This window comes from Candidatus Methanogranum gryphiswaldense, assembly GCA_019262145.1.
Taxonomy (GTDB): Archaea; Thermoplasmatota; Thermoplasmata; order Methanomassiliicoccales; family Methanomethylophilaceae; genus Methanogranum; species Methanogranum gryphiswaldense.
The window spans coordinates 228,377-284,651 of sequence record CP076745.1; the positions used below are offsets into that span (position 1 = coordinate 228,377).

Annotated in this window: 64 protein-coding genes and 5 tRNA genes (2 of these 69 cut by a window edge); 19 read left to right on the top strand and 50 right to left on the bottom strand. The window is 43.9% G+C overall.

All coding sequences use genetic code 11. The annotated features are described in order from the left end of the window. The 4 genes from mtnA to KRP56_01275 all read right to left on the bottom strand — a co-directional run. Positions 1-985: the 5' portion of an S-methyl-5-thioribose-1-phosphate isomerase gene (gene mtnA, locus KRP56_01260; protein UAL07919.1), read on the bottom strand. Its footprint begins 14 nt before the window's first position; only the first 985 of its 999 coding nucleotides appear in the window; it begins with the start codon at positions 983-985; its stop codon lies beyond the left edge, outside the window. A 49-nt stretch (positions 986-1,034) separates the two neighbouring features. After that, positions 1,035-1,664 carry a 2,5-diamino-6-(ribosylamino)-4(3H)-pyrimidinone 5'-phosphate reductase gene (locus KRP56_01265; GenBank protein UAL07920.1) on the bottom strand — a complete coding sequence of 210 codons (630 nt, stop codon included), beginning with the start codon at positions 1,662-1,664 and terminating at the stop codon, positions 1,035-1,037. Further along, positions 1,661-2,692, bottom strand: coding sequence for an RNA 3'-phosphate cyclase (gene rtcA / locus KRP56_01270; GenBank protein ID UAL07921.1), 1,032 nt, complete (start codon positions 2,690-2,692; stop codon positions 1,661-1,663). The genes KRP56_01265 and rtcA overlap by 4 nt, the downstream gene beginning before the upstream one ends. An 80-nt stretch (positions 2,693-2,772) precedes the next feature. After that, positions 2,773-2,844 (bottom strand) — tRNA-Gly (locus KRP56_01275). A gap of 87 nt (positions 2,845-2,931) precedes the next feature. Between KRP56_01275 and KRP56_01280 the strand changes: the two genes are divergently transcribed. Next, a tRNA-Val gene (locus tag KRP56_01280) sits at positions 2,932-3,007 on the top strand. A 256-nt stretch (positions 3,008-3,263) separates the two neighbouring features. Here the strand turns inward: KRP56_01280 and KRP56_01285 are convergent. After that, positions 3,264-3,662, bottom strand: coding sequence for a hypothetical protein (locus tag KRP56_01285; GenBank protein UAL07922.1), 399 nt, complete (start codon positions 3,660-3,662; stop codon positions 3,264-3,266). Between the two features lie 44 nt (positions 3,663-3,706). Further along, positions 3,707-3,782: transfer RNA gene (locus KRP56_01290), tRNA-Val, on the bottom strand. An 81-nt stretch (positions 3,783-3,863) separates the two neighbouring features. On the opposite strand from KRP56_01290, the gene KRP56_01295 reads away from it, so the two are divergent. After that, complete coding sequence (locus KRP56_01295; protein ID UAL07923.1) at positions 3,864-5,255, top strand: aldehyde dehydrogenase family protein; 1,392 nt, start codon at positions 3,864-3,866, stop codon at positions 5,253-5,255. A gap of 2 nt (positions 5,256-5,257) precedes the next feature. On the opposite strand, the gene KRP56_01300 is transcribed toward KRP56_01295, so the two are convergent. The 3 genes from KRP56_01300 to KRP56_01310 are packed head-to-tail and all read right to left on the bottom strand — an operon-like array spanning position 5,258 to position 7,562. Further along, positions 5,258-5,947, bottom strand: coding sequence for an anaerobic ribonucleoside-triphosphate reductase activating protein (locus KRP56_01300; GenBank protein ID UAL07924.1), 690 nt, complete (start codon positions 5,945-5,947; stop codon positions 5,258-5,260). Between the two features lies 1 nt (position 5,948). Beyond that, positions 5,949-6,860 carry an ACT domain protein gene (locus tag KRP56_01305; protein ID UAL07925.1) on the bottom strand — a complete coding sequence of 304 codons (912 nt, stop codon included), beginning with the start codon at positions 6,858-6,860 and terminating at the stop codon, positions 5,949-5,951. A 33-nt stretch (positions 6,861-6,893) separates the two neighbouring features. After that, positions 6,894-7,562: a hypothetical protein gene (locus KRP56_01310; GenBank protein ID UAL07926.1), complete on the bottom strand. Its 669-nt coding sequence runs from the start codon at positions 7,560-7,562 to the stop codon at positions 6,894-6,896. A gap of 79 nt (positions 7,563-7,641) precedes the next feature. On the opposite strand from KRP56_01310, the gene KRP56_01315 reads away from it, so the two are divergent. After that, a tRNA-Leu gene (locus tag KRP56_01315) sits at positions 7,642-7,724 on the top strand. Positions 7,725-7,729: 5 nt separating this feature from the next. On the opposite strand, the gene KRP56_01320 is transcribed toward KRP56_01315, so the two are convergent. Beyond that, complete coding sequence (locus KRP56_01320; protein UAL07927.1) at positions 7,730-8,461, bottom strand: 4Fe-4S dicluster domain-containing protein; 732 nt, start codon at positions 8,459-8,461, stop codon at positions 7,730-7,732. A gap of 260 nt (positions 8,462-8,721) precedes the next feature. Here KRP56_01320 and KRP56_01325 point away from each other — a divergent pair, with 260 nt between their 5' ends. Beyond that, the gene (locus tag KRP56_01325) at positions 8,722-9,540 is read left to right on the top strand and encodes a DUF2099 family protein (GenBank protein ID UAL07928.1); all 819 of its coding nucleotides are present in this window, start codon (positions 8,722-8,724) and stop codon (positions 9,538-9,540) included. 6 nt (positions 9,541-9,546) lie between these two features. On the opposite strand, the gene larC is transcribed toward KRP56_01325, so the two are convergent. Together larC and larB are read right to left on the bottom strand one after the other, a co-directional pair. Beyond that, entirely contained in the window at positions 9,547-10,713 is a 1,167-nt protein-coding gene (gene larC, locus KRP56_01330; protein ID UAL07929.1) for a nickel pincer cofactor biosynthesis protein LarC, read from the bottom strand. After that, entirely contained in the window at positions 10,710-11,459 is a 750-nt protein-coding gene (gene larB / locus KRP56_01335) for a nickel pincer cofactor biosynthesis protein LarB (GenBank protein ID UAL07930.1), read from the bottom strand. The genes larC and larB overlap by 4 nt, the downstream gene beginning before the upstream one ends. A 181-nt stretch (positions 11,460-11,640) precedes the next feature. Between larB and KRP56_01340 the strand changes: the two genes are divergently transcribed. Beyond that, complete coding sequence (locus KRP56_01340) at positions 11,641-11,916, top strand: DUF5654 family protein (protein ID UAL07931.1); 276 nt, start codon at positions 11,641-11,643, stop codon at positions 11,914-11,916. A 15-nt stretch (positions 11,917-11,931) separates the two neighbouring features. Here the strand turns inward: KRP56_01340 and KRP56_01345 are convergent, their stop codons facing one another. Continuing rightward, positions 11,932-13,098, bottom strand: a complete 1,167-nt coding sequence (locus KRP56_01345) for an ATP-binding protein (protein ID UAL07932.1) — start codon at positions 13,096-13,098, stop codon at positions 11,932-11,934. Between the two features lie 232 nt (positions 13,099-13,330). On the opposite strand from KRP56_01345, the gene KRP56_01350 reads away from it, so the two are divergent. After that, positions 13,331-13,780, top strand: a complete 450-nt coding sequence (locus KRP56_01350) for a hypothetical protein (GenBank protein UAL07933.1) — start codon at positions 13,331-13,333, stop codon at positions 13,778-13,780. 24 nt (positions 13,781-13,804) lie between these two features. Next, the gene (locus tag KRP56_01355) at positions 13,805-14,236 is read left to right on the top strand and encodes a DNA-binding protein (GenBank protein ID UAL07934.1); all 432 of its coding nucleotides are present in this window, start codon (positions 13,805-13,807) and stop codon (positions 14,234-14,236) included. A 3-nt stretch (positions 14,237-14,239) separates the two neighbouring features. Here KRP56_01355 and KRP56_01360 read toward each other — a convergent pair whose 3' ends face one another. The 5 genes from KRP56_01360 to radA are packed head-to-tail and all read right to left on the bottom strand — an operon-like array spanning position 14,240 to position 18,130. Continuing rightward, positions 14,240-14,536, bottom strand: coding sequence for a hypothetical protein (locus KRP56_01360; GenBank protein ID UAL07935.1), 297 nt, complete (start codon positions 14,534-14,536; stop codon positions 14,240-14,242). 57 nt (positions 14,537-14,593) lie between these two features. After that, positions 14,594-15,331, bottom strand: a complete 738-nt coding sequence (locus KRP56_01365; protein UAL07936.1) for a geranylgeranylglyceryl/heptaprenylglyceryl phosphate synthase — start codon at positions 15,329-15,331, stop codon at positions 14,594-14,596. Then, entirely contained in the window at positions 15,328-16,146 is an 819-nt protein-coding gene (locus KRP56_01370) for a UbiA family prenyltransferase (protein ID UAL07937.1), read from the bottom strand. The genes KRP56_01365 and KRP56_01370 overlap by 4 nt, the downstream gene beginning before the upstream one ends. 31 nt (positions 16,147-16,177) lie before the next feature. Continuing rightward, complete coding sequence (locus tag KRP56_01375) at positions 16,178-17,173, bottom strand: methyltransferase domain-containing protein (GenBank protein ID UAL07938.1); 996 nt, start codon at positions 17,171-17,173, stop codon at positions 16,178-16,180. Positions 17,174-17,188: 15 nt separating this feature from the next. Continuing rightward, positions 17,189-18,130: a DNA repair and recombination protein RadA gene (radA, locus tag KRP56_01380; protein ID UAL07939.1), complete on the bottom strand. Its 942-nt coding sequence runs from the start codon at positions 18,128-18,130 to the stop codon at positions 17,189-17,191. A 158-nt stretch (positions 18,131-18,288) separates the two neighbouring features. Between radA and KRP56_01385 the strand changes: the two genes are divergently transcribed. Further along, positions 18,289-18,660 (top strand): hypothetical protein, encoded by a 372-nt coding sequence (locus KRP56_01385; GenBank protein ID UAL07940.1) that lies wholly within the window; start codon positions 18,289-18,291, stop codon positions 18,658-18,660. Positions 18,661-18,704: 44 nt separating this feature from the next. Here the strand turns inward: KRP56_01385 and cca are convergent, their stop codons facing one another. Next, on the bottom strand, positions 18,705-20,027 hold the full coding sequence (gene cca, locus KRP56_01390; protein ID UAL07941.1) for a CCA tRNA nucleotidyltransferase: 1,323 nt from the start codon (positions 20,025-20,027) through the stop codon (positions 18,705-18,707). 136 nt (positions 20,028-20,163) lie between these two features. Between cca and KRP56_01395 the strand changes: the two genes are divergently transcribed. Then, positions 20,164-21,537, top strand: coding sequence for a hypothetical protein (locus KRP56_01395; protein UAL07942.1), 1,374 nt, complete (start codon positions 20,164-20,166; stop codon positions 21,535-21,537). On the opposite strand, the gene KRP56_01400 is transcribed toward KRP56_01395, so the two are convergent. Next, entirely contained in the window at positions 21,527-22,375 is an 849-nt protein-coding gene (locus KRP56_01400) for an MBL fold metallo-hydrolase (GenBank protein ID UAL07943.1), read from the bottom strand. The two genes, KRP56_01395 and KRP56_01400, sit on opposite strands and share 11 nt — an antisense overlap. A 79-nt stretch (positions 22,376-22,454) precedes the next feature. On the opposite strand from KRP56_01400, the gene KRP56_01405 reads away from it, so the two are divergent. After that, a complete protein-coding gene (locus tag KRP56_01405) occupies positions 22,455-23,744 on the top strand; it encodes an amidohydrolase family protein (protein ID UAL07944.1) in 1,290 nt (429 codons plus the stop codon). Beyond that, complete coding sequence (locus KRP56_01410) at positions 23,732-24,598, top strand: hypothetical protein (protein UAL07945.1); 867 nt, start codon at positions 23,732-23,734, stop codon at positions 24,596-24,598. The genes KRP56_01405 and KRP56_01410 overlap by 13 nt, the downstream gene beginning before the upstream one ends. Before the next feature lie 19 nt (positions 24,599-24,617). On the opposite strand, the gene cls is transcribed toward KRP56_01410, so the two are convergent. From cls to KRP56_01430, 4 genes are all read right to left on the bottom strand, one after another. Continuing rightward, positions 24,618-26,096, bottom strand: coding sequence for a cardiolipin synthase (cls, locus tag KRP56_01415; protein ID UAL07946.1), 1,479 nt, complete (start codon positions 26,094-26,096; stop codon positions 24,618-24,620). 42 nt (positions 26,097-26,138) lie between these two features. Beyond that, complete coding sequence (locus tag KRP56_01420; GenBank protein UAL07947.1) at positions 26,139-26,588, bottom strand: potassium channel family protein; 450 nt, start codon at positions 26,586-26,588, stop codon at positions 26,139-26,141. Further along, positions 26,585-27,028 carry a potassium channel family protein gene (locus KRP56_01425; protein ID UAL07948.1) on the bottom strand — a complete coding sequence of 148 codons (444 nt, stop codon included), beginning with the start codon at positions 27,026-27,028 and terminating at the stop codon, positions 26,585-26,587. The genes KRP56_01420 and KRP56_01425 overlap by 4 nt, the downstream gene beginning before the upstream one ends. Positions 27,029-27,092: 64 nt before the next feature. Continuing rightward, the gene (locus KRP56_01430) at positions 27,093-28,604 is read right to left on the bottom strand and encodes a catalase (protein UAL07949.1); all 1,512 of its coding nucleotides are present in this window, start codon (positions 28,602-28,604) and stop codon (positions 27,093-27,095) included. A gap of 96 nt (positions 28,605-28,700) precedes the next feature. Here KRP56_01430 and KRP56_01435 point away from each other — a divergent pair, with 96 nt between their 5' ends. Beyond that, positions 28,701-28,916: a hypothetical protein gene (locus KRP56_01435; GenBank protein UAL07950.1), complete on the top strand. Its 216-nt coding sequence runs from the start codon at positions 28,701-28,703 to the stop codon at positions 28,914-28,916. Positions 28,917-28,994: 78 nt separating this feature from the next. Further along, the gene (locus tag KRP56_01440) at positions 28,995-29,618 is read left to right on the top strand and encodes a GNAT family N-acetyltransferase (protein UAL07951.1); all 624 of its coding nucleotides are present in this window, start codon (positions 28,995-28,997) and stop codon (positions 29,616-29,618) included. Here KRP56_01440 and KRP56_01445 read toward each other — a convergent pair whose 3' ends face one another. The 10 genes from KRP56_01445 to KRP56_01490 form a co-directional block, all read right to left on the bottom strand. Continuing rightward, positions 29,619-30,080 (bottom strand): sugar O-acetyltransferase, encoded by a 462-nt coding sequence (locus tag KRP56_01445; GenBank protein UAL08417.1) that lies wholly within the window; start codon positions 30,078-30,080, stop codon positions 29,619-29,621. A gap of 206 nt (positions 30,081-30,286) precedes the next feature. Next, positions 30,287-30,805 carry a hypothetical protein gene (locus KRP56_01450; GenBank protein UAL07952.1) on the bottom strand — a complete coding sequence of 173 codons (519 nt, stop codon included), beginning with the start codon at positions 30,803-30,805 and terminating at the stop codon, positions 30,287-30,289. A gap of 835 nt (positions 30,806-31,640) precedes the next feature. Then, a tRNA-Tyr gene (locus KRP56_01455) sits at positions 31,641-31,752 on the bottom strand. Positions 31,753-31,964: 212 nt separating this feature from the next. Beyond that, positions 31,965-32,708, bottom strand: coding sequence for a proteasome assembly chaperone family protein (locus KRP56_01460; protein UAL07953.1), 744 nt, complete (start codon positions 32,706-32,708; stop codon positions 31,965-31,967). Next, a complete protein-coding gene (locus tag KRP56_01465) occupies positions 32,686-32,874 on the bottom strand; it encodes an RNA-protein complex protein Nop10 (GenBank protein ID UAL07954.1) in 189 nt (62 codons plus the stop codon). The genes KRP56_01460 and KRP56_01465 overlap by 23 nt, the downstream gene beginning before the upstream one ends. Position 32,875: 1 nt before the next feature. Next, positions 32,876-33,658 (bottom strand): translation initiation factor IF-2 subunit alpha, encoded by a 783-nt coding sequence (locus tag KRP56_01470; GenBank protein ID UAL07955.1) that lies wholly within the window; start codon positions 33,656-33,658, stop codon positions 32,876-32,878. Further along, a complete protein-coding gene (locus KRP56_01475; protein ID UAL07956.1) occupies positions 33,658-33,825 on the bottom strand; it encodes a 30S ribosomal protein S27e in 168 nt (55 codons plus the stop codon). Before KRP56_01475 ends, KRP56_01470 begins: the two co-directional genes overlap by 1 nt. A 5-nt stretch (positions 33,826-33,830) precedes the next feature. Then, positions 33,831-34,109: a 50S ribosomal protein L44e gene (locus KRP56_01480; protein ID UAL07957.1), complete on the bottom strand. Its 279-nt coding sequence runs from the start codon at positions 34,107-34,109 to the stop codon at positions 33,831-33,833. Between the two features lie 99 nt (positions 34,110-34,208). Then, positions 34,209-34,901 carry a ribose-5-phosphate isomerase RpiA gene (gene rpiA / locus KRP56_01485; protein ID UAL07958.1) on the bottom strand — a complete coding sequence of 231 codons (693 nt, stop codon included), beginning with the start codon at positions 34,899-34,901 and terminating at the stop codon, positions 34,209-34,211. Further along, the gene (locus tag KRP56_01490) at positions 34,858-35,589 is read right to left on the bottom strand and encodes a creatininase family protein (protein UAL07959.1); all 732 of its coding nucleotides are present in this window, start codon (positions 35,587-35,589) and stop codon (positions 34,858-34,860) included. The genes rpiA and KRP56_01490 overlap by 44 nt, the downstream gene beginning before the upstream one ends. 59 nt (positions 35,590-35,648) lie before the next feature. Here KRP56_01490 and KRP56_01495 point away from each other — a divergent pair, with 59 nt between their 5' ends. Further along, positions 35,649-36,317 carry a diphthine--ammonia ligase gene (locus tag KRP56_01495; GenBank protein UAL07960.1) on the top strand — a complete coding sequence of 223 codons (669 nt, stop codon included), beginning with the start codon at positions 35,649-35,651 and terminating at the stop codon, positions 36,315-36,317. Here KRP56_01495 and KRP56_01500 read toward each other — a convergent pair whose 3' ends face one another. After that, complete coding sequence (locus KRP56_01500) at positions 36,318-40,046, bottom strand: HRDC domain-containing protein (GenBank protein ID UAL07961.1); 3,729 nt, start codon at positions 40,044-40,046, stop codon at positions 36,318-36,320. Between the two features lie 82 nt (positions 40,047-40,128). Here KRP56_01500 and KRP56_01505 point away from each other — a divergent pair, with 82 nt between their 5' ends. Continuing rightward, positions 40,129-40,515: a thioesterase family protein gene (locus tag KRP56_01505; protein ID UAL07962.1), complete on the top strand. Its 387-nt coding sequence runs from the start codon at positions 40,129-40,131 to the stop codon at positions 40,513-40,515. 9 nt (positions 40,516-40,524) lie between these two features. Here the strand turns inward: KRP56_01505 and KRP56_01510 are convergent, their stop codons facing one another. Next, a complete protein-coding gene (locus tag KRP56_01510) occupies positions 40,525-41,784 on the bottom strand; it encodes a tripartite tricarboxylate transporter permease (GenBank protein UAL07963.1) in 1,260 nt (419 codons plus the stop codon). A gap of 143 nt (positions 41,785-41,927) precedes the next feature. On the opposite strand from KRP56_01510, the gene KRP56_01515 reads away from it, so the two are divergent. After that, positions 41,928-42,995 (top strand): tyrosine--tRNA ligase, encoded by a 1,068-nt coding sequence (locus tag KRP56_01515; protein ID UAL08418.1) that lies wholly within the window; start codon positions 41,928-41,930, stop codon positions 42,993-42,995. A 2-nt stretch (positions 42,996-42,997) separates the two neighbouring features. On the opposite strand, the gene KRP56_01520 is transcribed toward KRP56_01515, so the two are convergent. The 14 genes from KRP56_01520 to KRP56_01585 form a co-directional block, all read right to left on the bottom strand. After that, the gene (locus KRP56_01520; GenBank protein UAL07964.1) at positions 42,998-43,990 is read right to left on the bottom strand and encodes a DHH family phosphoesterase; all 993 of its coding nucleotides are present in this window, start codon (positions 43,988-43,990) and stop codon (positions 42,998-43,000) included. A gap of 123 nt (positions 43,991-44,113) precedes the next feature. Continuing rightward, a complete protein-coding gene (locus KRP56_01525) occupies positions 44,114-45,463 on the bottom strand; it encodes an ABC transporter permease (GenBank protein ID UAL07965.1) in 1,350 nt (449 codons plus the stop codon). Next, on the bottom strand, positions 45,460-46,179 hold the full coding sequence (locus KRP56_01530; protein UAL07966.1) for an ABC transporter ATP-binding protein: 720 nt from the start codon (positions 46,177-46,179) through the stop codon (positions 45,460-45,462). The genes KRP56_01525 and KRP56_01530 overlap by 4 nt, the downstream gene beginning before the upstream one ends. 109 nt (positions 46,180-46,288) lie before the next feature. Beyond that, positions 46,289-46,648 carry a prefoldin subunit beta gene (locus tag KRP56_01535; GenBank protein ID UAL07967.1) on the bottom strand — a complete coding sequence of 120 codons (360 nt, stop codon included), beginning with the start codon at positions 46,646-46,648 and terminating at the stop codon, positions 46,289-46,291. A 5-nt stretch (positions 46,649-46,653) separates the two neighbouring features. Beyond that, positions 46,654-46,884, bottom strand: coding sequence for a hypothetical protein (locus tag KRP56_01540; protein UAL07968.1), 231 nt, complete (start codon positions 46,882-46,884; stop codon positions 46,654-46,656). 2 nt (positions 46,885-46,886) lie between these two features. Next, positions 46,887-47,018 carry a DNA-directed RNA polymerase subunit P gene (locus KRP56_01545; protein UAL07969.1) on the bottom strand — a complete coding sequence of 44 codons (132 nt, stop codon included), beginning with the start codon at positions 47,016-47,018 and terminating at the stop codon, positions 46,887-46,889. An 18-nt stretch (positions 47,019-47,036) separates the two neighbouring features. Then, positions 47,037-47,288: a 50S ribosomal protein L37ae gene (locus KRP56_01550; GenBank protein UAL07970.1), complete on the bottom strand. Its 252-nt coding sequence runs from the start codon at positions 47,286-47,288 to the stop codon at positions 47,037-47,039. 5 nt (positions 47,289-47,293) lie between these two features. After that, entirely contained in the window at positions 47,294-48,055 is a 762-nt protein-coding gene (locus KRP56_01555) for an exosome complex protein Rrp42 (protein ID UAL08419.1), read from the bottom strand. Between the two features lie 5 nt (positions 48,056-48,060). After that, on the bottom strand, positions 48,061-48,804 hold the full coding sequence (locus KRP56_01560) for an exosome complex exonuclease Rrp41 (protein ID UAL07971.1): 744 nt from the start codon (positions 48,802-48,804) through the stop codon (positions 48,061-48,063). Between the two features lie 2 nt (positions 48,805-48,806). Further along, positions 48,807-49,535 carry an exosome complex protein Rrp4 gene (locus KRP56_01565; protein UAL07972.1) on the bottom strand — a complete coding sequence of 243 codons (729 nt, stop codon included), beginning with the start codon at positions 49,533-49,535 and terminating at the stop codon, positions 48,807-48,809. Between the two features lie 25 nt (positions 49,536-49,560). Then, positions 49,561-50,256, bottom strand: coding sequence for a ribosome assembly factor SBDS (locus KRP56_01570; protein UAL07973.1), 696 nt, complete (start codon positions 50,254-50,256; stop codon positions 49,561-49,563). A gap of 11 nt (positions 50,257-50,267) precedes the next feature. Further along, the gene (gene psmA / locus KRP56_01575; GenBank protein UAL08420.1) at positions 50,268-50,963 is read right to left on the bottom strand and encodes an archaeal proteasome endopeptidase complex subunit alpha; all 696 of its coding nucleotides are present in this window, start codon (positions 50,961-50,963) and stop codon (positions 50,268-50,270) included. A gap of 94 nt (positions 50,964-51,057) precedes the next feature. Continuing rightward, positions 51,058-51,357, bottom strand: coding sequence for a hypothetical protein (locus KRP56_01580; GenBank protein ID UAL07974.1), 300 nt, complete (start codon positions 51,355-51,357; stop codon positions 51,058-51,060). Beyond that, positions 51,357-51,875: a hypothetical protein gene (locus tag KRP56_01585; GenBank protein UAL07975.1), complete on the bottom strand. Its 519-nt coding sequence runs from the start codon at positions 51,873-51,875 to the stop codon at positions 51,357-51,359. The genes KRP56_01580 and KRP56_01585 overlap by 1 nt, the downstream gene beginning before the upstream one ends. A gap of 363 nt (positions 51,876-52,238) precedes the next feature. On the opposite strand from KRP56_01585, the gene KRP56_01590 reads away from it, so the two are divergent. The 3 genes in view from KRP56_01590 to KRP56_01600 are tightly spaced (at most 2 nt apart) and all read left to right on the top strand, a layout consistent with a single transcriptional unit that may run on beyond the window. Further along, entirely contained in the window at positions 52,239-55,247 is a 3,009-nt protein-coding gene (locus tag KRP56_01590) for an FAD-dependent oxidoreductase (protein UAL08421.1), read from the top strand. Between the two features lie 2 nt (positions 55,248-55,249). After that, positions 55,250-55,669, top strand: a complete 420-nt coding sequence (locus tag KRP56_01595) for a hydrogenase iron-sulfur subunit (protein ID UAL08422.1) — start codon at positions 55,250-55,252, stop codon at positions 55,667-55,669. Then, positions 55,669-56,275, top strand: the beginning of a protein-coding gene (locus tag KRP56_01600) for an oxidoreductase (protein UAL07976.1). It continues 653 nt past the right edge of the window; 607 of the gene's 1,260 nt are visible here — the first part of the coding sequence; the start codon lies at positions 55,669-55,671; the stop codon falls past the right edge of the window. The genes KRP56_01595 and KRP56_01600 overlap by 1 nt, the downstream gene beginning before the upstream one ends.

The window sequence follows — 56,275 nt, forward strand, 5'->3', positions numbered from 1 at the left end:
TGCGGATCTCGTCGGGTTTGAAGATTCCCTTTTCTGTTATGAAACCAGTTACGAGTTCGGCTGGAGTAACATCGAATGCAGGATTTTTTGCCGGAGAGCCAAGAGGTGCGATCCTTTGTCCGTATATCTCAGTGACTTCCTTTTCAGATCTTTGTTCTATCACAATCTCTTTTCCATTTTTCATGTTGAAATCAAATGTGGATATGGGTGCTGCAACGAAGAATGGAATACCAAAATGTTTTGCGACTATGGCTTTATCGAATGTTCCAATTTTGTTAGCGAAATCTCCGTTGGATGTGATCCTATCAGCTCCAGTGATTATCATGTCCACTCCTTGGGACATATAGTATGCAGAGGCCCCATCAGGGATTATGGCATGATCTATGCCTTCTTGATTGAGTTCCCAGGCGGTAAGTTGCATTCCTTGTAGGCGCGGGCGGGTCTCAGATGCATATACAAAGAATCTTTTGCCATCTGCCCAGGCTTTCCTCATAGGTGCCAGTGCAGTACCTACATCAACTGTTGCGAGAGCCCCTGCATTACAATGGGTCATTAGTTTCATACCGTCTTTGATCAGTTCTCCGCCGTATTCTCCGATCTTGGTACATTTATCGACCATCATCTGTGCGTATTCGTTTGCAGAATCAATAGGGTCTTTTCCGTCAAGAATCTCTTTCTCCATATAGTCAACAGCGTAGAAGAGATCATTTGCTGTTGGTCTTGCCGCTTTAATTTCTGCCGCGGCTGTTTTAATATCCTTCTTTGAAAGTGCCGCAAGACACATACCATATGCAGCTGTCGCACCGATGGAAGGAGCCCCCCTTGTGGTCATGTTCCTTATGGCTTCCGCGACATCAAGATAACTGGTAAAGTCAGCGATAACTATCTTTTGAGGCAGTTCTCTCTGATCGATCATTCTGACCTTTCCTTTTTCAAACCATACGGCTCTGATATCGACGTATCCATTCTCGGTCCTGACCTTCATTTTGTTCTACCGTCCGCTAAATCTGTTTGTTATAGTTAGTTTAAATGATTTAATAACAAGGTGTGAATGTTAGAACTGCTCCATTGCCAAGAACCTCGACATTTTCTAATTTAAGGTTTATTCCGTTCTCGGCCAGCCAGCCATCGCCATCAGCGGGGGTCGGTGCAGTTCTTCCTCCGATCATGAACCCGCCTATATAGACCGTATACTTATCCACAAGTTTTTCTTTGAAAAATGCCGCTATTGTCTCACCACCGCCTTCAACAAGTATGCTTTCAATGCCTACTTCCTCCGAAAGCTCTTCAAGCATTTTTTTGAGATCGATGGTCTTTCCGGTGATTATGGTCTCTTCACAGTCGAATTCTTTTTCGCATTCTTCCGTGGTGATCATAATGGTCGGTGCGCTATCATTCAGTACCTTTGCGTCATCAGGGGTCTTTCCGTGAGGATCGATGACAATCCTTATTGGATTGGAATCATAATCCATGCCCTTTATTGTCAAGTGAGGATTATCTGACAATACTGTGCCGACGCCCACCAATATAGCGTCATACTTTTTTCTAAGGGCCTTAACACGGGCTTTATCCTCATCAGAGGAGATGGTCACCTGTTTCCGGTCTATCCCTGCAATCTTACCATCTGCTGACATTGCACAATTTACATGGATAAAAGGCTTCATTCGCAATCTCCTGGGTTTATACTGAAATGGAATCCATTATCTTTACGTTCAACACCAAATCTTACGTCCAAGAAAGACTCCAGTGTGTCCATTTGGCTTAATAGATGTTTACTGATTCTAGATACAACGAACTCGCTCCGGCCTTTGGCCATGGCCATATAGGGCAGAAGTTGATCAGCTGTATGGCTGTCAACAGTTGCACCCGTTCCAATCTCATCTATAAGATCGTTCGCAGCATCCTCTCCAGATTGTTCTGCAGAGTGTCCGCGTGATGTCAATACATTGCTGGAGATCATACCATTCTCATATTCAGCAACAAGGACCATTCCTGCTCCGCGAGAATTTCCAATGCTTTTCTGCATTTCAAAATCCACATCGTATTTAGGAGCCAGTGCTTTTTTACAGGCATCAGCCATATCCATTCCGATCTTGTCAGGAAGGTGTTGTACGAATACTCTTCCTTTGATCCCATTGAATTCTCCGAGGTCTGTCAGCATCAGTGGTGATATGTCCCCTATTGGGTCCAATGTGGCGACCACGTGTCCGCCACCCAAAGGATAGAAGCCTCTTTCCAAGATATTCACATCCGCAGTTATGCCCATTCTTCTCATAAGCGGGAAAAGGACCATCTGATACGAGTCCAAAGGCGGAGCCCACATGACATTGGTGCCTCCGATGATATCAAGAGTTAGTCTTTTATCATGATTTCTTGCAGCCAGAAGTACAGCCTGCATGACCAGACTGATACTTCCTGCTGTACCTATGTCCAGTGTAAGATTGTTGACCTGTGTGTTTCCAGGTTCGAATGTGAGCTCGCTTGAACCTACGAAGTTTCCTTCTACGTTTGAGCCCGTCATCTGTGCCACTGCGTTTACTGCAGTCGTGTGTTGTTTGGATAGGCCATTCGTGGGTCTATTCTCACGGATCCTCGTAAGTCTCGTGGGAATGCCCGTGAGTGCGGATAGCGCCACAGACGTACGTACCATCTGTCCGCCTCCTTCGCCTCTCGAGCTGTCTATCTCTAACATAGAGTCACCTTATGCGCTTATTCAATAAAATCATTATCAGCATATGTGAGTGAGTTGACAAGCAGAAATCTAATAATGAGTGCGAATGCCGGGATTCGAACCCGGGTCAGAGGCTTGGGAAGCATCCGTCCTAACCACTGGACTACATTCGCACGATATTGACTCGATTGTCGGGCTATTATTTAACAACTCAGTTTTACTATGGTTTTTAATACCCCTTCGTTAATCAGGCTATCTACGGACTCGTGGTCTAGGGGTTATGACGTCGCCCTTACAAGGCGAAGGTCGCCGGTTCAAATCCGGCCGGGTCCACCATATTCTCACACATTTTGTTTTGTTTATCATTTATCGTTTTGTTTACTATTGTTAATATTTTTATTGTACATATGTGCATTTTTTGTAAATAAAATATATATAGTATATACTTCGATAGATGGAGTATGCAACCATCCAAATGGTTGCTGAACTCCAAAGGATTCCGTAATTCTTCCTCTGGGAATCTCGCGGGGAGCAAAATATCTCCAATAAAAAAGGCGAGGAAATGGACGGGAAACTCGCCTCTTTTTATATTTTAAAAAAGTTTGCTGCATATGGGCACTTGACGGCAAGCCGAGGATGCAAAATAGACTTGGATCTTATATCCCTTTTCGATCAAAGGACTAAAAGAATGTTGCCAACCATTCATAGAAAGTTCTTCAGGAATAAGAACAACGTTATTTCTGTCCGGTCCGCACATGGATTCTATGTAGAATGTTAATTCTCTTGGAAAAAGATATCTCGCGGTCGAATCCCTATCAAGAAGTATTATGTTGGCGGAAGGATCTTGTTTAAGAACCTCCTCCCTTACAATCTTGATAAGGCCCTTCGTGCCTTCTTCGCGCAGACCAGCAATTGTTCTTAAAGAACTGTCGCTGACGAACTTTTCAACAACCAATCTTGGATCTCCTTCTGCAGGACACGCATTGACCATGAAGATGGTAGTGACTTGAGTATTATTACTCTTTATTGTAAAAATGGTGGACCCGGCCGGATTTGAACCGGCGACCTTCGCCGTGTGAAGGCGACGTCATAACCCCTAGACCACGAGTCCGTCAAAAGACTGTAAAGTTTTTCCCTATTTAACGTTCATGTCTGAAAAGATTTTAGATAGGTCTAACACTACGTGGTAACCATGACAGGCCTAGTCCATAGAGAGGCGTACGACGACAACAAATTCGAGACCGCATTTCAGGCAATCCTTCAGATGGACAAAAGAGATTATCCTTCGTACATAGGCGGATTGATGATAGCATCAGGTGTCGATTATCCGTTATGCAGTCCTATTGATGAGAGTATACGTTTTGGAACACTTCAAGAATCAGAGCAAGGGATCGCAGATGAAGCAGTCAATGCGGCATTAAGAACATTCGAAGAATGGTCAGTGAAGACTGTGACCGAAAGGATGCAGACGATCGAGAAGATATACGAGCTCCTGGAGGGGCAGAGATACAGGCTCGCAGCAGCTGTTCTTGTATCTTCTGGAATGACCCGGCAGGAATCTCTGATAGAGGTGGATACTCTATTGGAGATAATTGAAGAAGCGATCGATAAAATTAAACAATCATGTGGAAAACCGATGGGCCCATGGGCCATAATAGCTTCTCACAGTTCACCATTGGCGTCACCAATAGGGTATGCAATGGTCGCAATGTTAGCCGGAAATACGACAGTCGTTATGCCTAGCAAGTATACTCCAATACCTGTGTTCATGGTCTATGACCTGTGCGTAAAGGCTGGACTTCCCGATGGGGTCTTCAATTTGATCATAGACCGTAATGATCAGACACAGATGGATCTTGCAAACGATGAATTACTGGCAGGCGTGGTTGTATCTGGTCCAGGCAAGTCATTTGAAGAGATGATGTTCCTAATGGTCGATGATCAACTTTCGTTCTATAACGAGTTGAAGGGCATGAACCCCATTCTAATCTATAAGCCCGCAGATATGAAGAAGGCTGTAAAGGACGTGTTGGATTCTGCTTTCAGATACATGGGTCAAGGACTGTATTCGACTTCGAAGGTCGTAGTGACCATCGAGGATCAAAAAAGATTCATGGACGTCTTCATGGAGCAGGTAAAAACACTTAAGATCGCTGATCCGTCAGAAAAGGATGCATTCTGCGGTCCATTGATCTCTAAAGATAGCAAAAAGGCATTCGATTCATTTATTGCGAAAATGACACCCAATATCATGTACGGTGGGAAGCCAGTGATCTCTGAGTTCACACAGAATGGATCATATGTTACACCACTTGTGGTCACAGGGTTAGATGATGAGGATGATGAGGCATACATGGACCTGGGGCTTCCGGTGCTGTATATCAAGATGGTATCGGATCTGGATGAGGCATTCGAAGAGCTTGCTTATACTGAATGCGGGCTTTCTGCAGGTATATTTTCAAAAGATCAAAGGGTGATCGACAGATTCAAGGCCGAATCCGATATTCCAATTGTATTCATCAATGATTCCAGTCGTTCATTAAAACCTGGCATCTATGCGAATATCGAGAATTTTGTTAAATGAGGTCAAATATCCCTTATACAAACATTTTTTACAAACCTTTTAGCACTTTTACCAAGGAGAGTCAATTCTGCTTGAGAATAGGGTTTGATCTTAGACATAGTCGGGTCTGATGTTTTACTGGGGTCAAATTGTACAATGGTGTAACGTTTTGTGAATTGTATCTCTTTAGCGATCTCCATGATGGTATTTTCATTGATGATATCTGGTATCGCTACGGTCCTGAAGATATTGTCGACCTTCGATTCTTTGATCACAGATATGCTCTCTTTTATGACAGAGATATCAATTGGTTTTCCAGCCAAACGTGAGTACAGATCAGTTTTCAAGGGAGCCATAAGATTCATGCATACGCAATCCACAAGTTTTGCGCCAACAAGATCATCTATGGTCTCAGGGTGCATCCCATTGGTGTCAAGTCTGATAGCTATCTTTCTTTTTTTCAAGTCCTTCAACAACTTGTATAGGTCAGGAGAACAAGACGGTTCACCGCCAGATACCACTATGCCGGTAAGAAAATCCAGTTTGCCGTCTATGTAATCCAATATCTCCTGTTGAGCTATTTCTTCCTCTACATCTTTGAATCTTTGATTGCAATAGGGACAGTTAAGATCACAGCCGGATAGGATGATCTTACAGGCATTCTTCCCTTCCCAGTCACGCAGTGTGGTCTTAGTGAAACCTGCAATCGTCATCTCAGTTGAGTTTCCTGATGCCTTCGAGTTCGTATATGCCCTTCAGTTCTTTGTAGTACTCATTAATGACCTTAGGCAGTTCTTCATAGGTGATATTGGCGTTCTTCATGTCTGCCACGATCTCCAATGACATGGTCTGATAAGCGATCATTATCTTAGAAAATACCGATATAAGATTGATATTCGTTTTCGCAACGATATCAAGGGCCTTGTTGATACTTCCGGGGCAATCAGGTATCTTCATGTTCACTTCGATCAATTTTGTGTCTTGTTTGAAGAATACGATGGACACTATCCAAGAACTCATGTCGAGGGTCAGCATGACCTCGGTGTTGTTGATATCTGTCAACACATCTCCATATTCGACAGAAAGGTCGAATGTACCATCTGTGAAAGTGACAGGTGCGCCGTGCCTGAGCTCTTCTTTTACTGTTCCACTGTCGGATTCCTTTCTGAAGATACGTCCTATCTTGGCAGGTTTCATGCTGATGTATTTTATTTTCTCCACTGACGGGTCGTTAGCTTCTTTCAAGCTCGTGAATCTCTCTTTTATGATCTCCCCTTCACCAGCAAAGTTGAGTTCAGCCATGATGCTCCAGATAATGGTAGTATCTGATATGCCGTTCAGAGATACGGAATTAAGAATATTGACGCCCTGATCACTAAGGAACTTAGCGGATTGAACGGTTGAACCGGGAACATCTTCCATGAATATGTTGACCTGTGTGAGGGTACGGAAGTTCTCTTGAGGATACATGGACAGGATGAGTTCGTATCTCTTAGGCCCTTTCTCCGGGTATTTGAAAAGTGTGCTGTAGATATATCCGCCCTCGACAAGGCCCATCACGCCTGCTAGCCATTTATCGATCTTGATCTTGTTATCTTCGATCTTTGTGAATTCCCAGCTCTTCATGCCATTCCCTTCTTTATCCTGATTATTTCTGTATCATATATCTTTTCGGTCTATGTTTTTAATAGATACTGTTGGCCTAGTCCATATGGGGTCTTCTTTTTCAGTGGATCTAAGGTCCGCGATTAGGTTTGATATGCTGCCAGCCTGTTCCTTAGAATTTGCCAAATGATCAAGGGTCTTCTTTATGTGAGCTCCTCTTTCTTTTATATCTGTCAAACTAAGGGCATCATCGATCAATATCGAGGCTTCCTTGAGTTTTGCTTTTGCCTTTTCAAGTTTTCTTATGCTTTTTTCAATATCAGAGACATCTGTTTTATTGGCTCTTGTGAATCCGTATCTGCTCGGCATAAGCATCTTTTGGCCAATGTTATAGGAGCAAACCGTACATTTCCTTTTGACCTCGACAATATTACCATCGAGCGACATGTTCTTTATGGGAGACATGGAATTTCTGCATACAGGACATGTTTCCGGAAGATCTTTTTTTACTTCATGATAGTCTATCTCTATTTTGATGAGATTTCTTTCAACACCGATGCGTCTTATGCGTTCTCCTGTTGCGCGATAATCTTTATCAAGTTTTGAAAGTTGGTGGTTCACTATCTCTACAAGTTCTCTCTGGCTTCCAACATGGGGTGTGAGAATCAAGGCAGCTCTTATGGCCTTTGACAATGTTTCCTCATCGGGGACCTTATAGGACATAAGGGTGCATTGCTGTCGTGTCTAATAACTATGCCCGAGGGAACTTATTATTAATGAGATAGGCAATCGGAAGCTTGTAGCGGGGGTAGCCTAGCTGGCCAAAGGCGCGGGACTTAAGATCCCGTACTTAGTGTTCCATGGGTTCGAATCCCATCCCCCGCACTCGATCATCTGAATAGTTTTTTGATGGCATTCAGAGGTGTGAATACAGGTTCGATGAGTCTTCTGCCATGTCCGATCACGAATGCGCATTGCATTTTCTTCTGTTTTGGAACTTCATTAAAAAATTCAGCGATCTTTTCAGGCGATTCTCTGGCAGCTTCCATAATGATCACCGAATAGAATCCGGAGATCCCCATAGAGAATCCCTTTCTTTGGATCTTCATTGAAGCGAGCATGGCATCTTCCTGTTCTTTTGCAAATATGAATAGTACCTGTTGGCTTTCCCAGAGTACAGGGTTCGGTTCCATCAAATCATGTTCTTTGCGCCATTTTTCCCATTCTTTCACAATAGGTGTCGTGGAAGCCTTGTCCTTTACAATGCTCCAGACCAGTTCCATGAATGAATTCAGGCGTTCTCCTTTCAGGGATATGAGATCGATCCTGTCTTCGGGTCTTACCGCGGTATGAGTGGCAGCATCGAACAGGAACGCAAATTCCTCATCAGAAATCAGTCTGCCATCGAACCACTTGCTCTTTTTGGTATCATCATCATCGTTTTTCAATTGAATTGCGCCTTTTGGACAAACAGAAACACAATGGGAGCATTCAATGCAACCGGTATTTTGTTCTACAGCTTTTTTGTCGATGATCTTGATATTTTCTTTTAAGCAAGCAGATGCACATTTTTTGCAACCGATACATTTGTCTGTGTCAATGATCAGATGATTCATGGTCATTTCAGTATAGGCATCAAATGTATTAATTCAACGGATTCGACACTATCAGATTTTTATATCCTCATTACAGTGATATCCTGGGTTTTGGTCATAGTTAATATGAAGCTCACAGCGGGTCTTCTAGAGAACATGCCATAGCAGTAAAAATCGAGCAATTCATTCGATACAAGTTCTGATGAGAGCGTGTAAATACTGATACTCTGTCAGTCTCGGGTTCTGGTCAAATGGAACAGGTTGTAAATCAATGAAGGAGGGGTCAGATGGATAAACATGTAATGGAAGCATTGGGAGTCGCCAGAGTAACAATAGTGGATGGCAAGGTTGTGGATGTGACAGAGCCGAAGATCAAATATTGCCCACTTTTTAAAAAATACCGTAATATCGATGAGATCAACACTCAGACGGTCAAAGATAACATGGAGTTTCGCATCAGTAATTTCGGCATGTGTACCAATGATAGAAAAACAACAATGGAATATTTCTTGAATTTTGGAATATCTGAGATCCTTTGTCTTGCATGTAAGGATAAGAAGCTAGATGCGGTTGTTATCGCTGCGGATGGATGCGGTACTGTAGTTTTGGATGACCCGTCTACAATTCAAGGCATGGGCGGGAGGATATCGGCCATAATTGAGACATCTCCTTCTGAAAAGGTCATCAATGATATTGGCGCCAATAGAGTGTTGGATCCGATCACGGCAAGAATAGATCAAGATGCAGGCGTAGAGAAAGCTTTTGCAATGGGCTATTCCAGGATAGGGGTGACCACGCCTTATGCGGAGAAAGCAAAGATGTTCCGTGAGAAATATGGTGACAAAATAATGATCTTTGGAGTTCATACTACAGGAATATCGGAGGAACAGGCCAATATGTTCTTTGATAACGCAGATGTTATTACAGCGTGCGCGTCCAAATGGGTGCGCGAGGTTGCAAAAAACAAAGCGCTGCTTCAGGCAGGTACAAAGGTACCAGTATATGGCGCAAGCAAAGAAGGGGCGGACCTGATGTGGGCAAAATTGAGAGAACTTGGTAAGCAGCCAGATACTGAGCTGACCGATGGGCCACGCCCATTGCTCTGATTTTATTTACTTACGATTTATGACTTTTCTAAGTTCGATCACAGGGATCCCTTTTTCTTTTGATATCTTTTCGAGGTCTTCGAATTCAAGTTTTTCTTTTTCTATTCCAAATCCTTTAGATCTTTTTATTCTGACCTTTCCGAATTCTGTATCTATTTGCTCAATTTCGGACATCATCTCATAACGGTCTTTCTTGTCAATCCTAACGCCTATTGTGGATGTATTTTTTAGTATGATCTTTGAGAGGTTGTCAACATCATTCGGACGACAGATACAGGTAAGCATCGATCCAGGACGTCCTTTTTTCATTATTATGGGAATAATGAATGCATCCAATGCCCCATTCTGAAAAATAACATCCAGGGTTATCGAAAGATCTTCTGGATACATGTCATCTACGTTGCATGATATCTCGCATATTTGCGGCAGGTCCTCTTTCGTATCTCCGAGGAATGCCCGCATGAAATTGGCCATATGGAAGTCGTTTTTACCCATCCCATAACCTACACGATCGAAGGTCATAAGCGGCATATATGCGAACCTGTTAGCGAAATGTCTTATTATTGCTGCACCGGTCGGAGTACAGAATTCTCCTTCGATATCTCCTGCGAAAGATGGAATGCCACGGAGTATGAATTCCGTTGCTGGTGCGGGTATAGGGAGTATGCCGTGCATACATTTCACGTGTCCTTTGCCAGTATGTACGGGAGATGCGATTATCTGTTCAGGGTCCAGCATTTCGATCAATAGACACGCGCCAATAACATCTGTGACCGCATCAAGCATCCCTACTTCATGAAAATGTATATTCTCAACAGGAATTCCATGTGCGTTGGATTCTGCTTCGGCAATCAGATCGTAGATCTTCTTTGCATCGGTTTTGACTTTTTTTGAGACTTTAAGCGAATCGATCAAACATCCTATGTTTTCCTGTGTGGCATGGTGGTGATTATGTTTCTCACAATCTTCTTCTTCACCATGTATATTCACTTTCATGTGATTTCCTATAATACTGGATTTTTCTGAGCGTTCTAAGCATACCTCAACACCAGGAATATTCAGGTTGTTCAGTTCTCTTACTATCTCGTTAGGGTTAGAAAGGAGACCTGCCAGTGAGGCCATTATCATGTCTCCGGAGGCGCCTGTTGAGCATTCCATATAAAGTGTTCTCATTGCCTTTCACCTATCTGATTGATCATACTTGCAAGATATCCCGCTCCGAATCCGTTGTCGATATTGACAACGCTAACTCCGCTTGCACAGGAGTTTAACATCGAAAGTAAAGCTGAAACGCCTTCGAAAGAGGCACCATATCCAACCGAAGTAGGTACTGCAATGACAGGCACATCTACAAGACCGCCTACTACGCTCACAAGTGCCCCCTCCATCCCGGCTACGGCAATAACGACCTTTGCGCCCATTATGATGTCAAGATTGGCGATCAGTCTGTGCAATCCCGCAACACCCACATCATATACACGTTCAACTTTGTTTCCAAGGGCCTCTGATGTAAGGGCTGCTTCTTCGGCTACTGGAATATCGCTGGTACCTCCAGTGACCACAGCTATGAATCCGTTTCCAGGAGGGATGGGCATTTTGCCAATTATGCAGACCTTTGCATTCTTGTGATATATTGTGTCGGTTTCATTTTTTATAAGATAATCGGCGCCATCGTCATCAATTCTTGTGACCAATACGCAGTCGGTGTCTTTTTTGATGGATCTTACGATGCCCAGTAGTTGTTCCGGGGTCTTTCCTGCGCCGTATACAACTTCTGCTGCTCCTTGTCTCAATATGCGGTGGTGGTCTATCTTTGCGTATCCAAGGTCTTCGAATGGATCCTTTCTGAGTTTAAGAGCGGCTTCTTCTGGCGATATCGTGCCACTGCGTACATCGTTCATGAGTTTTATCAGATCCATATCAGTATCCTCTGTGTATGTTCAATGAGACGCAATTGAACTACTCGGATAAAGTAATTTCAATGGAACATGAACATTCTAATAGGAATATACAGTGATGTAGATCATTGGTATTTTGATATCATTTATTCATTGTCAAAAAGAACTATATAATCATATTTCGTGAAGACCAGTGATACATATGGCAGAAGTAAAAGTCCGGTCAGAAGCAAAGTTCAAAGTCCAGTTGCTAGAGGCAATGTCTTCACTGATTGTTGCCGCTTTTGGATTGGTAGCTGCACTCGCATGGAACGAGGCTATAAAAGCGTTGATCAATCAGATATTCAAGTCAGAAGACGACACAATCGGACTTGTAGTATACGCAGTAGTAGTCACAGTGCTCGCAGTAGTAATGACGTTGCTAATAACCAGGGCTGTAAAGAAAGCAAAGATAGCAGCTGGCGAAGTTGAGGAATGATAAGTTCCAGACAATTCAGAATTTAAACCTTTTCTCATTATTTCTCTTTGAAAGTTTGAATCTGGTGGCAGCGTAATTAAGAAGATCAGTACCGTTGAGGTCGATGCTCGAGGGTCCTGAACGTACAAAGAAAGTCTCGTTCTTGCCGTCTATTAAAAACACAGGCATGTTGCTTTTTTGACAGGTAACCCTCATCACACCCTTTCCATCAAAATCTACAAGTCTGAAAGATATGAAATGAAGGAAGTCGTTGCCGATCTGATTGGCGATAAGATGTGTCATGTGCAGGTTGAGTTTATCGCGGTTTTCAAAACTGTCTTCATCGATACCGATAACATTCCCATCATCTGATATGCCTATCAACAATGTTCCACCGTCTGTATTTAGGAATGCGACCAATGTTTTCAGCACCGCCTTTTCGATTCTTGGGTCCTTTTCTCCAGTTGCAAGATTTGTTCTAAGGGTGGATTTGTATTCGACCTTTTCATTTTCACCACACTTTATTGATTTTTTTATCTCCTGTATCTCATATTCCTCGAGACCCATGGTACCTACGTTGGATTCCAAGTATTTGTTTACAGTATATTTGAAAAGTCCGTTGTGTTTGTTAAGATAGAATATAACAGCTACCAAAATCGTTCCAATAAACACTGTTGTGAACTGCCCCATCACATCATCCAGTGTGGGTGAGGAGCTATTCTTTATGACATGAATGTAAAAGGAAATCACGTTAAGTATGAGGTACATAGAAATACCTACACTGACGGAGACGAAGGAAGTAAGGAATGGCCTTTCATTTTTAACGTTCGGCATTGTTTTCAGCAGCGAATAAGTAATTATCATTCCTGCAAGTCCCAGAACTACTCCGAAGAGGATATTCACCGGTACTGATATTATGTAAGCATCGTCGTATCTTCTCCCTATCAGGATGAGGAGCATTATAATGACCAGCATTATGATCATTGCTGGTGGAATATGTACGATCCTTTTCTCTGTGAACAAGGCATCTATGAGTATGAACATAATTAAGAGTGCCAGAACACAGTCATCGTATGCTTCTAACACGATACTGGAAGCGAATATGGCAATTGTTATGATAAAGAGAAGAACATATGTTATGTACAGCGTTTTGCTCGTATACAATTCTGTCTTTTCTTTATTATTTTCGACAGTTCCTTCCATAGGACATTATATGTCAGCATGTTAATAATCTTAGCCGAAATTTTTTCAATAGGGATATTTAAAAACATTACTTTTTTAATACTTCATTCAAAAGAATACGTCTTTTTTTATAAACCACGACTTTTATTCTTTATATATGATTTTATAAATCCAAATACTACGTGGCATAAAGAAATTATATTACAAAGGGTTTTAAATAGTACATTCTGGTACACAGTCTGGAGAAATATACTTGGCAGGGCCTATTTTAAATACACCTAAGGTTACTGAGACTAAACCCGCTGGCACAGGTACCAGACCAACAGGTACCAGTACTAGACCAGCTGGCACAGGTACCAGACCAACAGGTACAGGTACCAGACCTTCGGGCACTGGTAACAAACCCAGGGGTTACGGTAATAAATCGAGACAAAAAACGAAAGAGAGCACAAAAAGACAATCGATGCTCAATACGCACAGGATTGCGCCTTTCAAGTATGATATGAACGAGGTCTTGTCTGCTTCTTCTATGGACCCTTCAAAAGCTTCTTCTTTTTTGGCAACCATTATTGCGAAGTCATCTCGTGTATCTACAAGGGATGCAAAAGATTTTGCTAAGACATTTATCGATTCAGAAGATCTGAGCAAAGAAGAATACGATAAAATCGGTAGATTGTTGGACAAATATAGTAAGTATCGCTGAGGTGGGCTTATCAGGTCTGCAGAGATGTCCGTTGGTAGGGTCTTCATACTTAGATTGGAGACTGGTGAGATGATCCACGAAGTACTTGAGAAGTTCTGTCGTGACAATGGCATATCTTATGCGACCTTGAGTATCGTTGGTGGTGTAGATAAGGGTTCCAAAATGGTTTCCGGCCCTACATTACCAATAACCGATAGGATAGTACCATACATACACACAATAGATTCTGAATCCGAGGTCACAGGTTTTGGTACTATTGTTCCAGATCAAGATGGCAATCCCGTAATGCACATGCATGGGTCTGTTGGCAGAGAGGGAGACTCCTCAACAGGATGTTTTCGTGCAGGTATGATAGCCTGGCTTGTTTTAGAGGTCGTTGTGATCGAACTCAAGGGAAAAGGTCCTGTAAGGAAGAAAGATCCAATTACAGGATTTAAGGTCCTTGAGATCGATTAAATCTCATTTTCTGTTATATGTGTCATCAAAATTATTGAAGACATTATCCGTATAGTTGTTAATACGGACTGCATCTTGCTTATCTGGTACGACGAACCCACTTAAAGGAAACTCAGAGTCACAATAAGGACATCTGACATTAGGACAATTTTGATTCGCTTTAGGGCAATATTTGCATGCTACCGCTCTCGATTGAAAAAGACTGAATTCCTTTCCGCACGAAGGGCAAAGGAACCTTTTTGCAGCTATTTTAAGATCCTTTGTAATTCCTGCTGCTTTTTCCTCTGGTGTCAGCCACATTGGGGCTTTGGCTGAGATAGGTCGGCTGTATGCAGGTGGATTCGACAAGTTATCCCTTCAAACTCCTTTTGACTCTTTTATGACAGATCTCAACAATAAGTCATCAGTACAGGTTTCTATGAATGTACCTGTTACTATCGCGTTTGCTCCAGCTTTTCTTGCGGCCTTTGCAGCTTCTGGAGTTCTAATACCCCCTCCGACAATTAGAGGTATGGATATGGCCTTTCTAACGGCAGTGATCATTGCAAGAGGTACAGGTGTTCCTGCACCGCTTCCTGCTTCTAAATAGACAAAGTCCATTCCAAGCATTTCGCATGCAAGTGCATATCCTACGGCTTTTTCATATTCGTCCTGTTTAATTAGGTCCGCTTTTCCAACTTGCCCAACTTTCATTCCAGGTTCTATAATGATATATCCCATTGATATTGGTTCAATACCCGATTTTTTGATATATATCGCAGCTCCGGCCTGTGCTTTGATCACAAAGAATGGATCAGCACTGTTTACCATGCTCATGAAAAATATTGCGTCCACTTCTTTAGACAGGGCCTGCGGTCCTGCAGGGAAATAAATCGTAGGAATTTCTGCGCTTTCTCTAATGGCTTTTGCCGTAGCATTGAGATTTTCGTTGTTGATACCTGTGGAACCGCCGATCATAATGGCGTCAGTACCTGCCCGTTTTACTTTTAGAGCGATCTTTGCAGCCTCTTCTGGGCTTTGCTTATCTGGATCGATAAGTGTCATATGGACCGTTCCGTTCTTCATTTTATCAAGTAGATACTGCTTTACCGTCATTGGATAACACCCAATATGAACGCGACCAAGGCAACCAGCATGGCAAATTTTGCCATCTTTTGACTCTTATGTGCGTCACTGAAAAGTAACCATGCACAATATATAAACATTGCATCTGCCACGAATACTAGGCAATATAGCACGTTGAACATATCTGCAAAGAATGGATAGATACTTAATACTGGACCAGCAATGTAAAAGATCGCAGCGAGGATAGAAGCTTTTTTCACTCCTATCTTCATAGGCAAAGTATTCCTTTGACCTTCATCAGATTTCATGTCTTCAATATCCTTCGCGATCTCACGACCGATACTGACAAGCATTGCCATGGCAGCGATCACGAGGTTGCCTTGAATATTACCAACAACTGCGCCACCGAACAAAAATACCATTCCAGTCAATACAGCAATCGTGATGTTACCCATGAAGCCACGTTGTTTTAATCCCAGCTCATATGCGATCATGAATATGGACGCGGCGAGAACAATAACAGAGATCTCCAGAGAGCCCATCAGTAGAGAAAGAATACACGCAATCGTTAGACCGCCGATTCCACAATACAATGCATTTTTAGGAGGTATTTGTCCCATCGGTAAAGGGCGGTCGGGGTGTCCTATCTTATCGACCTCACGGTCGATGTAATCATTCAAGGAATTACCTCCTGCTATGAACGCGATGACGATAAAACAAGAAATTATTAGACTTACCAGATGGTCTCCGATGTTTGTGCCAACGGCTATGAAAGCTCCGATGATGACACCAAGAATCCCCATGATGCCGTTACCCAGCCTAAATAGACGGAGGTACTTGTTCATATCGAGCAATAGTGGGCAAATTTAATAAACCTTATTGATGCGTGTGAAAAATGTGGTAATATCTGGATAGGGATCCGTGAACAAATTGTTCGAATGTTGTTTCCAATGTCATAGTATCACACGAGATTTGATGAGGTAATACAACACCAGCTCTAGAATCTGGTTCAAGTACCCTAGGTATTGTCTTCAGGGCACGAGAATATATTTGATCTATGTTTTCTCCGCCAGTTTTGGTGCTTCTTCCATAAGGAGGGTCGGTGGCGACAGCATTTATCCCGTCAAAGAGTTCAGGAATATCTCCAATATCTGCAACGGCAAAATCATCAAGCTTCAAGCCGTAGAAATTCATATTTTCCTGGCATCCGATGATCATTTCCTCATCAAAATCGGATGCGATCGTTTTCATGCCCATTTCTGCAGCTTCTATTAAAATTCCGCCAGTGCCACAGAAGGGGTCAAGAACGACCCCTCCTCTTTTCACTCCTGTGAGATTGACGAGGGCCCTGGCATATTTGGGATGTAAGGAAATAGGGGAAAAAAACGGCCTTTCTCCGACCTTTCTCTTTTCAAGAAGATTTTTGTCTATGGTTTTCTCTTCAATGAACAGATTGATGCTATCACTCATATTCATACGAACGATTATGTCTGGCTCTTTTAGATTAACGTCATTATGTTTCGAAAGGACCTTACCAACATCTCTTGTGAGTTTTTGGGAGTCTACGTCTTTCATTAGGCCTTCAAATCTTTTTCCACGTACGGCAAAACTTCCTTCTGGCAATTCGATCTTTTCTATTTCAGATGTATCTCCAGGAGTACATGCCCCCAAATATCTACCGATACTGTGGGTAAGTGATATGCGGTCCGCGATTGAATCAAGACATTCAGAGTCGAATGAGGCTATGAGGTATCCCGGACCGCTCTTTATTATATGGTATTCTTCACATTCGGCTTCTATGCACCGCATTGCCTCAGCTGCGGGCATGTTTTTACATTCACCGAGCAGGTCGAAGTAATATGTGAGATACACGAGACCCTTAATTCGTCAGTCCTTAATACCATCTTCGGTGACTGAGAATACAGCTTCTCCTTCTGGGAGGTTTGGCGAGTCTATCAATCTAGCAATTCTTTTTCCAGCTTTTCCTTTTCTCAGATAGATACGGAAAGTCGCGGTGTGTCCTACTACATGCCCTCCTATTGGTCTCGTGGGATCCCCGAAGAATGCATCTGGCTTGGACGCTACTTGATTGGTAACTGCAATAACAGAATTGTTGAGTGTTGCAAAATTAAGGAGATCATGCATATGTTTGTTCAAGATCTGCTGTCTTTCTGCAAGTGCACCTCTTCCCAGATACTCTGCCCTAAAGTGCGATGTAAGTGAATCGACGATAAGAAGTCTAACTTTGACAGTTTGCGCTAATTCTAATGCTTTGTCTACCAATAGTATTTGGTGTTGGGAATTGTAGGCCCTTGCCACATGTATTCTTTTTAATGTTGCATCAGGGTCCACGCCCAGATAGGTAGACATCTGGATTATCCTTTCAGGTCTGAAGGTGTTCTCGGTGTCGATTATTATGACGTCGGAATCCAAGCCTCCTTTTTCTTCAGGTAATGTGGCATTGACGGCCAGTTGAAAACATACTTGAGTTTTGCAACTTCCGAATTCTCCAAAGAATTCAACTATGGATTGACTTTCTAACCCACCATTCATCAATTCATTGAATGCTTTGGATCCGGTTGTTAGTTTTGTAACAGCTCTGCGACGTTCGAGGATGTTGTCTCCAGTTTCGAATCCGCCTATATCCGCACAAAGCTTAGCACCTTCTATGATGTCCATCGCTTTCTTTTCTCCGATCTCGCATGTTTCTGCGAGATCTTTGGGAGCTGCCACTGCGATGGCCATAAGATCAGTATAACCTGCCTCACGGAGTTTTTCTGATATTGCGGGGCCCACTCCCGGTATGTCTTCTAGGGTTTTTTTGGCCATTGATAATCACTGTGTTTCAATAGTCGGATTCTATATTTAAGTCGAACAGGGAGGGGTCACCGAATAATCCGAAACTACTGAAAGTGTGCATTAATTAATTGAGAACAAAGTTTTGTTAAGTAAATGTTTATATGTGAGATTTAGAATCAGACTAACCGATGGCGAAGAAGAAGAGACGTATCACCGAAGAGCCCATAGAGGACTATGAATTCAAGCCAAAGGAGTTTGACGAGCGTGAATTCATCTACAAGGATATCCACGGAACAAAGATTCTGATGGTAATTACTATCCTAGCGATAGTATTCGGTATTGTGGCCGCGGTGCTCTGTCATTATGGGCCTGATTGGATGTGGTATCTGGTTACGATATTGTCTCTTTCTATCGCGGTCGGACTTAAGAAGATACTTATAATGATGAAATTCAGGCCAGATCTTCTTGACGGTAAGACAATGTATGCGAATTATTTCCTGTTCTTGTGTCTTGCGTTGGGAATATGTATTGTGTTCCTCAATCCGCCGTTCTTCAGTTGAACGTTGAAACTTTTTTTTAATTATTTGTCCAACGATTGTGTTGGTCAGATATCCCAACTTGCTTTGGGATCCAATAGTTCGGTCAAAAGCACGGGATTTGTTTTATCAAGAGAATTCTCGTGATCAAGCACTTTCATCGTGTCAGGATCTATTTCCCTGCCGATGCCTGCAATCGCAGCTTCATCTGTAATCATTTCTTGCGCAGTAAAATACATTCTTTCGGCAATAACATTCCAGCAACCATCCTCTATGAATGGTTTTCCGTATTCGTTATTTTTCCATTTCGTAAGAAATGATGCTGCGGTCTTAACGTATACTGGCGGGCCTATATGTTTGTAGGTTTTGGACAGTATGTCGCGTTCTAGTTCGAAAGCTATCTCAAGAGTTTTATCATTCATGCTATGAACGGCGCGTAATACGTTATAATCGAAATCATTTAGTTTTTTGGTCAGAGCATATTGCGTTTTCCAAAGTTGTGAATAAAGGTTATCTTCAATGACATTAGGTTTTTTGAAAATGACCGTAATGATCCTTGAACCATGTTCATCCGTCTTTTTCTGCAATTCCTCTCTTGTCATAGGTATTCTATCGACAGGGAAGAAGAATTTTTCTGAGGGATAATCCAAGTATGCCTTCGCGGCAACCATGAATAGAGAAAGAGTGTCTATGTGTACTGCAGATGCCACATTTCTTTTTTCGTCCACGGGGTCATATACAATCAGAGGGCCGATCATCGGAGGTCCTCTCTTTTCAATGGTTATAGCGGTTCCTTCTTTCCATTCAGTGGAGGCTTCAAGGGCACTTTTAAAGTTACCGTACTTCACGATTAGTAATTCGCACAAGTAGCCTGAGAATCCTCTGGTGTTGGGTTCGGCACCATACGCTTCAATGCCCTTCATGAAGGCTTTTAGGAGGCGTACCTGATCTCTTTGTTCCTCATTCATATGAGACAGTATGTAGTCTGTATGGAATGGCGTGCGATCAACAGAGGTCTGTAGTTTTGTTGTATTCTGAATATCAATGCCTGGAACAAGATCAACATCCAACCCATTGTAGACGCCCCTGGTGTATGGATGTTCGGAATACATGCGTGTTCCATGGAGGATGTCTTCTCCCACCTTCAAGCCCACTGTTTCTAAAACAGAGTGTGCTGTGCCTTCTGGAAATAGTATAAAAAGATCCAGGTCTGGATCAGATAGATATGTTCCTTTTGCGAAGGACCCTACAAGTCTGACCTTTATATCCATGTCATTCTTTTTCAAGTAATCTTTGACAATGGATGTCAGATCGTTGGCAGTCTTCGTTATCGTCACGATCTCTTCATCGGTCGGTTTGATCTTTTTCAATACCGTGGATTCGGTACTCATTGATTGATGATACATGGCAAGGATTTAAAACTGTTCCAAGAACGTCCTGTTATATTATGGCCAAATATTATTCAATACTTGTATTGGATTTGGTTCATTCATTTTAAATATCTTGCAATGCGTAAAACTAACGATTATGCCTGATGAACCTGGCGGAGGTAAAAATTGCAAATGTCAGACCTCTAGGAGCAGTGCTGGGGTCTCGGATGGGATACCGAAGGTTCCGATAATCTATGTGAAGGAGTCCAAGGATAGTTACACCGCGTTGATGTGGATAAATTATCCAAGTATCACAGAGATCAACGAAGGCGAATCCCAGAAGGCGATTCAGTCAAGGTTCATCGAGATCGTTGGTAGGGATTATGAGCAGACAGCGAAAAGACAGAAAGTCTATCTTCTATCTACCAAGAGGAAGGCAATCGTTGTCATTTTGGTTCTTCTGTTAAGCTGTATACCATTGATACCTGTTTTGTTGCCCACATACACTGTTGATACTACAGTAGTAACCATGAGCGATCCTGACATAACAGGGAGTACATACGCCGAGGGCAAGATCCTCATCGAACAAGTGGAAGATGATGATGTGGTGGAATATGATATAAGTTTTACAGGCGTGGCTCAGTCATGCACATGGTATCTATTCTGCAATGAGGACACTGTTTACAAGGTTCAGGGAAATAGCTATGTCAAGCGCGACTATACAAAAATAGGTACAGGACAGAGCATCACCATATCTGATTCTGTGATGCACATAGGTTCCTATCAGATAAAACTTGTAACCGAGGCCGATGTTTTCACTGATACGGTTGTGATCGATGGTAACATCGATACTACATATTCCTGGAAATTTGTAGGTGTAGGGGGCTCTTCTGTCTTGAACAGTATCGATATTCCATATAGATTCATGGATTATTATGATTATTACGAAGAATCGGACATCAGTAGAGTAGCGTATAATAGAGTATCGGACTTTGCTGTTGTTGGCACAGTGATAGAAGATCTTGTCGAGAAGCTCAACAATGAATATACGAATCATTATGGTATCGTGGACAGTGATTGGTATGCCAATTATCTATTGGCATTTGTTCAAGAATGTTTTGATTATCCTTCTTGGTCTGAATATCCGGATCTGTATATTTACGGTCAGTATGAGTATTATGCATATCCGATGGAGACGCTGTTCCGCGGCATAGGTGATTGTGAGGACACGGCAATACTATGTTCGACATTATTTGATTATGCGGGATACGATGCAGCAGTTGTTTTGTTGTATACAGAATCGTCAGAAGGAAAGACCGTAGGACATTCCACATCAGCGGTGAGCCTGGTCAAATTGGTCACAAGTTATAATGTCAACGATTCAAGTTTCAGTTATTCAGAGATGACATATAACGATGTCAAGTATTATCTTTGTGAAACGGCCACATCAGATCAGCTTGCTGCAGGGTATATTCAGAGCATGTACCTCGATGCAAGTAAATTGATCTTTCCTGTCACGATCAATGATTGATGGGTGCCGACGGAGGGAACCACTCATCATTGAAGCATTCTGCTTCTGTTATGATTATCGAGTCGTCATCGATTTCTAGGACCATCCTGTCCTTTCCAGCTATGGTCCGGTAGCCGGTAATGTTCTCTGCCATTGCAGCTTGTTTTGATGGGTCTTCATGGATCATAACAATGCCAAAATGAATAAAGATCGTTAGTTCTGGTTTTACACGGCTTATGAATTTCACAGCATCTTCAGTGCAAAGATGGAAGTTGATATGAAGGCCAAATGGAGCTGTAACAGGCAGTATCAGGACGCGTGAGCCTTTGTACTGGTCTGCGATCTCGTCAGAGTACTGAGTATCGCTGACATATGATACAATTCCATATTCCGTCATAAATCTAAAACCAACATTGGTAGGGTCACTGTGATCGGCTTTACAGATTTCCGTACGAAGGCCGTCCACGTTTAGAACATCACCGGGTTCGAATACAGTAGCATTTTCTGCGATCTCTATATGGTGCGATGATAAACAGGGTCCAAGGCCGCATCTGCCTTCCAAGACAGTGGGGCTTCCATAGATATTTCCTCTTTTTACCCATCCGCCACGGGTCATTCCTTCTATGACCACTTCCGCATCGGAGTAATGATCAGGATGTGCATGAGAGATTATGACGGAGTCGGTATTCACTGGGTCATAGTGAATATTTTTCATCTGGGTCAGTGCACCCGGTCCAGGGTCGATGTGAAGGTGATGCCCATTATCATGTTCGATCAGCATTCCACCGGTGCATCTTGTTTGATACATAGCGGAATGTCTGCCTCCGCCCGTTCCGAGAAATGTTATCTTGAACACCATGCCCACGTAATGAGGGGGAATATATTTCCTTTTTTTCTATTTACGAAATGGTTAATATTTACGAGAGCATCCACCATCTATGATTACGGTCATCCGGGATGCATGGATTGTGACACAGAATTCGACAAGGCAGGTCACAAAGGGAGATCTGGTCATCGATGGGGAAGTCATCATTCAGGTAGGTGGGGTCTATGATGGTACAGGTGAGATCGAGATAGATGCCACTGGTGACATAGTAATGCCAGGACTCATAAACACTCATTCTCACGTAGCAATGTCTGTTATGAAAGGTGTGGTCGATGATCTGACATTTTCAGATTTTTTGAACAAAGTGTTCAAGATCGATTCTGACAGGACGGATGAGGACCTTGAGATAGGTACTAAGCTTGGATGCATGGAAATGATGCGCAGCGGTACCACAACATTCGTTGACATGTATTATTCCGAAGATGTGATTGCAAAGGCAGTACAGGAAACGGGTATGAGAGGTGTTTTGTGTTGGTGTGTTCTCGATCAGGAATTTACTACACAAACAGGCAGTCCTCTTCAGAATTGTAAAAATTTCCATCATAGATTCAAAGAACAGAGAAAGATCCTACCAGGAGTCGGTCTTCAAGGTGTATATGTGTGCAATGAAGAGACCTGTACAGATGCTGCAGATTTTGCGCGTGAGGTCAATGTTCCACTCACCCTTCATCTTTCTGAAACAAGAGGAGAGGTCAACGATCATAAAAAGAAGACAGGGATGAGGCCAGCCGAATGGCTCTCAAATATCGGTGTTCTCGGACCAAATGTCATTGCTGCTCATTCCGCATGGATGACCCTAAATGAAGTCAGATTGATGGGAGAGGCAAAAATGTCCATTTCTTCCTGCCCTGTTTCCAATATGAAGTTGGCAACAGGGGGGGTCGCTCCAATTCCAGAGTATCAGAAGTACGGGGTCAATGTTTCAATTGGTACGGACGGTAGTACGACCAATAACAGCCTGGATATGCTATCGGAGATGAAGATACTTGGGTTACTTCAGAAATCCAGTAGATGGGATCCCACTGTTACACCGGCGCAGGACCTTTTGGATTTTGCTACTATTAACGGTGCAAAGGCCATAGGCATGCAGGACCTTCTTGGTTCTATCGAGGTCGGCAAATATGCAGATATTGTCATACTTGACGGAAAGGCCCCCAATCTAAGACCGATCTTAAGAGAGAATATTGTGGCAAATATTGTGTATTCTTCGTCAGCAATAGATGTGAAAATGGTGATATGCCAGGGAGACATAATTGTATCAGAGGGCAAGGTCACGACCATGTACCCGGAAGATGTCCTCGATAGATCCGAGGAGATCTGGAAAAAATTATGTCTGAGATGAGAATGGATGATGAGAGGGTCACATTCGGTGTGACAGGGTGGGAGGCAGCGGCGCGCAGCAATATGTTCTGTGCAGACATGCATTTCCATACCAATTGTTCAGATTCTTATACGGATGCTAACAGTCTTGTGAAGCTTGCCCGTAAAAGAGAGACCGGGGTTGCAATAACGGATCATAATCTTATCGATACTTTGAGAAAGATCGATCTGAAAAAAACGGATGTAATGATAATCCCCGGAATGGAAGTAAGTACCACGGACGGACCCCATGTGTTGGTCTATTTTTATGAGATGAAGGATCTGGAAGATTTCTGGGTAAGAGAAATACGTCCGAGGTTGTGTGCTCGTCCTTGGCTTGCCCTCAATGATTGTTCCACTGAGACATTGTTGGATCTGCTGGAACATGAGAACTGTGTTGTGTCGGCAGCGCACCCTATGGGGTATTTTCATTCCGATAAGGGTGTGGAGATATGTCATGTCAAAGGGCGCATATCTGAAGAAGTGGTCAAGAGAGTGGATGCATATGAGGTCATATGCAGCGGTATGACCCATCAAAGCAATTTGGACGCTCTTGCCGCGGCAGACCGTCATGGGCTTTCATATACCGGTGGTACGGACGGTCATCTGCTTTGTGAGGTTGGTAACGTTGTCACAGCATGTGATGCCAGAGATAGGTACGATTTTTTAGAAATGATCGTCAAAGGCAGGTCTAAGATCATCGGGCGGGAAAAGACATCAATCGAGAAGATACAGATGGGTTCTGCTTCTTTTTCCAAGTTCGTTGAACACGCGCCCTCTTCAGTTATAACTAAGATCACACACAATACAGGTGTTGCCGCAAGAAAGAAGCGTTGAGCTTATAGACTCTGGCACATTATAGTTGACCGCTGAACATCTTGGAGATGCTGGTGTTGAATTTTTGTAATTTTGTTCTTTTAGAATACATCTTCATTGTGTATTCAGAACAATAATTCAGATCATCAATGAAGGCATCCTCCATCTTTTTTCCTATTTCTTTTGAATAGATCATCATATTCGTTTCGAAATTGAGCAGGACGCTTCTCTCATCAAGATTGGCAGATCCCACTGTGCAGTAGAATCCGTCAGCGACCATTGTTTTCGAGTGTACGAATCCGCGATTGTACTCGTAGATCTTCACACCCGATTTCATCAGTATGTTGGCGTAATAACGGTTGGCCCAATATACGAACAGATGGTCTCCGACATGCGGTATTATGATCCTCACATCAACACCGGAATGTGCTGAATTACGTATAGAATCCATTAATGTTGAATCGGGTTCAAGGTACGGGGTGTGGATGTACAATGTTTGCCTGGCACAGTTGATTATATTAAGATATTGTATTTGGATAGGATTAGAAGACCTTACGTCTGGACCACCGGAGATCAATTGAAGGCTCTCGTGTCCGGTGAGGTCTATGTCTTTTATGTCCTTTGGATAGAACCTGGGATCTAGGACGATATCCTCTTTGGTCGCGTATCTCCAATCGGCCAAGAATCTGAATTGCGTTGCCAATACTTCTGGTCCGACGATCCTTACCGCCGAATCTCTCCAAAATCCCAGAGGGCCCTTTCCAAGATATTCGTCACCGATGTTATACCCGCCGACATACGCTATCTTGCAATCTATAACTGCTATCTTGCGATGGTTCCTATTATTCTTTCTGGGACTTAGTAGGCATGTTAGGGTGCTGTGGAACAGAGAGTAGTGCCCGCCTGCTTTCTTGAATTCCATTATCTTCTTTTTCGGACCTTTGTTATTACCAACGGCATCGATCATCAATCTGACATCTACGCCTGTTTTGACGCGATCTATCAGAATATCCATGAGTTTGTTGGAGATCTCATCATTCCTGACTATATAGTATTCGAAATTGATGGTTTTCTCTGCTTTGCTGAGATCATCCAATAATTTTTCAAAATATTCCTGACTTTCAGGCAGATATTCTATCTTGTTGCAGTTGCTATATAATTCTGAACCGGCACTGTGCAAGGTCTTGACGATTCTAAGCTTATCTTTGTTCTCAGGATGATCGGACAACTCCGTCTCTATCATCTTTTCGATCTCTTGATTAACTTTCTTTCCTACTTCATCTTCCTGATCACTGTCGGTCTTGGCCTTCTTTTTGAAGGTCTTCTCTGAATAAAATGTCTGACCTAAGAACAGATAGAGAATAAAACCCAAAATTGGCAATAGGAGGAGTATGATGACCCAGAGCAACATGGATTTCGGATCGCTGTTTTCCCAGAAAAGCAATATGAATATCAGTACGACGTCTATTATCAATATCAAAAATAATAGATTTTCCAGGACTAATCCGATGAGGTCCATGAATATAGTCTTGTCTTGTTGGAATAAATAGATTATGTAACTTTACAGATCCTTATCAGAGGCCAGTCTGTCTTTTAGTTCTTCGGTGATCTTGTTAAGTTCCGATTTTATATCTGCAATATCTTCGTCGCTGATCTTAACGCCTTCTCCACGAAGTTTCTCTACTTTGCGTCCGATGCTTATTGTGATACGTTTTTCTTTTTTGAATGCGGCTCTATCTTGTATTATCTGGATCAGTCCTTTGCCGATGACCGATGAACTTGCAAGGGTCAATGTACACACACAGATCAGGAAAACGCCTGTGAGTATACGATGATCAGGAGATACGGTGATATCGCCATATCCTACAGTGAAAGCGGATGTGACCACAAAATATACAGAATCGACTGAGGACCATCCTTCTATGTGGGAATACATGACAGTACCGAATACTATTACGGCGCATATTATCAAAGACGCGGCCAATATCTGATGGATGACGTCGGATATCATTTTCCATCTTCCTCCATCATCGTCTTTTTCAGTATCTCGTCAATGATCTCCCTTTGTACATTATTTTTATCAGCCCATCTGTATAGTGCATCTTGCCGTCTTTTTTCTCCTGCTTTTTTAAGGGCATTCAGTGTTCTGTTCCGACGGGAATATTTTTTGAGGATCCAGGTACCAACGATCGAGACCGACGCGAGGAATCCAGTTATACCGAATATTATGAAGAGTGTTGTTAGGATCTTACCCGTGTTGGTCACAGGGCATACATCCCCGTAGCCAATGCTGAAAAGGGTCTGTACGGTGAAATAGAAAGAATTGCCGTATGTGAGACCTTCCACTAGACTGAACATTATGGTTCCGATAACGATCAAGCATGCAATGTAAGATGCGGCAATTAAAAGCCTGAACGCGGTTTTGGACGATTTTATGTCCTGGAAACTCATGGTACTGAAATCGAAGTATTGGTTATAAATCAGCAACACTTGATATTCGGTACGTTACCGAATCTCAGGGCTTTGTCGACTCCAGAAGTGACTTATTATCCAATTTGGAGAGTTCTTTGACTCTTTCTATGTTCAGATCCATAGCATGTGCCAAACCTAGTCCGTACTCGTGATCTGCGAGATAACAGTGTGCGGCATGACGGTATTTTATGCTTTTCGATACCGATTTCATATCTGTCGCTGTATTGTTGATCAGTACAGTTCTTTGTTCAGGACTCATGAGTCTATAAAGATCTCCGGGTTGGTAGAAGCAATCGTCAGTCACATCGTCTTTCGGTTCATATTTTCCAATGATGCCTGTAAGGTTCATCTGAGGTTCTTCGTATTCAGGTTGTTCCTTCCACAGACCAAAACTGTTCGGTTCATATCCTTTTGTGGAACCATAATTTCCATCAACACGCATTTGTCCGTCGCGATGGTATGAATTGACGGGACATTTGGCTTTGTTAACTGGGATCTGATTGTGATTCACTCCAAGGCGATATCTCTGCGCGTCACCGTATGAGAACAATCTTCCTTGCAACAGTTTGTCAGGGGATAGTCCTATTCCAGGTACCAGGTGCGCCGGGTTGAACGCGGCTTGTTCTACTTCTGCAAAGTAATTCTCTGGATTTCTATTGAGTTCAAGGACACCGACCTCCATCATAGGGAATTCTTTATGTTTCCACACCTTTGTTATATCGAATGGGTTCTCCCTGTAACAATTGGCTTGTTCTTCGGTCATGATCTGGAAGTACAGGGTCCAACGAGGGAATTCCTTTCTTTCTATCGCTTCGTAAAGGTCCCTTTGATTACTTTCTCTGTCCTTACCGATGATCTCTGCTGCTTCCTCATTTGTTATGTTCTTAATACCCTGTTGTGTCTTAAAGTGGAATTTTACCCAAAAACGTTCATTATCCTTGTTGATAAGGCTGTAGGTGTGGCTTCCGAATCCATGCATATGTCTGAAAGATGCAGGTATTCCACGGTCGGACATCACTATCGTGACCTGATGTAAGGCCTCAGGGAGGGAAGACCAGAAATCCCAATTGCTTTCCGCAGAATGCATATTGGTCCGGGGATCGCGTTTTACGACATGATTCAGGTCTGAGAAGTGATGGGCATCTCTTATGAAGAATACAGGCGTATTGTTACCTACAAGGTCCCAGTTTCCCTCTTCAGTGTAATATTTCATTGCAAATCCACGAATGTCCCTTTCAGCATCCGCTGCACCGCGTTCTCCTGCAACGGTGGAGAATCTGACGAAAACTTCGGTCTTCTTTCCATTTTCAAAAACCTTTGCTTTGGTGTATTTCGAGACATCATGTGTTGCGGTAAAAGTACCGAATGCTCCGCTGCCTTTTGCATGCATTCTGCGTTCAGGGATCACTTCCCTATCGAAATGTGCTAATTTCTCTACTAACCACAGGTCTTGCATGACGAGTGGCCCTCTGGGCCCTGCGGTAGCTGAATTTTGGTTGTTGGTCACAGGTGAACCGACCTCTGTGGTCAGTTTGTTAGTTTTGTCATCAGTCATGTTATCACATCCAAATGGCCGGAGGTCCAACCGCATTATACATCCGGGTCCAATCTATTTAATAGACACGGAAAACCTATCTATTTGTGGAGAAAAATGAACAGCGATAATTCTGATAGGATATACAGGGAAATATTGGACATCATGTCCAAAATGTCAAAGGAGTCTTCTCCCGGGGAAATGCTTGACGGCTTAGTTAATGCAACGGCAGATGTGATAGTCGGTACAAGTCAGAGACCGGAGGTTACAGCTCAGGAATTCTGCGATAGCTTGAGGATGATCGTAGGTCAAATGGCAGGCATCAAAGATTGATCCAACGTTTCCATATCGATCAATAAATAATTTAGCTCCAAGGAATCGTTTATATCATATTACGTTCGTGTTCTATCGATGGAACTGAGATTCAGGGAATTCAAAAAAAGCGATATACCGTCCATGGTGGAGATCGTGCGTCTTACTTGGGACCTCCACGAATATGAAGTCACTCCGGAGCAGGAGCGCCTCCTCGATGAATCGTATCTTATGAGTCTCATGGTCCGCAGTGTTTACATCCGTATAGCTGAGATCGACGGAGAGGTCGCAGGATACATCATGGGTGGCGTCAGGGGCGATCTCGTGGAGAAAGCATCCGAATATCAAAGGACGATGGATGCAGATATGAAAAAGATGGACGGATCGATCGAGACCCGGCTTCTAATGAAGGATATGCGGGCGATATACGAAGCGGATGAGGCCCTTTTGAGAATGTGCGACGGTTATGATTTTGATTGCGAATTGGTAATGTTCATAATACATCCAGAAAAGAAGGGAAAGGGAATAGGTCACAGACTTCTCGCAGATCTTCTCGATTATCTGCGTTCAAGAAAATGCAGAAGGATGTTCCTGTTCACAGATTGGTTCTGCGATGTGGAGGTCTACAGTCATATGGGATATGTGCAAAGGGCATCCATCGTGATCGAACAGGGTCGGGAAGGAAAGGAATACCCCTTTTACATTTTCAGCACGGACCTTTGATCATCTCTTTATCGATACAGCGGGATTACCTGCATATACGGAGTTTGTAGGCACGTCCTTGGTGACGACGGAGCCTGCGCCGATTATGGAACCATCACCTATCGTCACGCCCGGAACCACGGTCACACCTGCTCCGAACCATACATCGTTGCCAACGGTTATCGGTTTTCCTGCAACCCTCATGTCCCGGCGTTCGATAGGGTCCTTTGGATGAGTGGCTGTAACAAGTTGACATCCAGGGCCGATCATTGTATGGTCTCCTATTGAGATCGTCGCCGTGTCCAGGAAAGTGCATTTATAATTGACTAGCACTGATTTTCCTAATTTGATGTTGAATCCAAGGTCGCAATGGAACGGAGCAAGGATGATGGTATTTTCATCGACCTCATATCCGACGATCTTTGACAACAATTCCCTCATGCCATCTCTGTCTTTGAAGGATGTGTTGTATTCCATCAGCATCCTGCTGCATCTTTGGATACCTTTGAAATACTCTGGGAAGTCCTCGTCGTATACTCCAACCCATTCGTTATCCTTCAAACGGTCCCATACGGTCCTTGTCATGAACGTTCAATTAGATTTCTTGCTCATTAAGATTGCGAATGTTTCACTCTCGTGGTTCCATCTTCGACCAGTGAGCATTGGATAGTTGAACAATGTAGATATGTTTAGATCATTGGTAGTTTAACTCTTTCGCTCGCAAATGAGAAACCGATGTATAATGACAATATTGTGCTTAGTATACAGAATATCCCTCCCGCAAGGCATGTCCCGTCGTCTGCTGTACCAAATATGAATCTGCTTATCAGATTGAATGCTATGAAGACCAATAGCAGAGATACCAATAACGATCTATTATTGGATAGGAACATGACAGTTGCGAGAATGAGGTACCCCACAGCAAGTATGATCAGAGTTATGTCTCTGTTCGAGGTCAATGTTACTCCGGCGGCTATGAGGAATAGGAGTCCGTTGATCATGAAAAGTGCAGGAGTGGAGTCTTCTTTTTTGAGACAGAACATGAGGATACCTATGATTAACATAGCGGCTCCCCCGTAGACTCTGAAAGATTGTACAGTATTCACGGATATAGAAGAAGGTAATAGGCAAAAACTTGCTAAAGTGAGCATCAATATGCCGAGAATCAAATATCCCGCAGATGTAATGTAGTCCGAGTTTTCAGGCATGGAGGATAATATCTTAGTCTGGATATGAATTTGACGGTAGAATGCTTTTTGTTAATCGGGTAAGACGTAACATCGAGAGAACAAAAATAAAAGAAGAGAAAATTAAGACGTTTTACATGCTCGGGCAAAGGCCCAAATCATTTCTTCTTTGCGGGCTTTGCGGGCTCTGCTTTCTTTGCGGGCTCTGCCTTTTTCTCGTCTTTCTTGACAACTGCTACCATAAGTTTCACCTCTTTTAATAGTAATATTGTATCTGTTTAACGTCCGTATTAATACTTTTCTGGTACGTTATTTTAATATATTCAATTAGGTTTAAATCATGATCATATGATTTATATGTTTACTGATTTTTGATTAATTGAGAATTAAATTTTTTTTTCTCTGTTCATTGGATCGAATTAAGACGTTAAATGTGTTAAGCTTTATTTGTTTTAATTTGTTGAAATAGAACAATATTCTTTATCAAATCGGTGTAAAAAATCGTTATATTTTTTTGTTATAGTAAGTAAATCAAGATTTAATTCATTAATGATGTTACATATTATTGCTTCTTTTTAAACATAATTTTATTCTTTTTTGGATCTTATTGCATATAATCCAGATATTTTTATTTAATTTTATTCTCTCTTAAATAAATGTATGATCTAGTTTCTTTATTAATAAAGGATTTTAATAATATCGGTCTAATTGTTATAGCATGCCAGACTTTTTTTATTGATGTAATAAAATATCTATTTTTGCGTTTATATATTACATATTTCTGAGCAAAATCGTTAAAAAACAAGACAAAAAACAGTACCTAATGTCGTTAATATGTACAATTTGAAAATATAGGTGGTCCCCACTCCCTGATTTGAACAGGGGACCTGCTGATTTCAGCGGCTGTATCGGATCTCTCCGAGAACACTCTACAGTCAGCCGCTCTAGCCAGTCTGAGCTAAGTGGGGACGAGACATGATTATGGCAACTCTATTTAAAATTAATGGCTACTAGCTTGCATAGTCACTGATTCAAATCATCAGCATTCTGTTTTTTGTGTGTGTTTGATACAAATGTTGCTAATATAGTGTATATTAGTTAAGAACTTTATTTGAAATCGGCATTCTAAATGTAATCCAGACGGACGTTGTGTTAATAAAAAGACAGACCCTTAATCAGTTCAACCGATGTAATTAAGGTCCTCGTGCTTGATCTGCGCCTCGACCTCTTTCACCTTTGCCGTAAGGGCATTTATCTGTTCGGTCTTCTCTTGGAGGTCCTGAAGGTCGAACTCCACGTTCAGCATCTTCATAAGTATCTCTACAATGGCCTTGGCGGCCTTATGATCCACAAAGAATCCCGAGGTCTCACTCATCAAGCAGATCGAGTCTATGCTGTACATCTTTCCGAATCCTATGAGGAGTCCTGCAGCCCCGATGATGCCTGCCTGAGGATCGTTAGGTGAGAACACGACGCCGTATTCAGCGAACTCAGGTTTTATGTCGGCTTTGGATACTGCGCCCAATACACGGGGTTCGTCGACCATAGCGCCCGTACCGTATCCTCCCAGTGTGATGATCCTGGTGACCCCCATTTCCATTAGGATGTCCATAACGCTTTGTGCAAGATAGAATTGTCCTTCCGGCGTAGAGCCCTGATGGTCTCCTCTGAGGAATATGGTGTCCCTGCCGTTTATGTTGGAGTACCAAAGTTCGTTGCAAGCCATGCTGATGACGCATTGATCGTCCAATATGACCTGTGGCGGGAAATCTTCGGCGAATATGGTGGCAAATTTCTTTGCTTTGGTGGTATCAGCTATAAAATCACCTGCAACCTTCCCAACGTTGCCTATGCCGGGAAGTGCTTCGATAAAAAAAGGGTCTTTGAGTATAGGTTTGGAATCATATCTTATGATACTTGCCATTTTCCCCATACTCCTGTTTTATTGCTGTTCTCCTGTAGCTTCCATAATTATCATCTGGTGAGAATTTCATCGGCACCGGACAAATGGTTTCTGAAAGGCATACAGGACAAACAGACTTAAGGGTGTATCTCCCGCATTTGGTACATTTTTTGAGATTGGATCTCATATCACTTGCTCTCGCGTTTGAGAGCGGCCGTACCGCCTGTGGAGGTCAATGATTTGATTGCTTCGTTAGCGACCTTTTTCATGACGTCTTCTGCTTCTTTGTATTCGGTGGCTACGACAACCACTCTGTATCTGGGCGAACCCACACAGGTGATCTCCACGTTCATACCGTCCGCTGCAGCAAGTCCGGCCATGAGAGCTGTTTTGATATGCTCTACGCCATCAGGTGCAGCTGACGTCATTTCTAGGACACCGTCTATCTGTACGAACGGTGGGGTCACGTTCTCTTTCGCGACCTCTATGAAAATATCCAACCAGGTTCCGGTGAATTCTTCTTTGAATTCCTCGGGAGAAGCAACTACGTGCTCGAAAGCGCTGTAAAGCGTCTCGTAAGCTTCCAGCAATTCGTTCCCGAAAAGATCATAGGTGTCATCGATACTAATGGACATCCTCTCTGCGACGATCTCCATGAGCTTCTCAGCCTTCTTTTCATTCTTCCATTGCTGTATCTTTTCTCTCTTCTGGTGCTCGTTAACGGATTTTAAGGAAAGGTCGATATGACCTTTTTGTGAATCTACGCCCAGAACTTTACAGACGATCTTCTGACCTTCTCTGATGAAGTCTCTGATGTACTTTACCCAGCCAGTAGCAACATCCCTGACATGGACGAAACCTTCCTTTTCGTCGTACTCGTCCAGTGTAACGAAGGCACCGAAGTTCTTCACACTTTTAACAGTGCAAACGACCAGTTCTCCGTTCTCGGGAAAGCCTTTGGCTCTTGACATCAGCCGACAACCTCAGTCACTTCGCCTCTGATCTCGCCGACACCGCCTTTTGGTGTTACGAGTACAGAGTTGCAGACGTGGCAGGTAACTTTTGTTGCTGCTTTTCTGAAGACAATTTGTTCGTTCCCGCAATCGGGACATTTGACCTTGATGAAATCGTTAACCATGAAAATCACTCCGTGAGCTCGAATTTCTTCGCTCTTATACATGAGGTGAGATGTGCTTTCTTGCAGGTCTCGCATCTGTATCTTATGTTTACCCTCTTTGTGGGTTTCTCTCTTCCTTCTGGTTTAGGCCTGGGGAAACCTCCGTAACCAGCTGTTACGGCTCTGAATCTCCTCTGACCCCATTTGAGCTCGCTTGCCTTCTTCTTCTTGACCCTCTCCACACTGTGTGCGGTGTGGGTCTTGCAGTAAGGACAATATGTTTTGATCGTTCTGGGCATCTTCATATATATCACCTGAAGTATGAATCGTTGCTAATAATGAGGTTATATAAAAACTGTACTCTATTTTCCCTACCTTTTTATAGTGCGCGAATTAAGTACAAATCATCTTTCCATCTTGGTTATGCTGCCGTCGGGATGGGAGACCAATACGAACACGGCAGTGTTGAGGAACAATCCGTTCTCTACGACCCCTGGTATTACATCGATACGGGATTCGAGGAAGAACGGGCTTGGGATATCGTTGAACTTGCAGTCGTACACATAGTTCCCTCCATCTGTTTTGAAGATCTTCCCGTCCTTCATTCTGAGAACAGGTTTGCATCCTTGTTTTTCCAGAGCATAAGCGGTACGGTTATGTCCATAAGGGATCACTTCTACAGGAAGTGAGCATTTGCTTCCAAGTTTCTCAACAAGTTTGGATTCATCGACGATGATCACTTCGGTCACGGTAGCGGCCGCGACTATCTTTTCTCTGAGCAGGGCGCCGCCCAACCCTTTGATGAGTTGCAGATTCGGGTCGACCTCATCCGCTCCATCGATGGTCACATCCACATGGTCCACGTCGCATAGGGGCACGATATTTATTCCGCATTCTTTGGCGAGCTCCTCGGTCTGGTGTGAGGTTGCCACACATGTAAGCTTGTATCCTTTTGCGACCAGTTCCCCCACTCTTTTTATTGCATAATATGCTGTGGAACCAGTTCCTAGACCGACGATCATACCATCTTTGACATAGTCATTTACGGCTTTTTCAGCAACGATTTTCTTGAGGTTCGCGGTTTCGGCAGAAGTCATTTTGGATCATCCCGATTACTGTTTCTATGATATAATCGTTTATCATTTTTCCAAACTCGGGCGATGCTCTGGAAACATCTCCTTGGTAACCTTGGGGGAAGCATTTGCTGCCGTCTTTGAGTATCAGGTATGTCTGTTCGAATTGTCCTGTAGGTATCTTAGTGTTTTTTACCAGATCAGGACGGATGGCCATCAATCTCGAAGTTTCTATGCATCCAGCATGCCCGTCATGTTTCAGATATGTAGCTATATCGAATCCTTCGGAAATGTACCAGTCCGAAAAGAATATCACTTGTACGTTCGTCTCTTTGACAGCTTTTTTGCATCCTTCTGATATTGCTGCTAGATGTCCGCTTCCAGCATGTCCGGCGATTATCATTATCTTATTGATGCCTTGTTCGTGCAGGGATATCACAAGGTCGTATGCAATGGATCTGACGGTGTCGAATGATACACATAATGTTCCAGGCATGTTTTTTGTACTTGAATGCAAAGCATAGTTCACTGTTGGTGCGATAAGGACATTCTCCAGTCTATTGGCGATCTTGTCAGCGATGAATATCGGCTGTATAGAATCCGCACTCAAGGGGAGATGCGGCCCATGTGCCTCACATGCTCCCCAAGGAATAATGACGACCGGATCGTTTTTGATAGTTTCTTTGAAGTCATCCCTTGTCATCTCTTCCATACGCATATTGGGTGTCACCGTTGTAAAAGGTTAAATTATTATTGTGCACTCATAGCAGTATGCGTTTGGCAGCTCTGTATTCAGGAGGAAAGGACTCAACGTTCTCCATGTATCTTGCAAAGCAGATGGGACATGATATCCCATACATCGTGAATATAATTCCAGACGATGAGGCATCCTGGATATTTCACACTCCGAATCTGAATGTGGTACCATTGATGGCAGAATCTATGGAAGTGGAGCTTGTAACAGCAAGAAGTACTGGTACGGAGCAAGGCGACATGGAAGGATTAAGGAATGCGTTGGAAGGATTGGACATCGAAGGTGTCGTGACCGGTGCAGTATGGTCAGATTATCAATGGGACCGTATGAACATGGTGTGTGGGGATCTCGGATTAAAGGTCATCACACCGCTCTGGAGAAAGGACCAGGAAATGATACTTCGCGAAATGATCGATTCCGGTATCAAAGCGATAATTGTAGGTTGCTATGCTGAAGGTCTGGATGAATCTTGGTTAGGCCGTTTGATAAATTCTGAGGCAGTAGAGGAATTGAAAAAGATACGTGAGAAGTACGGCATAAGCGTGATCGGTGAGGGTGGGGAGTATGAATCCCTGACCCTCGATTCTCCGATGCACAAGTTCCCTCTTGAGATAGTTTCTTCTGAAGTGGAATGGAAAAAGAACAATGGCACCCTTCGTGTGAAGAATGCCAGGTTGGTCAATTGATCAAGCTTTGTGTTCTATCGCCCTGACTATCTTGTTGATCTCTTCTTCTGAGTTCTTCCACATTCCAGGGGTCCAGACCCTGTGTATGTGCCATCCTCTGGATTCAAGATATTTCTGTCTGTGATAGTCCCTTTCCCTTGTTGTGGTGGACATCTCATAGATGTGGCTGTCGCATTCCACGCCCAATATGAATTTGCCATCCTGTTTTATCGCAAGGTCTATCTGGTATCCTCCGATACCAATGTTCCTTTCGACCGTGTAGCCTTTCCTGACAAGAGTGTTATATATGCGGTCCAGGACCGTCGAGTCATCGTGTATTATCTTATCTGATTCCCATCTTTCGTTGCCAAAAGAGTTGAGTATGCTTATTGCGAGGTCCTTTTGTCCGTTGTTGACCGCCCAGGCATACTGTAGGTATTTCTTCAGTATCTTCGGGCCATCATTCTTGGAGTCATCTATCTGAAGTTCTTCAGGGTCGAAGGAAGTGACGATGTGTATCTTTTTCTTTGCACGGCTTATCGCAACGTTGAGACGGTTTTCTCCTCCGCGGTTGTTCAACCAACCGAATCTCTGCATAAGTTTTCCATCCTTGTTCTTTGCATATCCTATGGAGAACATTATGACATCTCTTTCATCGCCTTGGACGCTTTCGATGTTCTTTATGAACAGGCCCACATCTTCTCCGTTGTCGAAACGGCGAGCCTCATCGTTAACGGTCTTCCCGAATACCTGGTCTTTGGATGATTCCTCATCGATAAGGTCATTGATGAGGTCCCTTTGAGAAACGTTGAAGGTTATTATCCCTATGGTCTCGTTCTCTTTTCTGGTCATGAAAAAGTCCTTGAGTAGTTCCAGGACCTTTTGGGCCTCGGCCATATTGGCCTTGTTCTCCCATACGCCATTGACCTTATGGGCCTCTATCGGGGGCTTTTCAGGCTGGACCACATTAGGTGAAACGTATAGCTTACCGCCGTAGAATGCATAATTGGAGAACGCAATGAGTTCTTCGTATTTCGATCTATAATGGAAATTCAGGAGTATGTTGTCGTAACGGGACCTTGCAAGGTCGAGCAAGGACTCTTCTTCAAGTGCCGCGGAGACCTCATCGTCCTCACTGTTATCGTCATCGCTTTCGAAATCGATACGCCCAGTACCGAGATTCGAGGGACGAAGCTGTTTGTTGTCCCCGGCAATGACGACCTTCTTTGCCCTGTATATGGAAGGTATTCCCTTTTCCACGTACATCTGGGAGGCTTCGTCGAATATCAGAAGGTCGAACACGCCCATCTCCAGCGGTATTATTTCCGATACCACTTCAGGTGTCAGCAGCCAGACCTTCACTCCTTTGAAAAGTTCGTATCCGTAGCGATTTATGAATTTGTTGAGGGACCATTTGCGTTTGTTCTCTATAATTCTGTTAATGTCTCCGCGTCTCTTGGATTCAGTTATGTATCTGAGGTTCTCTTGGAGCACTTCTTCTACCTTGTCACGGGTCAAGATCTTCTTCTGTTCGATCTTTCTATCGATATTCGCAATTATGCTATCGAAATCTTGAATCTCTTGAAGTATCATCTTGTTCGCGGCATCGAATTCCTGAAGATGGGTATTTAAGATGTATTTGTACATCTGGTCGTTGCTTTCTTCGAAGGAGACCTTCATCTCTTTAGACATAGCGAGGAGATTGTGTCCGTAGATGCGTTCGTCCTCGTTCAATTTATTGTATACTGTCGCCCTTGCAGAGTACAGGTCATAATCATTCAACCTGTCGATGATGCTCTTGGGATCATTCATGAACGTATTGATGGTCTGTTCATTGTAATTTACAAAGTATTTGTCCAGCATGAGTGTGGTCTCACGGTTGACCTTTCCCTTCGAGAAAAGTCTTGACATGAAACCTTTACTGTTGAGATCTTTGATCTGGCCTTCAAGATCCAATAGGTCGGCCTTCATCTCTCCGACATTGTATTCAGAAAGATTGGGTTTCATCAATGTAAGCCATGGCGTCTTATCGATGCAATCACAGTACTCTTTGAAGTTGGTCATCAGAGTAGGGTCATGATATTCTCTGGTCAGTTCTTTCACGACCGGATATTTCAAGCCCAAAATCTTTGAAGATACGTTGTTCTTGATCGTCCTGTATTCGTCCAATTGTCTTTTGTCCGTCAGGTCGAGCCACTTATCCATGGAGTATAATTTGTAAGGCGCTATTCCGAATTCACACGGAGTGTATATTGCATTGGCGATGTTGGAAAGCATATCGACATCTTGGTCGATGCTTTCGGATAGTTCTTTGAGATCCGTTCCCGATTTGCAATTCTTAGTCTCCAACATATGGCCCAATTGCATATAGAAATCTTCTTTGTCACACACATCATCGATCATCAGACAATATTTGGAGAGATTGCCCAGTCTTGAATAGACAACATCCAATGCCGTCTTCTTTTCAGAAACCATCAGGACCGTTTTTCCTTCTGTGATCGCAGAGGTTATCAGTCCTGTGATGACCTGTGATTTTCCTGTACCTGGAGGGCCTTGTACGACCAATCTGTCATCTTTGTTTATGGCCGTCAGTACATTCTCTTGTGCACTGTTCAGGGAGTTTATGTAAGTGATATTGACCTCTGAGGTTTCCATCCCCCTGCTCTTTATGTCCTCCGCTGACAACGGGTGGGGTAGCTCAGATAGATAGTCGCTTAGGTTAAGGTCTGCAACAAGGTCGCATAAGATCTCATTGATCTCGCCTTTGGAAATGAGGTCATCAAAATCCTTTTGGATGCTGTTGGAATATGTGGGATATTTTCCAAGTACCATATTCTGGACCATATGGATCTCGCCAGGACCGTATTTCGGGAATTCTCCAGTCTTGTACTCGACGAATTCGGTGGGTAGGCCGTATACGCAGTTGATAGGTATCTTCTGATCCGCATAGAATTGGATAAGATTGGAAATGAATGATTCTGCCGTGTAGTCATCGATAACGTTATTTGGAAGAGGGCGGTTCTTTCCACTGAATTTGACGAAAGCGGTTACTAGTGAGTTGTTGTATACTGGGTCTCTTGACGAATCAAAGGAGAGGGATATGGACCTGGCATCTTTTTCCAATATTACAGGAAATAGTGCAAGCGGGCAACGTATGTCGAATTCGTCTCCAGGTAGTTTTCCTTCTGCGAAGGGATATGCAATATAGAGGTCGTATTGTCCTCTTTCCCTTTGGTCCCTGTTGACCTCCCTTATGATCTCGTTTAGGTCCTTGTATATCTGGGCGTCCTCTTTTCCTCTGGCGGTGTCACATAGTTTGAGTACACGTTTTTTTCCGAACAAAAGTCCCATGTAATCTTGGTTTTGAATCTTTATGAGGTCGAATGATAGCTTTTTGGTCGTCTTCGGTTGGAAAAGAAGACGATTCGCCCTACTGATGTTTATCAGTTTCTTCTGAAGATCTCTTAAGGTCTGGACAACATCCTTGTCCATACAGCTTCCTTTGGCTGCAGTTATAGCATATTTTTTTGTGATGCTTAGGAATTCATCACCGTAGATTTCAACGAATTTTGGACCTATGCCGACAATAGCCTGAAAATCTTCGAGTTTTGTGGGTATGCGTAAAGCCATCTCATTTAACGCATCGTCATCACAGATGGGGGGTTCTCTACCATTAGAGTAGGTATTTTCTCTGCGAAGGCGATCCCTCAAATCGCAAAGCTCAGAATAAAGATCATTATCTAGTCCCATCGTTTCCACCAATGTACTACATTCGATTTAATCTTGCGTACATGCACGATACGCTTATAGGTCTGAAGAGCATCGTTTTTCCATGGTGTCGACGGGTATCGTAAATCAAAGAAGTTCAATGGTGACCGAAGAAAACACCGCGAAAGCATGTGGAAGTGGAACTTTACAAGTATATGCCACTCCAGCAATGATCTTATTGATCGAGGAAACAGCTGCCGATAGTGTAGTGAATGAATTACAAGAGGGAGAGACCACTGTTGGTACATTATTGGACGTAAAGCACACATCCGCATCACCTATTGGGATGGCCATAAACTGTAGGACAGAACTGATCGAGATAGACAGATCGAGACTCAGATTCAAGGTGGACGTATTCGATTCCAAAGGAGAGATAGGTACTGGCTTTCATGAGAGATTCATTGTCAGGTCAGACAAGTTCATGATGAGGACACAGTCAAAATTAGAATGAATATTTTCATTAACCCAACAGTGATAGTAATGCATCTGACATTCCCGTCTCAGATATCAGAACTGGCAATATGAGACATCCTGTGAGCGGGATCCTTCCTGTTCCTGTGATTATTGGTATGAAGCCTACTATTGTGGCGATAAAAAGGAATGCAAGTCCGAAAGGGCCGGTCAGCAAAAATACAAGAACTACCATCAGAACAATAATGAATTTGTTAAGTACCAGCAGATCGAATCTGTTCGCAATTCTGCTCATGATCTTGCCCGATTCTATTGTGATCCAATATCCCATAACGGTTGCTACAGCGGTGCTCAACAGTAAAAGCAGGAATGCTTCTGAACAGAATCCGAATATGCTGTCACCGATGATCTCTTTTATTACCAATACTGTTCCAGACCTTCCGCTTCCCGATACAGAAAGTGTCACAATAGAGAAAATTGCAGTTACCGTTCCTATCGAGGCCACCATCGATATGAATTTGGCCGGGTCATTTTCAGGGGTCACCGTGGATGCAAGTGATGCCCCTGCTGTGGAGGTAATGCCAGGATACCATCCGGCGACACATCCCATCAATACGCCCTTTATACCAGGTAGTGGTCCGACCGGATCTGTCAATGTGTCCCTTTGAATAGGCATCCTCGCGGTCCTTGTAGACATAAGAAGGGCAGGTATACCGAACAATCCTGACAGGAGGGGGAACAGCAGGGTGCCCTCACCAAGTATTCCAGAACAGGGAAAATTTCCATACATGCATTGAAATCCAAGGCACCCCGATACGATAATTAGAATGACGGCCCACAGTTTGTGCTCTTTTTCATTTATGATCATGACCGCTAGTGCCAGCATTAGTACGGAGAAGGTTATTGTATCAAGATCATCCGCAAGTCCATTCAGCATGAGATATTGAATTGGTATGGAAAGGAGCAATGCAAAACCTGCACCGATCGCGCTTCCTATTGCAGCCGATCTTACCGCTGCCATACCCTGCCCGGCCATTAGAAGTCTGTGTCCCGGAAGAATACTCAATGTCTCATCTGGGTCTGGAGCACCTGTGAATATAGAAGGAACAAAATCCACGAACGAATGTACCACTGATGCGGACATGATGAATGCAGAGACAAGTATCGGTACCCAGGAAGGATCGGCAAAACCAGAGATGACGGTCGAGATCGAGGGATATGCGATGAGCATCACCGATGCAAGTGTGTTGACATGTATTCCAGGCACGAGTCCGGTGAACGTTCCTGCTAGAGATCCCAGAACGCTCATGATCACGATTAGAATTATTATTCCTGGGTCCACATATCACGAGTCTTTTTTGTCACTTAATAGGCGGGCGTTTACAGTTATGTTACCTGTGCATAAATCTGTACCCTTTTTATAAAATGGCATCCATAACGACATCGATCAGTATGGATATGGATCAGAGGATAAACCTTGTAATCAGGAATTCGGAAGAACTTGTGAACGAAGAGGAATTAAGGACTCTTTTTGCGACCAAGGAATATCCTACAGCCTATATAGGGTTCGAGCCGTCTGGTCTTGTTCATCTGGGGTGGGTCATGGTCACACAGAAGATCAAGGACCTATGTGATGCTGGTTTCAGAGTGATAATTTTCTGGGCAGATTGGCACGCTTACATAAACGATAAACTTGCGGGGAACTTAGAGAACATAAGACAATGTGCCAGGTACATGGAGGATTGTTTCATCGCCCTCGGAGTGCCAAGAGATAAGGTCGAATTCAAATACGCCAGCGACATAATCAGCGATCCTAAGTACTGGGAGTACGTCATAAAGATAGGAAAGGCAAATTCTATGGCCAGGATAAAGAGGGCCATGACGATAATGGGTCGTTCTGAGGATGAAGCGGAAGTCGATTCTTCAAAGGTCCTGTACCCATTGATGCAGACTGCGGACATCTTCTACCTGAATGTGGACATGGCATATGCAGGAATGGACCAAAGAAGGATACACATGCTTGCCAGGGATGTTGCTGAAAAGGTAGGTTGGACGAAGCCTTTGGCGCTTCACACACCGCTCTTGCCTGGATTGGACGGCGGTAACAGGATGGATCCCGCTGCTGCAAAGATGTCGAAGAGCAAGCCTAATTCCAATATCACCATACACGATGACGATGAGTTCATAAAGGTAAAAATGAAAAAGGCCTTCTGCCCTCCGGAAAAGGAGAAAGAAGACGAGAATCCTGTTCTTCTCTTGTGTAAATACATCATTTTCCCACGTTTGGGGAAGATGGATATCACGCGTCCCGAGAAGTTCGGAGGCAACCTGTCATTTTCCAATTATGGTGAGTTATCAGAAGCATACTATTCTGGTAAATTATTCCCTCTTGATCTCAAGAATGGTGCCGCAGAGAATCTTGGGAAGATACTCACACCGGTTCGTGAGTATTTCACAGTGCATTCCGAGAATTACGAGTCTATGAAGATCATATTCGAGGGTCAGACCAAACTTCGTTAAATTCATTCAATGCCAGTATTGTCTGTTGACATACTGGCCTTTATCTTTCTGAATTCATCCATGGTTTTCATCAAACACATGTGAAGCATTGCGTCTGCATCTCCTGTTCCTGATAGTCCTGCAGCTCCTCCGTGACCTCCTCCATCCGTATCGGTCTCTATGCTTAGGTCACCGAGTATGTTCCCCAGATGTATGCCTCTGCGGACCATTTCCTGTGTCGCCCTCGCACTCAAACGGAATTCAGTATCTCTCTGGGAGCATACGAATGCGATATCTGCTCCGGCGGAGATTATTGCTCTGCATGCGGAAGCCTCAAAGCTACTTCCGATAGAAATAGCCACGATCATATCGCCTATACGGTCGAATTTACTGCGTTCTATGGTCTTCATAACGGCGATCCTTTCTGACATGGTCATAGTTGAACGTGTGAGATTCATTGCCTCGTCCATGGCAGTGTCGGACCTTTCAAGAAGTTCTGCGAAGGCATGAAGTAGTTTAGGATCTGCAAATTGAAAATGTCCGCTATCTGTTAGCATTCCGCCGAGGAGTGCCAGTGTGACGTTCTTGTTGATCTCTATGTTCTCATTTTCTAAAAGGTCCTTGATCAATTCGCAACACGAGACCTTTGAATTATCACAATAGAAATGCATGTCCTTCCATTTTCCGGTCGGCATGTGGTGATCAATGATCACACTGCCGGGAGGGACCTCGACCGATCCAGGTTTGAATTGTTCCGGAGAGGATGTATCAACGACGACAACTAATTCATAGTCTTCAAGATTACATTCATCCAATATTTTCATTTCTAATTTTTCTGCTACCATTTTGGCAACACGGTCAACTCCTCCGGGAGCATAAACATCTGCAGGTGGAAAGCATCTCGATACAGCATATGCTGACCCAATAGCATCCATATCGGCATTACCATGGACCAGTACGATCTTTTTCACGTTTCTCAGTTTCTCTGCGGCGGAGGCTAATGTTTGACTGTCCATTTCAATCACATTTGATGATATATAGAATGTAAAATTGACGGGGCTGGTGTTGTTCACCAACCCCAATCAGTGGTTTATGCGTTTACAGGGGTCCTGATGACGATTTTAATATTTATATCGTGGTTATGCTTTATTTTTTCCTTTTTTAGCAAATATACGGTTCAGTGTCCTCATGAATTTGGTCTGACTGAGTCCTGTCAACAGAATGTCTGATTTATAGAGGCGGACCGTCAGATATATCATTGCAAGCGAGAAGATCAGCAGATAGACTATTCCCGCTAATACAAGCCATATGTCTCCAAACATTAGATTGGTCATGGCCATCATCGGATGTGTGAACGGTATTAGGAACATGACTGCCTGCCCCACTACAGGGAGGGAGTTCCAACCGATGAACATCGTGATGAACATGGGGATCATGGCCAATACGCTGATCGGCAGTGTCATTGTCTGTGCTGCCTTGTAATTCTTGACAAAGGCGCCCAGGATCATACACATTCCGAGTGCGCACATTATCGTAAGGAATACCATTACGCCCAACAACAACCAATCAAGGGTATCGAGATAAAGACCGTAATCAGCGAGATTCACTCCTCCTACTGTCGATGTGACGCCAGTCATATAGAAATTCATCCCCACCATGTAGGCAAGTCCGAATATCAGTCCGACGATCGCGGAAGCTATCAATTTTCCAGATACGATAGTGGTCCTTTTGACAGGTAATGTTAGCAATGTCTCCAAGGTCTTATTCTCCTTTTCATTACCCATGGAAGATATGACAATACTCCCTATCATCACTATTATGATCATTATTATAAGGGGGACCATAAGGGTTTGGCTCATGAGGGATGTGGAGATCTCATATGGTGTTATGCCTTCATAGACCACACCATCGATCTCTGTGAAGTCCTGAGAGTAATCTATTGGGTTCTGTAAGAATTTAGCATCAGCTTCACTAAAACCGCCTTGTTCCAACAGAAGGAGTGATAAATCGTTATTAGCATATGATAATATGAGGTCATTGACCTCAGATGAGGTGGATGAGAATAATCCGCCGTTAGAATACAGATAGTATTTTTCAATTATACCATACACTCCCGAGGATATATTTTCAGAATAGTCCGGGGCAATTGCTATTGCTGAACTCAATCCTTTTTCAGCCATCTCTTTGACGATGGCATCACTGTCACCGTATTCGCTTTCTAAGATTATGACGTAGTTGTCTATATCTTCTTTAGAGACCCCGTTGTTCAGATAGCACTGTTTGATGTATTCTATGGTGTAGTCACTATATTCTCCATCGTCGCCATCGACTACGCCCACAGGGGAAAGCTTGGATGCGTTCTCGGTCTCTCCGCTTATTATGATCCCGATGGAGCACATCATGATCATTACAACGACTATTGAGATGATGGAACTGGGAGTAAGAAGTTCCCTCAGTTCTTTTTTTGTGATATTGAGAAGATGGTTCATTGTGTCACCGCCTTCACGAAGACCTCTTCTAAGTTATTGGCGTTATATTTGTCTTTGAGTTCTTGAGGTGTACCGATCAAGACCAATTTGCCTTCGTTGATCATCGCCACACGATGACATAGTATCTCCACCTCGAACATATTATGAGATGATATCAGCACTGTTACTCCGCTTTTTGATATCTTTTTTATTATCTCTCTTATCTCGAATGCGTTTACAACATCGAGACCAGATGTGACCTCATCCATAACAGCGAATTTTGGAGATGGCATGATGGCCCTTGCGATAAGTAATCTGCGCATCATTCCTTTGCTATAGGTATCCACTTTAGAATCGATCCTTTCACCAAGGTCAGCGATCTCTATTCCTCTTTTGACCATTGTTTCGAATTCTTTGCCGTCAGAAAAGAATCCAGCCATGAATTTCAGATATGCGCGTCCGGTAAGGTCCTTGTATGCCCCCGCATCCTCTGGAAGGTAGCTGATTATTTTTCTGACATCATCAGATTGTTCTTTGACATCATAACCGCAGACCTCGATCTTTCCAGAGGTTATCTGCAATAGAGTGCATATCATGCGCAACGTGGTTGTCTTTCCTGCACCGTTGGGCCCTATAAGCCCAAATATCTCTCCTTCTTCGACTGAAAAACTGATGCCTTTTACGGCTTCTCTGTCTCCGTATACTTTACGTACGTTCTCGATCGTTAGCGCATTCATCGGTTTGCCTTCTGAATTATGTACGGCGGTATACTGTGGATTGTTATAATTATAATGACTGAAAAATGGAAATATGTTTTCGGGCCGTATGGCCCTTTAAAGTTTTAGATCATTCCTCATCGGCAGCTGGCTGTTGACCAAGGGCTGCGTTGATCACGCTTTGGAGCGATTCGAATCTCTCACGGAGGCTTTTTTCCTGGCGTTCTAGACCTTTGATCCTGATATCCATAGTTTCTATGGAGTCATCGATCTCGGTCTTTAGAGTATCCTTGTCGTCGATCTTGATGAGCAGAGAACCAACATTCTTGAAGACATCTCCGTTCGCTTTTCCAAGTTCTTCAGAGGTCCTTATCATTTCTTTCTTTTGGGCCTCCATTTGGAGCTTTTGGGTCGAAACGGCCTGAAGTTGCTGTTGAGTCTGTTGGTATTGGGTGATCTGGTTCTGCAATTGTGGGCTGATACCGTTCATGTTATTCACCTGGTTATCTTTTCGATGTCCTCTGTAATCCTGATGCATTCGAGATACGAGTTCAGTGCCGCTCTCATTGCCGAGGTGTCTGTTGCGGATATCTCCACAATTGCTTCGTCGGCATTCCCGTGAACGTTTATGCGTGTACGGGGCAGTTCGCGTCCGGCCTCGGGTCTTAATGATGAGGTGATAGTCTCCGCTTTCGCGGAGACTATTCTCAAGGTGGCATCTAACATGTTTAGTCAGATTTCAGGACCTTCTTCACGTTGGGTCTCTCTTTGAAGAAGATCTTGGAACCGCATTTCTCACACTGGAGTCCCAGGGAGTTTACGTTCCTTATAGGTTCGTTGCATTTGGCGCATCTGTACATTGGATATCACCGAACGGTTCACTTTTCAGAGACCTGAGAGATCTCTTTTTTCGTTTTGGGGCTGTAGGCTCCTGCGGCGAATTTGGTCTCGCAGTGCCTGCATTGCCAGATACCGGAGCTGACCCTGTGGACAGACATATGGTGGCATACCGGGCATTCATGTTTCTGTTTCTGGTGTGCTTCTATTGTCTTTATCCTGTTGCGGACGACGACACCGTATCTTGCACCGAACCTTCCTGAGGTTCCTGCTTTTGCTGTTCTTTTTGACATTTTTTTCACCCAATGATTTTTCTTATCTCTTTACCCTTCTCAACGGCTCTGTCAAGGCAGAGGGACAGCTCGTCACGTGTGATCGATCCTTTTCCGCCTTTCTGCATGGCCCTGAAATTGCCTTTATCGTCGGTGGTGACGGTAAGGCGGGCTGTGGAGATTGCTTCTTCGTCGAAATTGGGGTCTACTATTAATTCGTTTCCTATTTTAGCCTCGGTGATCGAGACAGGCGTGCAAGTAATTGGCAGTGCAGTATCATCTCCGAATCCGTATTGACTCATCGGGATGATGGCTGTTTTAAGTGCACAGACGGCTGCAAGGTTGGCTGCATCGAACAGGTTGCCATCATGGTCGAGGGCGTACATATCGATGAATACCATCCAGACCTTCTCGCCTGGTACGATGCAAAGTTTTTCTACATCTACCATGCCAGACTCACGGATACCACGGTCAACGACACGTGCAAGTTCGATAGCGTCCTCACCAGGAGGACCAGATTCAAAGGATGCGTGTGCCATCGGTATAAGTTCTGCACCTGTTGTGAGAACACCCATGTTAGGTGTGTCGGGGAAGGGAGTTCCAGGTATTATCTTGATTCCAGCAATGATCTCGGTTTTTCCTACCTTGACTCTCGCGGAACCGTCAGCGCTTTCAATGCAGTTCGTGATGACGCTGATCTCTCTGAAGTCATCCACTTTGCGTCCATCTTCTCTTTTTCCGTTCTTCAGAAGGTTCAAGATATGGTCACGTTTTATCTCTGCGATGATCTGGCTCATTCTGATTCCTCCTGTTTGAGTTTGGAATCATAACGTTTTTTGAGTGCCGATTTCTGCTCTTCATAGACTTCGTGGCATGCACCGAAGGCCATATCGATCGCATGGTCGAACTCTTCACGGGTCATGTTCCCGTCCATTTGTAAAAGAACGATATCGTCGGTTGACGGTACTATTGCGAGGGGCACGTCTGCCTGTCCGTAGTTATCCTCTTCCTTGTTCAGGTCAAGTAACACGTGGCCGTCCGCTTTGCCTGCAGCTATTGCGGGGACGATATCTCTCATCGGGATACCTGCATCCGCGAGTGCGACCGACGCAGCGGTCAAACCTGCGCATCTTGTTCCGGCGTTTGCCTGGAGGATCTCAATGTAGACATCAATGGATGCACGTGGGTAAAGTTCGGTCAGAACTACCTTCTCCAACGCTTCTGCGATGATCTTGGAGATCTCAACGGACCTTCTGTCGGGTCCTGGTCTCTTCCTATCGCTTACTGAGAAGGCCTGCATGTTATATTTGCATTGAATGATCGCCTTGGTAGGATCCTGAAGATGTCTGGGATGACATTCCCTGGGACCGTAGACCGCTGCGAGTACCTTGTTCTTTCCAATTTCTAAATATGCAGAACCATCAGCGTTACTGAGGACCCCTGCTTCAATGTGAATGGGCCTGTGTTGTTCGGCGGTCCTGCCGTCGATCCTTATGCCCTTTTCGTCAACTAATACCATATCTGTGTGTCCGCTCATTTTCACTCCTCCTCTTTGTCCGCAAGATCATAATCGTCGTCGTTTGCGGTTTGCGGGAGTTTGCTCTCTATAAAGTCTTTGATTTTGTCTGTGAGGTTGCTAGATTGTGCGTTCTTCTCAATGAGTTTTATTGCATCCACCGCGACCTGCACGTTTTCGTCGTCTCCGTCAACCCAGATCCTTCCATTCTGTCCTACGAATATACGGCAGTCAGATAGGTTCTTGATCATTTGGATCATCGATCCGCTTTTTCCAATGACCCTTGAGACCTTAGAATGAGGGATCTCTACTAGTTGTCCACCCTCGATCTTTCTTAGTCCGGAATCTTTCATCGTCACTTGGATCTTCTTGCTCTCGTCCACTGTAAGGACCTTGAGCATCACAACATCACCGAGTTTAAGATATCTAGATGTGTCTCCGAATTCGACCTTCCAAGGCACTTCGTTAACGTGAAGGGGTGCCGGGTAGGGTGCGTTGATATTGACCAACCAGTTGGATGGTCCAATGTCTTCGATGATTCCTATGACGGTATCGCCTGTTGTAGGCATGTAGCGTCCTCCGAGAGGGATGACGCTCACAGTGTTCTGAAATATGTTCCTGACGCCTAAAACGTTGGCGTATATTTTGCCATCAAGCATGTATGTGTTACTACCTGAGACCATACCGCTATCATCTAGCACATCTCCGGGCACCACTATTTCGCGTGGGGACCTGGTGTTTCTTTTTTCCATTGTATCACTTCTTGTAAATGTTATATCAGCTGATCAGCTTGATCGAGACATTTCCTTTTGTCCTGTTCTTTAGCTTCTCAGTTACTTCGGGTACTATACCGGCGGGCAGTTCCATTATTCCTATCCACGAACCATCCGCCTCCCATTCCTCTCTTTCTACGATGCCATAGTGGATGAGTTCATCATAGCAACGTCCATAGTCTTCGCCTTTGAGTTTGATTGCGACCCTGCTCTTTTCAAATCTAATCGGAAGTATTGGGCGAAGGAGTTTCATTGCCTCTTCGATCTCTTTGTCCAGTGGTTTGAACGGGTCCACATGGAACTTAGCTTCTTCCAGTGCAAGCTCTATTCTCATAGGGGGGTGTGGCAGCTTTGTTTGGGGATTAATAGCATTAGCGGCAATGTAGGTGATGACCTGATGTCTTTTTGCTTCCATCATCTCTTTACGTTGTTCTGCCGTTATCTGTATTTCTCCCTTTTCCATTATCCTCTTCGCGATTGTTGAGATATCCTCCGTGCCGAATACCTCTTTTACCTTGTTCTCTGCCGGGCGAGTACCTTTGCTGGCGTTTTTAAAAACGTCTTCAACGGCCATATATTCTGTTATATCGAACTTCTTTCCAGCTTTTATGAGATCGACCACTTTTGGATCCAAAAGGATCTCAAATGTCTCACCGTGGCTTTCAAGTTTGGCAATTATCGCATCATCGAGGTTGACCATTTAAGTCACCTTCACATCTTGCCAATAACTTTGGAGATCTCTGCTTCGGAGAGTCTTCTGAATTTCTTGTCCTTTTCGACAACACCGATTTCTACAGACTCTGCGGAAGGAGTGTCGTCAATAGCGGCTCCAAGAGCTTTCAAACCGAGTTTAAGAGCTGCTTCGAAAGTCATTTTGTCCTTGAATTCTTTTTCAAGGATGTCCATGACAACTGGGCGTCCAGATCCAATGCATGTTGCTTTGTAGGCGACCAATGCCCCAGAGGGGTCTGTTTCGAAGAGATGGACACCGATATCATCCACACCTGCCATTAGGAGGGACGTTCCAAAGGGACGTGCTCCGCCATACTGTGTGTATTGCTGTTTGTAGTCGCAAACTTTTTTGACAAGCATCTCTACGCCGATGTTCTCGCCGTAGTTAACTTTGTGGATCTGTGCTGCCTTTCTTGCTTCGTCCACCAATACTCTGGCATCGGCAACGAGGCCAGAGGTTGCACAGCCGATGTAGTCATCGACGTCAAAAATTTTCTCTATGGATTCAGGTTCGACGAGTTTACTAGATACTCTTTTGTCAACAACAAGGATGACACCATCTTTGAACTTGAGTCCTATGGTGGTGGTACCTTTTTTGACCGCCTCACGGGCGTATTCGACCTGGAACAATCTTCCGTCAGGGGAGAAAACGGTTATTCCCCTGTCATATGCCATTTGTCCTGGTTGCATGATTAATACTTCCTAATCGAAGTTAGCAATTGCACACCAGTATTTAACGTTATATCGCGCACGTTCCTAGTAGTATTGTTCATCTCTTCTTGGACTTCGTGCGGAGGTCAGGGTAAGCATCCCTCAGGGTTTTAAGGGTACCAGAAGTGGTAATGGATGAACAATCCGAGTCTATACAAGACATTATCTCAATGATGTGGGTCTTTTTCTCAGGAGGGCATCTGATGATAGCCATTCCATGGTCACATTGGATTACATAGGGAGCATCTTCTCCGTCACAAATCCTATTTGCTCTTCGTATCAGAGTATCCTTGTCTAAACACGGTGAGACCTTGAATAGAACATATCTCCGCCTTCCTCTTTTTTCCTTGACGACCATCAGTCTTTCCTCTTTATTGTATGCATTGTGACGCTCTCGTACACGGCTCCGCATTTTTTGCAAACGGGTTTATTCACGTCAACGCGATTACCACAAGAGCAAAGGAATGTATTGTCTTTTCTTGGAAGTACGGCACCGCATTCACATATATTGCCTTTTACGAATCTGCCGCACACTGGACATCTTGTTCTTTCGGGTTCGCGGATCGTCATTTCTTCGAATTTTGCACCACAGTACGGGCATGTGCCTGTTGGTTCTGCGCAGACCCTATGAAAAAGCTTGCCGCATTTGCACACGGCAAGTTCTTCGTTCTCGATTTTTCCATGGCAGATCTCACATCTCTTTTCGTCTTCACCCTCGTCCAAAAAATAAGTAGACTTTCTCGACTTGCCCTTACCGAAGACACCTGCGAGTTTCATTTTGTTAGTTACACGAATCTGGACGTAAAAGACCATGGTTATAACTCCGATTGAAATGATGATTAGACCCAGTGCTAGAACGGGGTTGGTAAGTTCCATATTACTCTAGATAAAGGTTTGGTTTAATAACATTTCTTATGATTCATTTAGACCTTTCTTGGTCAGTTTTTTACTGCATACTAATTTAATTTTCGTATGTAAATCTGATACAAAAAAAATAGTAGAATTACCTTAAATAACAAACCAACCAACATATTATTTTTACAATATCTGGAACATATGAAAAAGCATCAACCAACAAATGATTTTTTAATAAAACTAACTTTCAATAAAATTATGCGAATAAACAGAGTTTATAAATATAAAGCTTGTGTAATAAGGGTTTTAATCGGTTACATGATTCCCACCCACGTTCCAATACCAATTGGATAACACGGAGGCATAGATTTGACAAAATCAGCAATGGTTATCGGTGGAGGGATCGCAGGTATTCAAGCCTCGTTGGATCTTGCAGACAGGAACATACACGTCTATTTGGTGGAGAGACTCCCCACCATTGGAGGAACTATGTGCCGTCTGGACAAGACATTTCCAACGAACGATTGTTCTGCTTGCATCCTATCACCAAAAATGGCGGATTGTATAGGACATCCTAACATCACCACATTGACCTATCACGAGGTCATGAGCGTTAGTGGGGAGGCCGGCAACTTCAAGGTAAAAGTCTTGAAAAAGGCCAGGTACGTCGATCCAAAGTCCTGTACGGCATGCGGCGACTGTACCCAGAAGTGCCCTCAGAAGAACATTCCCGACCAGTTCGAGTACGGGCTTTCCACAAGGAGAGCAATCTACATTCCCCATGCTCAGGCAGTACCTAGGGTTGCAATCATCGACCCAGAACACTGTAAGATGATCAAGGAAGGAAAATGTGGAGTTTGCGCCAAGGTTTGTGGAAAGAAAGCAATCCACTACGATGACAAAGACGAAGTGATCGAGCTTGAGGTCGGTTCCATAATCGCAGCCGCAGGATTCCAGGTATGGGATGCTAGCATTGCGACAGAATACGGCTATGGCAGATTCAAGAATGTGGTCACAGCTCTCGAGTTCGAGAGGATGATGTGCGCATCCGGACCTGACAGAGGACACATAAAGGTCCCCTCAACAGGCGAAGAACCTAAGAAGATCGCATTCATCCAGTGCTGCGGATCCAGGTCCGAAAAGAAAGGATGGAAGAAATACTGTTCATCTGTATGTTGCATGTATGCGACCAAACAGGCAATGATCACCAAGGAACACCTTGATGTTCAGGAAGATATCTATTTTATGGATATCAGATCCTACGGAAAGGAATTCGAAGCGTACATCCACAGAGCAGAGGATGAATACCACATCAATATGCACAGGTCATCCCGTGTAGCTAATGTGGAAGAGGATCTTGAGACCAAAGAGCTTACGATCAACTTCACCGACAAGGAAAACAACGGCATATCTGAAACGTACGATATCGTAGTTCTCTCGATTGGACTTGCACCCCCTGAGGGCGCAGCGAAATTGGCGAGCACCCTTGGAATCTCACTCAATGAGTACGGATTCTGTAAGACAACTGTTTTCCACCCTCTAGAGACGACAAAGAAAGGAATATTCGTAACCGGCGCATTCGCTGCACCAAAGGACATTCCAACATCTGTCGCAGAGGCATCTGGAGCAGCGGGAAAGGCAGGAGCATACATTGTTGATGAGCACTTTATTCCATGTGCACCAAAGGTATACCCAGCAGAGAAGAATGTTGAAGGAAAGGAGCCTCGTATCGGTGTATGGGTATGTCACTGCGGTATCAATATCGGATCTGTGGTAGATGTTCCAAATGTCACCGAATATGCAAAAGGACTTCCTAATGTCGTAATGGCTGAACAGTCCCAATATGCATGTGCGCAGGACTGCCTCGAATCAATATCGAGAGCAATCGTAGAGAAAGACCTTAACAGAGTGGTAGTCGCATCCTGTACACCAAGGACACACGAGCCTTTGTTCAGGGAGGCCTGCCGTAATGGAGGACTTAACAAATATCTCTTCAACATGGCAAATATTCGTGATCAGTGCTCGTGGATCCACATGCATTCTCATGAGGCAGCAACTGCCAAAGCGAAAGACCTTCTCAGGATGGCAATTGCAAAGACAGCATTGCTCGAACCCCTTGTTGGATCTGAGATCCCAGTTACGAATGTCGCTGCCATCATTGGTGGAGGTATCACCGGTATGACTGCAGCCCTCGATATAGCGGCTCAGGGATACCATGTCGAATTGTTCGAGAGGGAGAAGGAGCTCGGAGGATATGCACGCAACATGGTCCATAAGGAAGATGGAATTGCAGTCTCTGATTTCTTGAAGGAAACAATAAACAAAGTGAAGAACTGTCCAAAGATCAATGTCCATACTGGCGTGGTCGTAAAGGACATTCCCGGATTCGTTGGGAACTTTAAGGTTCTGACCGATGATGGAAAGGAATATCCTGTTGGTGGAGTATTATTCGCTACAGGAGCAGCACCTTACAAGCCCACCGAGTACAACTACGGCAAGGACAAGAAGGTCATGACCATCAACGAAGCAGAAAAAGAGCTTGCAGAGGGCAAGTTCTCAGGAAAAGATGTGGCTTTCATCCAGTGTGTTGGATCCAGATCGGATTCTGTAAAATACTGTTCTCGTGTCTGTTGTGCATCCGCACTGCGTGCGGCCATTCAGATGAAAATGAAGAACCCGACCGTCAATGTGACCATCATTCACAAGGACATTAGGACATATGGATTCCGTGAGGAGCTTTACAACAAAGCGTGTCAGCTCGGTGTCAAATTCTTAAGGTACTGTGTAGATGACAAGCTCCCAGAGTATTCGGGTCACGTTGTCAAGGCTCATGATGTGATCTTGGGTCAGGATGTTGAGATCCATGTTGATACACTTGTTCTATCTATCGGTATCACACCTCTCCGTGAGGAGAAGGAGTGTCTTGCGAAGATGGTGAAGGTCCCGATCAGCAAGGACGGATTCTTCTTCGAGGCTCACCAGAAACTAAGGCCTGTAGATTTCGCTACAGAAGGTGTATACGTTGCAGGTGCAGCACACTGGCCTAAATTCATGGATGAATGCATCGCACAGGCATCTGGAGCTGCGGCAAGGATGTTGACCGTAATATCCAAGGATAAGATCATCTCCGACGGTATCATCGCAGTGTCCAACCACGATATCTGTGATGGATGCGGTGTCTGTGAGGGATGTTGCGACTACAATGCAATAACCATCGACATAGACCCTGTTTCCGGAAGGTTGAAGAGTAATGTCAATCCTGGACTTTGCAAAGGCTGCGGATGCTGTGTAGCATCATGTCCTGCCGGTGCAATGGAGCAAAGAGGATTCAGGAGCAAGCAGATTATCGCAGAGATAGATGCACTTCTTGATTTCCCAGTAGGAGGAGAGTGATTATAATGGCAGATTTTGAACCTAGAATAGTAACGTTCTGTTGCAACTGGTGTTCATATGCGGGAGCAGATGGTGCCGGGGTTGGAAGACTTCAGATGCCACCGAACTTCCGTATAATAAGGACAATGTGCAGTGCAAGGGTAGATCCTGAGTTCGTTCTCAGGGCCTTCTCGAAAGGAGCGGACGGCGTGATCATCCTAGGATGTCACCCCGCAGACTGCCACTACATAGGCGGAAACTACAGGGCAAGAAGGAGGATCGCACTCCTGAGGATGGTCCTAGAGCAGTACGGATTCGATTCCAAGAGATTGAGGCTCGAGTGGGTCTCAGCTTCTGAAGGAGAGAAATTCCAGAAGACGATGACTGAATTCATAGACACCATAAAGGCGCTCGGACCTACACCCCTCAAGGAGGTGCAGTGATGTCATTCTTCGACAGATTCAAGAGCAAAGATAAGGAAAAGCATGTCGAGGCTGAGAAGCCCAAGCACGCAGAAACTGACAAGCACAAGGCAAATGAGTGTTGCTGTGGAGCAAAGAAGAACGAGAAGTCTGCAGCACCCGCATGCAAAACAAAGACCGCTGAGTCGGTTGCAGCAAATTACATGCCTGCAGCAGATCTCGGAGAACTCCTTCCAGGAGCACCCCCGAACGGAAAGATCAAGCTAGCGATCTATTGGGCAGCGGCCTGCGGTGGATGCGACGTTTCGATCCTGGATACCAATGAGAGGATCCTTACCATAGGCGATATGGCAGACATAGTGATGTGGCCTGTTGCAGCTGACGGAAAGGAGAAGGATATTGAAGCCATGAAGGACGGTTCCATCACGGTCTCGATAATCTCCGGAGCGATCAGAAACTCTGAGAACGAGCATATGGTCAAACTCCTCAGGAAGAAGTCCTTGATCGTCGTATCTTACGGATCGTGCGCATGTTTCGGCGGATCGCCTGCACTTGCGAACTTGGTTCCCGGTGGAAGCAAAGAGATATTGAACTACGTTTATACGAAGACCCCCAGTACCGCAAACT

Bases quoted from the DNA above. Each gene is read 5' to 3' on its own strand.
- KRP56_01400 (UAL07943.1), bottom strand. From the start codon at position 22,375: ATGGTGTTCAAGATAACATTTCTCGGAACGGGCGGAGGCAGACATTCC.
- KRP56_01450 (UAL07952.1), bottom strand. From the start codon at position 30,805: ATGCCTGAAAACTCGGACTACATTACATCTGCGGGATATTTGATTCTC.
- KRP56_01445 (UAL08417.1), bottom strand. From the start codon at position 30,080: ATGCTGATGGAATACAACACATCCTTCAAAGACAGAGATGGCATGAGG.
- KRP56_01395 (UAL07942.1), top strand. From the start codon at position 20,164: ATGCCTGATGAACCTGGCGGAGGTAAAAATTGCAAATGTCAGACCTCT.
- KRP56_01470 (UAL07955.1), bottom strand. From the start codon at position 33,658: ATGTCAAGAGCCAAAGGCTTTCCCGAGAACGGAGAACTGGTCGTTTGC.
- KRP56_01535 (UAL07967.1), bottom strand. From the start codon at position 46,648: ATGAACGGTATCAGCCCACAATTGCAGAACCAGATCACCCAATACCAA.
- KRP56_01300 (UAL07924.1), bottom strand. From the start codon at position 5,947: ATGACGATTGCAGGTTTCACTAAGACCACACTGCGTGACTGGGAAGGG.
- KRP56_01320 (UAL07927.1), bottom strand. From the start codon at position 8,461: ATGACCATGAATCATCTGATCATTGACACAGACAAATGTATCGGTTGC.
- KRP56_01310 (UAL07926.1), bottom strand. From the start codon at position 7,562: ATGTCCTATAAGGTCCCCGATGAGGAAACATTGTCAAAGGCCATAAGA.
- KRP56_01590 (UAL08421.1), top strand. From the start codon at position 52,239: ATGGTTATCGGTGGAGGGATCGCAGGTATTCAAGCCTCGTTGGATCTT.
- KRP56_01540 (UAL07968.1), bottom strand. From the start codon at position 46,884: ATGTTAGATGCCACCTTGAGAATAGTCTCCGCGAAAGCGGAGACTATC.
- KRP56_01355 (UAL07934.1), top strand. From the start codon at position 13,805: ATGTCCGTTGGTAGGGTCTTCATACTTAGATTGGAGACTGGTGAGATG.
- KRP56_01435 (UAL07950.1), top strand. From the start codon at position 28,701: ATGAACAGCGATAATTCTGATAGGATATACAGGGAAATATTGGACATC.
- KRP56_01265 (UAL07920.1), bottom strand. From the start codon at position 1,664: ATGAAGCCTTTTATCCATGTAAATTGTGCAATGTCAGCAGATGGTAAG.
- KRP56_01385 (UAL07940.1), top strand. From the start codon at position 18,289: ATGGCGAAGAAGAAGAGACGTATCACCGAAGAGCCCATAGAGGACTAT.
- KRP56_01490 (UAL07959.1), bottom strand. From the start codon at position 35,589: ATGGAAGAGATGACAAGGGATGACTTCAAAGAAACTATCAAAAACGAT.
- KRP56_01425 (UAL07948.1), bottom strand. From the start codon at position 27,028: ATGAGTTTCCAGGACATAAAATCGTCCAAAACCGCGTTCAGGCTTTTA.
- radA (UAL07939.1), bottom strand. From the start codon at position 18,130: ATGGCCAAAAAAACCCTAGAAGACATACCGGGAGTGGGCCCCGCAATA.
- KRP56_01440 (UAL07951.1), top strand. From the start codon at position 28,995: ATGGAACTGAGATTCAGGGAATTCAAAAAAAGCGATATACCGTCCATG.
- KRP56_01420 (UAL07947.1), bottom strand. From the start codon at position 26,588: ATGATATCCGACGTCATCCATCAGATATTGGCCGCGTCTTTGATAATA.
- KRP56_01285 (UAL07922.1), bottom strand. From the start codon at position 3,662: ATGGTCAATGCGTGTCCTGCAGAAGGAGATCCAAGATTGGTTGTTGAA.
- KRP56_01525 (UAL07965.1), bottom strand. From the start codon at position 45,463: ATGAACCATCTTCTCAATATCACAAAAAAAGAACTGAGGGAACTTCTT.
- KRP56_01545 (UAL07969.1), bottom strand. From the start codon at position 47,018: ATGTACAGATGCGCCAAATGCAACGAACCTATAAGGAACGTAAACTCC.
- KRP56_01405 (UAL07944.1), top strand. From the start codon at position 22,455: ATGATTACGGTCATCCGGGATGCATGGATTGTGACACAGAATTCGACA.
- KRP56_01570 (UAL07973.1), bottom strand. From the start codon at position 50,256: ATGGTCAACCTCGATGATGCGATAATTGCCAAACTTGAAAGCCACGGT.
- KRP56_01530 (UAL07966.1), bottom strand. From the start codon at position 46,179: ATGAATGCGCTAACGATCGAGAACGTACGTAAAGTATACGGAGACAGA.
- KRP56_01480 (UAL07957.1), bottom strand. From the start codon at position 34,109: ATGAAGATGCCCAGAACGATCAAAACATATTGTCCTTACTGCAAGACC.
- KRP56_01475 (UAL07956.1), bottom strand. From the start codon at position 33,825: ATGGTTAACGATTTCATCAAGGTCAAATGTCCCGATTGCGGGAACGAA.
- KRP56_01410 (UAL07945.1), top strand. From the start codon at position 23,732: ATGTCTGAGATGAGAATGGATGATGAGAGGGTCACATTCGGTGTGACA.
- KRP56_01560 (UAL07971.1), bottom strand. From the start codon at position 48,804: ATGAGCGGACACACAGATATGGTATTAGTTGACGAAAAGGGCATAAGG.
- KRP56_01345 (UAL07932.1), bottom strand. From the start codon at position 13,098: ATGGAAGGAACTGTCGAAAATAATAAAGAAAAGACAGAATTGTATACG.
- KRP56_01505 (UAL07962.1), top strand. From the start codon at position 40,129: ATGGTGTCGACGGGTATCGTAAATCAAAGAAGTTCAATGGTGACCGAA.
- KRP56_01510 (UAL07963.1), bottom strand. From the start codon at position 41,784: ATGAGCGTTCTGGGATCTCTAGCAGGAACGTTCACCGGACTCGTGCCT.
- cca (UAL07941.1), bottom strand. From the start codon at position 20,027: ATGAGTACCGAATCCACGGTATTGAAAAAGATCAAACCGACCGATGAA.
- KRP56_01500 (UAL07961.1), bottom strand. From the start codon at position 40,046: ATGGGACTAGATAATGATCTTTATTCTGAGCTTTGCGATTTGAGGGAT.
- KRP56_01325 (UAL07928.1), top strand. From the start codon at position 8,722: ATGGATAAACATGTAATGGAAGCATTGGGAGTCGCCAGAGTAACAATA.
- larC (UAL07929.1), bottom strand. From the start codon at position 10,713: ATGAGAACACTTTATATGGAATGCTCAACAGGCGCCTCCGGAGACATG.
- KRP56_01580 (UAL07974.1), bottom strand. From the start codon at position 51,357: ATGGTCGTCAAGGAAAAAAGAGGAAGGCGGAGATATGTTCTATTCAAG.
- KRP56_01340 (UAL07931.1), top strand. From the start codon at position 11,641: ATGGCAGAAGTAAAAGTCCGGTCAGAAGCAAAGTTCAAAGTCCAGTTG.
- KRP56_01360 (UAL07935.1), bottom strand. From the start codon at position 14,536: ATGTGGCTGACACCAGAGGAAAAAGCAGCAGGAATTACAAAGGATCTT.
- KRP56_01585 (UAL07975.1), bottom strand. From the start codon at position 51,875: ATGGAACTTACCAACCCCGTTCTAGCACTGGGTCTAATCATCATTTCA.
- KRP56_01515 (UAL08418.1), top strand. From the start codon at position 41,928: ATGGATATGGATCAGAGGATAAACCTTGTAATCAGGAATTCGGAAGAA.
- KRP56_01495 (UAL07960.1), top strand. From the start codon at position 35,649: ATGCGTTTGGCAGCTCTGTATTCAGGAGGAAAGGACTCAACGTTCTCC.
- KRP56_01565 (UAL07972.1), bottom strand. From the start codon at position 49,535: ATGGAAAAAAGAAACACCAGGTCCCCACGCGAAATAGTGGTGCCCGGA.
- KRP56_01365 (UAL07936.1), bottom strand. From the start codon at position 15,331: ATGACGGTAAAGCAGTATCTACTTGATAAAATGAAGAACGGAACGGTC.
- psmA (UAL08420.1), bottom strand. From the start codon at position 50,963: ATGGCATATGACAGGGGAATAACCGTTTTCTCCCCTGACGGAAGATTG.
- cls (UAL07946.1), bottom strand. From the start codon at position 26,096: ATGGACCTCATCGGATTAGTCCTGGAAAATCTATTATTTTTGATATTG.
- KRP56_01465 (UAL07954.1), bottom strand. From the start codon at position 32,874: ATGAGATCCAATCTCAAAAAATGTACCAAATGCGGGAGATACACCCTT.
- KRP56_01520 (UAL07964.1), bottom strand. From the start codon at position 43,990: ATGGACAGTCAAACATTAGCCTCCGCCGCAGAGAAACTGAGAAACGTG.
- KRP56_01430 (UAL07949.1), bottom strand. From the start codon at position 28,604: ATGACTGATGACAAAACTAACAAACTGACCACAGAGGTCGGTTCACCT.
- larB (UAL07930.1), bottom strand. From the start codon at position 11,459: ATGGATCTGATAAAACTCATGAACGATGTACGCAGTGGCACGATATCG.
- KRP56_01305 (UAL07925.1), bottom strand. From the start codon at position 6,860: ATGAAGAGCTGGGAATTCACAAAGATCGAAGATAACAAGATCAAGATC.
- rtcA (UAL07921.1), bottom strand. From the start codon at position 2,692: ATGTTAGAGATAGACAGCTCGAGAGGCGAAGGAGGCGGACAGATGGTA.
- KRP56_01550 (UAL07970.1), bottom strand. From the start codon at position 47,288: ATGTCAAAAAGAACAGCAAAAGCAGGAACCTCAGGAAGGTTCGGTGCA.
- KRP56_01295 (UAL07923.1), top strand. From the start codon at position 3,864: ATGACAGGCCTAGTCCATAGAGAGGCGTACGACGACAACAAATTCGAG.
- rpiA (UAL07958.1), bottom strand. From the start codon at position 34,901: ATGACTTCTGCCGAAACCGCGAACCTCAAGAAAATCGTTGCTGAAAAA.
- KRP56_01370 (UAL07937.1), bottom strand. From the start codon at position 16,146: ATGAACAAGTACCTCCGTCTATTTAGGCTGGGTAACGGCATCATGGGG.
- KRP56_01460 (UAL07953.1), bottom strand. From the start codon at position 32,708: ATGGCAAGTATCATAAGATATGATTCCAAACCTATACTCAAAGACCCT.